This window comes from Cellulomonas sp. P5_C5 (assembly GCF_054049655.1).
On the sequence record NZ_JBFULY010000021.1, the window covers coordinates 1 to 57,286 of the forward strand.

General features: G+C 73.0%; 51 protein-coding genes and 4 tRNA genes (1 of these 55 cut by a window edge). 29 read left to right on the forward strand and 26 right to left on the reverse strand.

The genetic code is table 11. From position 1 onward, the window contains the following. From ACXJKF_RS15770 to bcp, 5 genes are all read right to left on the reverse strand, one after another. Positions 1-510: RICIN domain-containing protein (locus tag ACXJKF_RS15770; RefSeq protein ID WP_456788659.1), on the reverse strand; the 510-nt coding region annotated here is incomplete at its 3' end. Positions 511-580: 70 nt separating this feature from the next. Further along, positions 581-2,068 (reverse strand): endo-1,4-beta-xylanase, encoded by a 1,488-nt coding sequence (locus tag ACXJKF_RS15775; protein ID WP_456788660.1) that lies wholly within the window; start codon positions 2,066-2,068, stop codon positions 581-583. A 66-nt stretch (positions 2,069-2,134) separates the two neighbouring features. Beyond that, positions 2,135-4,186: a family 43 glycosylhydrolase gene (locus tag ACXJKF_RS15780; RefSeq protein WP_456788661.1), complete on the reverse strand. Its 2,052-nt coding sequence runs from the start codon at positions 4,184-4,186 to the stop codon at positions 2,135-2,137. A gap of 273 nt (positions 4,187-4,459) precedes the next feature. After that, positions 4,460-4,542 (reverse strand) — tRNA-Leu (locus ACXJKF_RS15785). Positions 4,543-4,564: 22 nt separating this feature from the next. Beyond that, complete coding sequence (gene bcp, locus ACXJKF_RS15790; RefSeq protein ID WP_456788662.1) at positions 4,565-5,032, reverse strand: thioredoxin-dependent thiol peroxidase; 468 nt, start codon at positions 5,030-5,032, stop codon at positions 4,565-4,567. 87 nt (positions 5,033-5,119) lie between these two features. Between bcp and ACXJKF_RS15795 the strand changes: the two genes are divergently transcribed. From ACXJKF_RS15795 to ACXJKF_RS15810, 4 genes are all read left to right on the forward strand, one after another. After that, positions 5,120-5,416, forward strand: coding sequence for a GroES family chaperonin (locus ACXJKF_RS15795; protein WP_456788728.1), 297 nt, complete (start codon positions 5,120-5,122; stop codon positions 5,414-5,416). Positions 5,417-5,529: 113 nt separating this feature from the next. Then, the gene (locus ACXJKF_RS15800) at positions 5,530-5,712 is read left to right on the forward strand and encodes a hypothetical protein (protein ID WP_456788663.1); all 183 of its coding nucleotides are present in this window, start codon (positions 5,530-5,532) and stop codon (positions 5,710-5,712) included. A 77-nt stretch (positions 5,713-5,789) separates the two neighbouring features. Further along, a tRNA-Lys gene (locus ACXJKF_RS15805) sits at positions 5,790-5,865 on the forward strand. 180 nt (positions 5,866-6,045) lie between these two features. After that, positions 6,046-7,533: a dihydrolipoyl dehydrogenase family protein gene (locus tag ACXJKF_RS15810; protein ID WP_456788664.1), complete on the forward strand. Its 1,488-nt coding sequence runs from the start codon at positions 6,046-6,048 to the stop codon at positions 7,531-7,533. A gap of 88 nt (positions 7,534-7,621) precedes the next feature. On the opposite strand, the gene ACXJKF_RS15815 is transcribed toward ACXJKF_RS15810, so the two are convergent. The 3 genes from ACXJKF_RS15815 to ACXJKF_RS15825 all read right to left on the reverse strand — a co-directional run bounded on the left by ACXJKF_RS15815 (position 7,622) and on the right by ACXJKF_RS15825 (position 10,148). Beyond that, positions 7,622-8,629, reverse strand: a complete 1,008-nt coding sequence (locus ACXJKF_RS15815) for a glycine betaine ABC transporter substrate-binding protein (protein WP_456788665.1) — start codon at positions 8,627-8,629, stop codon at positions 7,622-7,624. Positions 8,630-8,695: 66 nt separating this feature from the next. Beyond that, complete coding sequence (locus ACXJKF_RS15820; RefSeq protein ID WP_456788666.1) at positions 8,696-9,472, reverse strand: ABC transporter permease; 777 nt, start codon at positions 9,470-9,472, stop codon at positions 8,696-8,698. 1 nt (position 9,473) lies between these two features. After that, a complete protein-coding gene (locus tag ACXJKF_RS15825; protein ID WP_456788667.1) occupies positions 9,474-10,148 on the reverse strand; it encodes an ABC transporter permease in 675 nt (224 codons plus the stop codon). Between the two features lie 75 nt (positions 10,149-10,223). Between ACXJKF_RS15825 and ACXJKF_RS15830 the strand changes: the two genes are divergently transcribed. The 3 genes from ACXJKF_RS15830 (at position 10,224) to ACXJKF_RS15840 (ending at position 12,371) form a co-directional block, all read left to right on the forward strand. Then, entirely contained in the window at positions 10,224-11,273 is a 1,050-nt protein-coding gene (locus tag ACXJKF_RS15830; RefSeq protein WP_456788668.1) for an ABC transporter ATP-binding protein, read from the forward strand. Next, positions 11,270-12,193 carry an ATP-grasp domain-containing protein gene (locus ACXJKF_RS15835; RefSeq protein WP_456788669.1) on the forward strand — a complete coding sequence of 308 codons (924 nt, stop codon included), beginning with the start codon at positions 11,270-11,272 and terminating at the stop codon, positions 12,191-12,193. Before ACXJKF_RS15830 ends, ACXJKF_RS15835 begins: the two co-directional genes overlap by 4 nt. A 102-nt stretch (positions 12,194-12,295) precedes the next feature. After that, a tRNA-His gene (locus tag ACXJKF_RS15840) sits at positions 12,296-12,371 on the forward strand. 74 nt (positions 12,372-12,445) lie between these two features. Here ACXJKF_RS15840 and orn read toward each other — a convergent pair. Next, positions 12,446-13,114: an oligoribonuclease gene (orn, locus tag ACXJKF_RS15845; RefSeq protein ID WP_456788670.1), complete on the reverse strand. Its 669-nt coding sequence runs from the start codon at positions 13,112-13,114 to the stop codon at positions 12,446-12,448. Between the two features lie 71 nt (positions 13,115-13,185). Between orn and ACXJKF_RS15850 the strand changes: the two genes are divergently transcribed. Continuing rightward, positions 13,186-13,908: a phosphatase PAP2 family protein gene (locus tag ACXJKF_RS15850; protein ID WP_456788671.1), complete on the forward strand. Its 723-nt coding sequence runs from the start codon at positions 13,186-13,188 to the stop codon at positions 13,906-13,908. Here the strand turns inward: ACXJKF_RS15850 and ACXJKF_RS15855 are convergent. Beyond that, positions 13,897-14,145, reverse strand: coding sequence for a hypothetical protein (locus tag ACXJKF_RS15855; RefSeq protein WP_456788672.1), 249 nt, complete (start codon positions 14,143-14,145; stop codon positions 13,897-13,899). The two genes, ACXJKF_RS15850 and ACXJKF_RS15855, sit on opposite strands and share 12 nt — an antisense overlap. A 126-nt stretch (positions 14,146-14,271) precedes the next feature. After that, positions 14,272-14,463, reverse strand: a complete 192-nt coding sequence (locus ACXJKF_RS15860; protein ID WP_456788673.1) for a hypothetical protein — start codon at positions 14,461-14,463, stop codon at positions 14,272-14,274. A 198-nt stretch (positions 14,464-14,661) separates the two neighbouring features. On the opposite strand from ACXJKF_RS15860, the gene ACXJKF_RS15865 reads away from it, so the two are divergent. The 3 genes from ACXJKF_RS15865 (at position 14,662) to ACXJKF_RS15875 (ending at position 17,552) form a co-directional block, all read left to right on the forward strand. After that, positions 14,662-15,957 carry an APC family permease gene (locus ACXJKF_RS15865; protein WP_456788674.1) on the forward strand — a complete coding sequence of 432 codons (1,296 nt, stop codon included), beginning with the start codon at positions 14,662-14,664 and terminating at the stop codon, positions 15,955-15,957. Positions 15,958-16,101: 144 nt separating this feature from the next. Then, positions 16,102-16,641 (forward strand): DUF6318 family protein, encoded by a 540-nt coding sequence (locus ACXJKF_RS15870; protein WP_456788675.1) that lies wholly within the window; start codon positions 16,102-16,104, stop codon positions 16,639-16,641. A 437-nt stretch (positions 16,642-17,078) separates the two neighbouring features. After that, a complete protein-coding gene (locus tag ACXJKF_RS15875; RefSeq protein WP_456788676.1) occupies positions 17,079-17,552 on the forward strand; it encodes a hypothetical protein in 474 nt (157 codons plus the stop codon). A 147-nt stretch (positions 17,553-17,699) separates the two neighbouring features. On the opposite strand, the gene ACXJKF_RS15880 is transcribed toward ACXJKF_RS15875, so the two are convergent. Further along, positions 17,700-17,772, reverse strand: a tRNA-Arg gene (locus ACXJKF_RS15880). Positions 17,773-17,891: 119 nt separating this feature from the next. Here ACXJKF_RS15880 and ACXJKF_RS15885 point away from each other — a divergent pair. The 7 genes from ACXJKF_RS15885 to ACXJKF_RS15915 all read left to right on the forward strand — a co-directional run bounded on the left by ACXJKF_RS15885 (position 17,892) and on the right by ACXJKF_RS15915 (position 27,734). Then, entirely contained in the window at positions 17,892-19,658 is a 1,767-nt protein-coding gene (locus tag ACXJKF_RS15885) for a GTPase (RefSeq protein WP_456788677.1), read from the forward strand. Beyond that, positions 19,655-21,142 carry a GTPase gene (locus ACXJKF_RS15890; protein ID WP_456788678.1) on the forward strand — a complete coding sequence of 496 codons (1,488 nt, stop codon included), beginning with the start codon at positions 19,655-19,657 and terminating at the stop codon, positions 21,140-21,142. Before ACXJKF_RS15885 ends, ACXJKF_RS15890 begins: the two co-directional genes overlap by 4 nt. A gap of 132 nt (positions 21,143-21,274) precedes the next feature. After that, on the forward strand, positions 21,275-21,778 hold the full coding sequence (locus tag ACXJKF_RS15895) for a single-stranded DNA-binding protein (RefSeq protein WP_456788679.1): 504 nt from the start codon (positions 21,275-21,277) through the stop codon (positions 21,776-21,778). A gap of 176 nt (positions 21,779-21,954) precedes the next feature. Beyond that, positions 21,955-23,637 (forward strand): energy-dependent translational throttle protein EttA, encoded by a 1,683-nt coding sequence (gene ettA / locus ACXJKF_RS15900; protein WP_456788680.1) that lies wholly within the window; start codon positions 21,955-21,957, stop codon positions 23,635-23,637. A gap of 109 nt (positions 23,638-23,746) precedes the next feature. Further along, complete coding sequence (locus tag ACXJKF_RS15905) at positions 23,747-25,603, forward strand: dynamin family protein (protein ID WP_456788681.1); 1,857 nt, start codon at positions 23,747-23,749, stop codon at positions 25,601-25,603. Continuing rightward, positions 25,570-27,219: a GTPase gene (locus ACXJKF_RS15910; protein WP_456788682.1), complete on the forward strand. Its 1,650-nt coding sequence runs from the start codon at positions 25,570-25,572 to the stop codon at positions 27,217-27,219. Before ACXJKF_RS15905 ends, ACXJKF_RS15910 begins: the two co-directional genes overlap by 34 nt. 20 nt (positions 27,220-27,239) lie before the next feature. Next, positions 27,240-27,734 (forward strand): acyl-CoA thioesterase, encoded by a 495-nt coding sequence (locus ACXJKF_RS15915; RefSeq protein ID WP_456788683.1) that lies wholly within the window; start codon positions 27,240-27,242, stop codon positions 27,732-27,734. Here the strand turns inward: ACXJKF_RS15915 and ACXJKF_RS15920 are convergent. The 5 genes from ACXJKF_RS15920 to ptsP all read right to left on the reverse strand — a co-directional run bounded on the left by ACXJKF_RS15920 (position 27,712) and on the right by ptsP (position 33,450). Further along, the gene (locus tag ACXJKF_RS15920) at positions 27,712-29,319 is read right to left on the reverse strand and encodes an SDR family oxidoreductase (RefSeq protein ID WP_456788684.1); all 1,608 of its coding nucleotides are present in this window, start codon (positions 29,317-29,319) and stop codon (positions 27,712-27,714) included. The two genes, ACXJKF_RS15915 and ACXJKF_RS15920, sit on opposite strands and share 23 nt — an antisense overlap. A gap of 52 nt (positions 29,320-29,371) precedes the next feature. After that, positions 29,372-30,376 carry a DNA topoisomerase IB gene (locus ACXJKF_RS15925; protein ID WP_456788685.1) on the reverse strand — a complete coding sequence of 335 codons (1,005 nt, stop codon included), beginning with the start codon at positions 30,374-30,376 and terminating at the stop codon, positions 29,372-29,374. Between the two features lie 45 nt (positions 30,377-30,421). Further along, entirely contained in the window at positions 30,422-31,291 is an 870-nt protein-coding gene (locus tag ACXJKF_RS15930) for an acyl-CoA thioesterase (protein ID WP_456788686.1), read from the reverse strand. Between the two features lie 62 nt (positions 31,292-31,353). Continuing rightward, positions 31,354-31,737 (reverse strand): globin, encoded by a 384-nt coding sequence (locus ACXJKF_RS15935; protein ID WP_456788687.1) that lies wholly within the window; start codon positions 31,735-31,737, stop codon positions 31,354-31,356. Between the two features lie 21 nt (positions 31,738-31,758). Continuing rightward, positions 31,759-33,450 (reverse strand): phosphoenolpyruvate--protein phosphotransferase, encoded by a 1,692-nt coding sequence (ptsP, locus tag ACXJKF_RS15940; RefSeq protein ID WP_456788688.1) that lies wholly within the window; start codon positions 33,448-33,450, stop codon positions 31,759-31,761. A 162-nt stretch (positions 33,451-33,612) separates the two neighbouring features. Here ptsP and ACXJKF_RS15945 point away from each other — a divergent pair, with 162 nt between their 5' ends. Together ACXJKF_RS15945 and ACXJKF_RS15950 are read left to right on the forward strand one after the other, a co-directional pair. After that, positions 33,613-33,843, forward strand: coding sequence for a glucose PTS transporter subunit EIIB (locus ACXJKF_RS15945; protein WP_055921493.1), 231 nt, complete (start codon positions 33,613-33,615; stop codon positions 33,841-33,843). A gap of 29 nt (positions 33,844-33,872) precedes the next feature. Continuing rightward, complete coding sequence (locus ACXJKF_RS15950; RefSeq protein WP_456788689.1) at positions 33,873-34,334, forward strand: PTS sugar transporter subunit IIA; 462 nt, start codon at positions 33,873-33,875, stop codon at positions 34,332-34,334. 205 nt (positions 34,335-34,539) lie between these two features. On the opposite strand, the gene ACXJKF_RS15955 is transcribed toward ACXJKF_RS15950, so the two are convergent. Together ACXJKF_RS15955 and ACXJKF_RS15960 are read right to left on the reverse strand one after the other, a co-directional pair. Beyond that, entirely contained in the window at positions 34,540-35,514 is a 975-nt protein-coding gene (locus tag ACXJKF_RS15955) for a mechanosensitive ion channel family protein (RefSeq protein ID WP_456788690.1), read from the reverse strand. 152 nt (positions 35,515-35,666) lie between these two features. Then, positions 35,667-37,808: a prolyl oligopeptidase family serine peptidase gene (locus tag ACXJKF_RS15960; RefSeq protein WP_456788691.1), complete on the reverse strand. Its 2,142-nt coding sequence runs from the start codon at positions 37,806-37,808 to the stop codon at positions 35,667-35,669. A 79-nt stretch (positions 37,809-37,887) separates the two neighbouring features. Here ACXJKF_RS15960 and malQ point away from each other — a divergent pair, with 79 nt between their 5' ends. Next, complete coding sequence (malQ, locus tag ACXJKF_RS15965) at positions 37,888-40,047, forward strand: 4-alpha-glucanotransferase (protein WP_456788692.1); 2,160 nt, start codon at positions 37,888-37,890, stop codon at positions 40,045-40,047. Next, the gene (locus ACXJKF_RS15970; RefSeq protein WP_456788693.1) at positions 40,044-40,580 is read left to right on the forward strand and encodes a toxin; all 537 of its coding nucleotides are present in this window, start codon (positions 40,044-40,046) and stop codon (positions 40,578-40,580) included. Before malQ ends, ACXJKF_RS15970 begins: the two co-directional genes overlap by 4 nt. A gap of 39 nt (positions 40,581-40,619) precedes the next feature. Here the strand turns inward: ACXJKF_RS15970 and pepN are convergent, their stop codons facing one another. Beyond that, entirely contained in the window at positions 40,620-43,220 is a 2,601-nt protein-coding gene (gene pepN, locus ACXJKF_RS15975; protein WP_456788694.1) for an aminopeptidase N, read from the reverse strand. Between the two features lie 127 nt (positions 43,221-43,347). Here pepN and ACXJKF_RS15980 point away from each other — a divergent pair, with 127 nt between their 5' ends. The 5 genes from ACXJKF_RS15980 (at position 43,348) to ACXJKF_RS16000 (ending at position 48,235) form a co-directional block, all read left to right on the forward strand. After that, the gene (locus ACXJKF_RS15980; RefSeq protein ID WP_456788695.1) at positions 43,348-43,791 is read left to right on the forward strand and encodes a MarR family winged helix-turn-helix transcriptional regulator; all 444 of its coding nucleotides are present in this window, start codon (positions 43,348-43,350) and stop codon (positions 43,789-43,791) included. Positions 43,792-43,866: 75 nt separating this feature from the next. Continuing rightward, entirely contained in the window at positions 43,867-45,285 is a 1,419-nt protein-coding gene (locus tag ACXJKF_RS15985; RefSeq protein ID WP_456788696.1) for an MATE family efflux transporter, read from the forward strand. 9 nt (positions 45,286-45,294) lie between these two features. Further along, positions 45,295-46,839, forward strand: coding sequence for a phytoene desaturase family protein (locus ACXJKF_RS15990; protein WP_456788697.1), 1,545 nt, complete (start codon positions 45,295-45,297; stop codon positions 46,837-46,839). Positions 46,840-46,906: 67 nt separating this feature from the next. Continuing rightward, positions 46,907-47,527, forward strand: coding sequence for a mycothiol-dependent nitroreductase Rv2466c family protein (locus ACXJKF_RS15995; protein WP_456788698.1), 621 nt, complete (start codon positions 46,907-46,909; stop codon positions 47,525-47,527). Positions 47,528-47,698: 171 nt separating this feature from the next. Next, positions 47,699-48,235, forward strand: coding sequence for a hypothetical protein (locus tag ACXJKF_RS16000; protein ID WP_456788699.1), 537 nt, complete (start codon positions 47,699-47,701; stop codon positions 48,233-48,235). A gap of 31 nt (positions 48,236-48,266) precedes the next feature. Here ACXJKF_RS16000 and ACXJKF_RS16005 read toward each other — a convergent pair whose 3' ends face one another. Then, positions 48,267-50,255, reverse strand: a complete 1,989-nt coding sequence (locus tag ACXJKF_RS16005; protein ID WP_456788700.1) for a M13 family metallopeptidase — start codon at positions 50,253-50,255, stop codon at positions 48,267-48,269. A gap of 124 nt (positions 50,256-50,379) precedes the next feature. Between ACXJKF_RS16005 and ACXJKF_RS16010 the strand changes: the two genes are divergently transcribed. Further along, positions 50,380-50,829 carry a ribose-5-phosphate isomerase gene (locus ACXJKF_RS16010; protein ID WP_456788701.1) on the forward strand — a complete coding sequence of 150 codons (450 nt, stop codon included), beginning with the start codon at positions 50,380-50,382 and terminating at the stop codon, positions 50,827-50,829. Positions 50,830-50,832: 3 nt separating this feature from the next. On the opposite strand, the gene ACXJKF_RS16015 is transcribed toward ACXJKF_RS16010, so the two are convergent. After that, a complete protein-coding gene (locus ACXJKF_RS16015) occupies positions 50,833-52,101 on the reverse strand; it encodes a GNAT family N-acetyltransferase (RefSeq protein ID WP_456788702.1) in 1,269 nt (422 codons plus the stop codon). Positions 52,102-52,196: 95 nt separating this feature from the next. On the opposite strand from ACXJKF_RS16015, the gene ACXJKF_RS16020 reads away from it, so the two are divergent. Then, positions 52,197-53,288 carry a PP2C family protein-serine/threonine phosphatase gene (locus tag ACXJKF_RS16020; protein ID WP_456788703.1) on the forward strand — a complete coding sequence of 364 codons (1,092 nt, stop codon included), beginning with the start codon at positions 52,197-52,199 and terminating at the stop codon, positions 53,286-53,288. A 2-nt stretch (positions 53,289-53,290) separates the two neighbouring features. On the opposite strand, the gene ACXJKF_RS16025 is transcribed toward ACXJKF_RS16020, so the two are convergent. The 4 genes from ACXJKF_RS16025 to ACXJKF_RS16040 form a co-directional block, all read right to left on the reverse strand. Then, complete coding sequence (locus ACXJKF_RS16025) at positions 53,291-55,189, reverse strand: acyltransferase family protein (RefSeq protein WP_456788704.1); 1,899 nt, start codon at positions 55,187-55,189, stop codon at positions 53,291-53,293. Positions 55,190-55,293: 104 nt separating this feature from the next. Next, the gene (locus ACXJKF_RS16030; protein ID WP_456788705.1) at positions 55,294-55,626 is read right to left on the reverse strand and encodes an MGMT family protein; all 333 of its coding nucleotides are present in this window, start codon (positions 55,624-55,626) and stop codon (positions 55,294-55,296) included. 6 nt (positions 55,627-55,632) lie between these two features. Further along, positions 55,633-56,118: a CoA-binding protein gene (locus ACXJKF_RS16035; RefSeq protein WP_456788706.1), complete on the reverse strand. Its 486-nt coding sequence runs from the start codon at positions 56,116-56,118 to the stop codon at positions 55,633-55,635. Next, positions 56,115-57,286 carry the 3' portion of an O-acetylhomoserine aminocarboxypropyltransferase/cysteine synthase family protein gene (locus ACXJKF_RS16040; RefSeq protein WP_456788707.1) on the reverse strand. Its footprint extends 160 nt past the window's final position, so only the last 1,172 of its 1,332 coding nucleotides appear in the window; its start codon lies beyond the right edge, outside the window; it ends in the stop codon at positions 56,115-56,117. Before ACXJKF_RS16040 ends, ACXJKF_RS16035 begins: the two co-directional genes overlap by 4 nt.

A 57,286-nucleotide genomic window follows, 5' to 3' on the forward strand; every position in this document is an offset into this window, starting at 1 on the left:
GTTCCAGTCGGCGTACTGGACGACGTTGCCGCCGTCGGCGGTGGACGCGCCCTGCACCTCGACGGCCTTGCCGCTGTTGCGGGCGATCAGCTGGATGTAGCCGTCGACGTCCTGGATGGAGAACTGCTGGTTGGTGCCGCCGTTGTCGGTCCACTGCTCGATGATGGCGCCATCGGCGGTGGACTTGCCGGTCACGTCGAGGACCTTGCCCGACAGCCGCGACTTCACCTTGTAGTAGCCGTTGCCGGCGTCGAGGAACTGCCACTGCTGCTGGGCGCCGTCGTTGCGCGACCACTGCTTGATCGGGGCGCCGTCGGCGGTGGACAGGTTGTAGACGTCCAGGGCCTTGCCGCTGTTGCGGTTGACCAGCACGTACGACGCGGTGGTGTCGATCGACGCAGCGCTCGCTGCCGACGCCGCGGCCACGGCGGCCACGCCGGTGATCGCGACCGTCATCGCCAGCAGGAACGCCTGGAGGCGCCGCCTCGGTGGATGTTGAGTCCTGCTCATCTGTCCCACTCCTTSGGGGGTCGTGAGGGTGGGGCGCCGGTCGGCGCCCCACCCCTGCTACGGGTGTCGGTCAGCCGACGCGGACGAGCTGCCACTGCTGGTTGGTGCCGTTCCAGTCCGAGYACTGGACGACGTTGCCGCCGTCGACCGTGGAGGCGCCCTGCACCTCGACGGCCTTGCCGCTGTTGCGGGCGATCAGCTGGATGTACCCGTCGATCGTCTGGATGCTGAACTGCTGGTTGGTGCCGCCGTTGTCGGCCCACTGCTCGATGACGGCGCCATCGGCCGTGGACTTGGCGGTGACGTCCAGGACCTTGCCCGACAGCCGCGACTTCACCTTGTAGTAGCCGTTGCCGACGCTGGTGAACTGCCACTGCTGCTGGTTGCCGTCGTTGCGCGACCACTGCTTGATCGGGGCGCCGTCGGCGGTGGACAGGTTGTACACGTCGAGCGCCTTGCCGCTGCCCCGGTTGACCAGCACGTACCAGGCGCTGGTGTCGATCGAGCCGTTCGAGGGCGGGGGGGTGGTGGAGCCGCCCGCGTTGAGGGCGTTCAGCGTCGAGGTGTACGCGGCCTTCTTGTTGCCGGAGCCGTCGAACAGCAGCGCGTTGTCGCTGCCGCGCCACGAGTCGGTGTCGCGCACGCCCCACACGGTGATGCCCTTGCAGCGGCTGACGGCGAGGCACGCCTTGGTCACGGCGGCGTACATGTTCGCCTGGTTGCCACCCTGCTGGATGTCGAGCTCGGTGATCTGCACCTCGACGCCCAGGTCGGAGAAGCGCTGCAGGTTGGCCTGGTAGTCGCCCGGCAGGCTGGTGCCGAGGTGGGACTGGAAGCCGACGCAGTCGATCGGGACGCCGCGGGACTTGAAGTCCTTGACCATGTTGTAGACACCGGTGGACTTCGCGTTGATGCCGTCGGTGTTGTAGTCGTTGTAGCAGAGCTTGGCGTTCGGGTCCGCGTTGCGGGCGGCCCGGAACGCGGCCTCGATCCAGTCGTTGCCGGTGCGCTGCAGGCTGGAGTCGCGGCGGCTGCCGCGGCCGTCGTCAGCGAAGGCCTCGTTGACCACGTCCCAGGCGTAGACCTTGCCCTTGTAGTACGTCGCGACCTTGGTCACGTGGTTGATCGCGGCGTTGCGCAGGGCGCTGCCGGACATGTTCTGCGCCCAGCCGGGCATCTGCGCGTGCCACAGCAACGCGTGTCCGCGGACCTGCTTGCCGTTGCTGCGGGCCCAGTTGGCGATCTGGTCGCCGCGGCTGTAGCTGAACGAGTTCTGCGAGGGCTCGGTCGCGTCCCACTTCATCTCGTTCTCCGCCGTGATCATGTTGAACTCACGATTCGCGATCCCGATGTACGTGGAGTCGCTCATCCGGCCGGCCGCGATCGCCGTACCGAAGTACCGGCCCTTCTCAGCCGCCGACGCACCGAGCGTCGAGGCCGCCTGGGCGGGGTTGGCCAGGGTGACGAGCATGGTCAGCACCAGGCCGGCCACGGCGAGGAGCGCCGCTGCTTGTCGCCTCCAGCCCGTGTGGTGCTGCTGGTGGGGAGTCGTGCGCATGATTTCTCGCTCTCTTTCGGAGACCGCACGGGGGTCGTGCGGTCGACGGTGATCGGGCGTCGCCGGTCAGGGCGTGGTGAGGTCGAAGCTGCGGACCGTGACCGCTCCGCCGAGCGCCTGGGTGGCGTAGTTGAAGATCCCGAACCGGTAGCCCATGAAGAACTCCCAGGAGTTGTTCAGCGTGAACGCGGGCCCCAGGGGGAGGAACGTCGTCCCGTCGGTGCTGTAGGAGAACGTGGCCGTCCGGCCGGAGCCGGGTCGGATGTCCGCGCTGGTGCGCAACCAGATCCGCCCGCCGGACACGTTCGCCGACGCGCGCTCGACCCCGGTGCCCGTGGTCGCCCACGAGCCGCTCATGCTGAGCCCGTCGGTCATCACCACGCGGGTGGCCCCGTTGGTCTTGACGACCCCGATCCACGCCGACGACTGCCGGAGCATCGCGAGCCCCGACTTGTCGCCGTTGGCCATCGCCGAGTAGTCGAGCTCGACCGTGGCCGTCGACGACGGGCCCTGGATGCGGTGCGTCAGGGTGTTGCGGGCGTTGTACAGGTCGTTCGTCACCGTGGCGGTCTGCAGCCGGAGCCCGTTGTTCACGCCGAACCGGTTGGTGTCCGGGTTGTGGTTCCACTCCCACCGGTGGCCCAGCGCGGGGCCGGCGAACGTGTCCTTGCCGATCATCGAGGCGACCGTCTTGGTGGTCGTGATGTTCGGCTTGTTGTAGGTGGCACCCCAGCGGCCGTTGACCGTCTGGAGGGTCGGCCAGCCGTCGGAGGTCCAGGTGATCGGCGCGAGCGTCGGCACGCGRCCGCCCGGGTACGCGTCGGTGAAGGCCATGTACCACCAGTCGCCGGCCTGCGTCTGGACCAGACCACCCTGGTGCGGCACGCCGCCGCCCGAGATCGGACCGGGCAGGTTCAGCAGCACCTCCCGCTGCTCGTACGGACCGAACGGGGAGCTGGAGCGCAGCACGTACTGGCCGTTGGCCGGGCGGGTGAGCCAGATGTAGTAGTAGCCGTTGCGCTTGTAGAACCGGGCGCCCTCAAGGGTGCCGCCGAAGTTCGACGGCACCTGGTACACCGTCTGGGACCGCACCTGCGAGGTGCCGTCGGCGCTCAGCTGCGCGACGCTGATCGTGCCGTTGCCGTAGGCGACGTACATGGTGTCGTTGTCGTCGACCAGCAGGCCGGCGTCGTAGTAGCAGCTGTTGATCCGCGCCTTCTTGGTCCACGTGCCGTCGACCGCCGAGGCGGTGTAGACGTAGGTGCGGTTGAACTCGGTGCACCCGTACCAGTAGTAGGTGCTGTTGCTCTTGCGGTAGCCGAGCGTGGACGCCCAGATGCCCTTGACGTACTTGCGGCCGCCGTTGAGGTCGTAGCCGTTGTCGTCGAAGTCGAGGCGTGGGACGGAGTGGCCCGCGTACTCCCAGTTCACGAGGTCGTACGAGCGCAGGATCGGCGCACCGGGCGAGTAGTGCATCGTCGACGCGGAGTAGTAGTACGCGTCGCCGACGCGGATGATGTCGCCGTCGGCGAAGTCCTGCCAGACCACTGGGTTGGTGAAGGTCCCGCTGGGCGGCGGCGTGGTCGGGTTGGTGCCGCCGAGGCGGACGAGCTGCCACTGCTGGTTGGCGCCATTCCAGTCGGCGTACTGGACGATGTTGCCGCCGTCGGCGGTGGAGGCGCCCTGGACCTCGACGGCCTTGCCGCTGTTGCGGCTGATCAGCTGGATGTAGCCGTCGACGTCCTGGATGGAGAACTGCTGGTTGGTGGCGTTGTTGTCGGTCCACTGGATGATCGCGGCGCCGTCGGCGGTGGACCGGCCGGTGACGTCGAGGACCTTGCCGGACAGGCGTGACTTGAGGCGGTAGAAGCCGTTGCCGGAGTCGACGAACTGCCACTGCTGCTGGGCGCCGTCGTTGCGGGTCCACTGGGTGATGCGGGCGCCGTCGGCGGTGGACAGGTTGTAGACGTCGAGGGCCTTGCCGCTGGTGCGGTTGACCAGCACGTACGACGCGGTGGTGTCGATCGACGCCGCGCTGGCCGGCGGTGCGGCGACCACCACCACGGCCAGCAGCAGACCGGCGATCGCCAGTGCGGTTGCAGCGACGGACTTCCTCATCGTGCGCTCCTTCGCGTCGTGTCCCACGAGCAGGTCCGGTACGCGGCTCGCCCTGGTGGTGTCGTCATCGACACGAGGGCGGGGATGTTAGCGCTCACATCTGCCTGGCCGGCCACGCTCGGAGTGAGGTGGTTCGCCGGAAAAGTAGCGGGATTTACACCGGTGTACAACGCTTTCCGGACACCCGGAACGTTTAGGGCTGCACATGCAGAAGCTCCCGGCAGGATCACGTCCTGCCGGGAGCTGGGGCCCGGTCGTCCTCCGACCAGCGCGTGCGGGAGACGGGATTTGAACCCGCACGCCCTTTCGAGCACCAGGACCTAAACCTGGCGTGGCTGCCGTTTCACCACTCCCGCGCAGCGGAAGTTTCCCACAGGGTCACGCGACCTTGAGGTCCCGACGCAGCTTGGCGACGTGCCCGGTGGCCTTGACGTTGTACTGCGCGAGCTCGACGCGGCCCTCGGCGTCCACGACGACCGTCGAGCGGATCACCCCGGTCACCGTCTTGCCGTAGTTGAGCTTCTCGCCCCAGGCGCCCCACGCCTCGAGCACCGCGTGCTCGGGGTCGGAGCCCAGCGGGAACGTCAGGTGCTCCTGCTCGACGAAGGCGGCGAGCTTGTCGACGGAGTCCGGGGAGACGCCGACGACGGCGAAGCCGGCACCCTGCAGCGACGCGAGCGAGTCCCGGAAGTCGCACGCCTGGGTCGTGCACCCGGGGGTCATCGCAGCCGGGTAGAAGTACACGATCACCCGGCGTCCGCGCAGGTCGGACAGCGTGACGGTGCTGCCGTCCGCGGTCGGCAGCGTGAAGTCGGGGGCAGGGTCGCCGACGGCGAGACGGGGCACGGGATCTCCTGGGACGAGGTGGTCGGGGATGCGGTCAGCCTATGTCGCACGGGTACCGTCGGAACCGTGAGCGACCTCCCCATCCGCATGCTGAACGACCGACTGCTCGTCTCGCTCGACGGCGAGGCGGGGGAGCGGCGCTCGTCCGCGGGCATCGTCATCCCGGCCACCGCCGTCGTCGGCAAGCGGCTCACATGGGGTGCGGTCGTCGCCGCCGGCCAGCACGTCCGGCAGGTCGAGGTGGGCGACCGCGTGCTGTTCGACCCGGAGGACCGCGCCGAGGTCGAGCTCGCCGGGGCGACCTACGTCCTCCTGCGCGAGAAGGACGTGCATGCCGTGGCCGAGCCGCGCGGGGCGGGCGAGGGAACCGGCCTGTACCTCTGATCGTTCATCCACGCGACGCCGTTCGACGGCGTCGGCGTAGCGCCTTGCACCGCGCAGGTCGTGGTGGTGGCATGAGTACGTGGGACCCCCGTCCCCCGAGGAGATCGATCACGATGACCGAGCACGACACCACCCCGGTGGCCCCCGAGGACACACAACCCGTCCGGGACCTGCTCGCCGAGCACGTCCCGCTGGCCCTGATCGTCGACCTGGCGACCCCCGAGGCGACGTCCGCCGAGATCCTCGAGACCGAGGGGCTTCCCGACGAGGCGTGGTGGGAGCAGGACCAGGCGTGAGCGTCGAGTGACGGTCGTCACGGCGCCTGGTTTCGATTGGCAGATCGGGCGCCCGGCCTGCTAGCGTTCTCAACCGCGCGCCATTAGCTCAATTGGCAGAGCAGCTGACTCTTAATCAGCGGGTTCGGGGTTCGAGTCCCTGATGGCGCACCACCTGACCGGCGGCTTCACCCTCGTGGTGGAGCCGCTTCGTCGTTCGTGCAGGGAGTCCCAGTACCGGACCCGGCGGCCTCGATAGCCGCACGCCCTGCGCACGTCCGCACCGTGGGCGACCATGGGCCCGAGGGTCAGCGGCGGCTGAGCCGCGGACGAGCCGGAGGGACGGAACCTGTCATGGCAGAGGGTCGCGAGTTCGACGTCGTGGTGATCGGCGGCGGAGCGGTGGGGGAGAACGTCGCCGACCGCGCCGGCCGGACGGGGCTGAGCGTCGCGCTGGTCGAGGACGCCTTGGTCGGCGGTGAGTGCTCGTACTGGGCGTGCATGCCGTCGAAGGCGCTGCTGCGGCCGGGTGCGGCGCTCGCGGCTGCCCGTGGCGTGCCGGGTGCCGCCGCGGCCGTGACGGGCGACGTGGACGTCGCCGCCGCGTTCGCCCGTCGTGACGAGGTGACCCACCGCTGGGACGACAGCTCGCAGGTCGACTGGGTGGAGAGCACCGGGATCACTCTGCTGCGCGGGCACGCGCGGTTCACCGGGGAGCGGGTGCTGACGGTCGACGGAGCGGACGGGCCGGTCCGGGTGACCGCGCGGCACGCGGTCGTCGTCGCGACTGGCTCTGCTGCGGTGGTCCCGCGCGTCGAGGGCCTCGCGGAGCTGCCGCCCTGGACCAGCCGCGAGGCGACCTCCGCGCAGCACGTCCCCGCACGGCTGGCCGTCCTCGGGGGCGGCGTCGTCGGCGTCGAGATGGCGACGGCATTCGCGGACTTCGGCAGCACGGTGACCCTGGTCGTGCGCGGCGACCGGCTCCTGGCCAACGCCGAGCCGTTCGCGGGGGAGGCGGTCGCGTCGGCGCTGTCGGCCCTCGGCGTGACGGTGCTGTTCGGCACGGAGACACAGTCCGTCCGGCGCGAGGCGGACGGCGTGCACCTGAGCACCGGGGCGGGGCCGGACCTCGTGGTCGACGAGGTGCTCGTCGCGACGGGCCGCCGACCGCGGACGGCGGACCTGGGGCTGGAGACGCTCGGTCTCGAGCCCGGCAAGCCCCTGACCGTGGACGACGCCCTCCAGGTCACGGGCGCCGACGGTGGGTGGCTGTTCGCGGTCGGTGACGTCTCCGGGCGGACGGCCACCACCCACCAGGGCAAGTACGACGCCCGCGTGGTCGGTGACGTCATCGCGGCCCGCTTCGACCCGCGGTCCTCCGCGTCGGACTCGCCGGACGGAGCGACCGCGGGGGACCGTTCCCTGAGCGCCGACGACGAGCGAGCGGCCGCGCCGTGGAGCCGCTACCTGGCGACCGCGGACGTCGCGGCCGTCCCCCAGGTCGTGTTCTCCCGGCCGGAGGTCGCGTGGGTCGGCCTGAGCGAGGCGGACGCCAGGGCGCAGGGTCTCGACGTGCGGGTGGTCGGGTACGACCTCGAGAACGTCGCGGGTGCCGCGGTCTTCGCTCAGGACTACGCGGGCCGCGCGCAGATCGTGGTCGACGAGGCGCGCGGTGTGATCGTCGGCGCGACGTTCGTCGGGCCCGAGGTGGCGGAGATGCTGCACGCGGCGACGATCGCGGTCGTCGGGGAGGTCCCGCTGGACCGGCTGTGGCACGCGGTGCCGTCGTACCCGACCGTCAGCGAGGTCTGGCTCCGCCTGCTCGAGACCGCAGGCTTCTGACCTTCCAGGCGCCGACCGCTGCTCGGGGTCGCGACGACACGCGACGGGGGCCCGGACGCKCGCGTCCGGGCCCCCGTCGTGCGATCGGTCAGCTGTCGGCGGCGAGGGACCCGTCGCTCGACAGCACCAGGCCGATGGCCGCCTCACCCTGACGCACGGCCTGGCCGATCAGGCCGAAGTCGTACGACTGGAAGTCGGCGAACTCGATGCCGTACGTCTCCTCGAGACCGAGCTGGCAGAACGGGCGCTCGGGGCACTCGGCCGGACCCGCCAGGACCAGACCACCGCAGTTGGCGGCGAGGTCGCTGAGCGTCGTGAGGTCGTGCTCCGTCGCGAACTCGCTGGTCACGGCGAACGCGTTCTGGTCCTGCGCCGCGGACGGCGCGCCGACGACGAGGCCGGCGGCGTCCGCGAGGGGGGTCAGCGCAGCCACCGTCTCGTCGACGTCCGCCGATGCCACCGACTCGGCGTCGGCACCGTTCTGCTGCGCGTTGAGGAAGTCCGCGAGCGTCGCCGCGTACTCCGGGACCGCGGTGAGCGTCCCGTCGGCGAGCGGCGGGAGGTACGTCTCCCGGTTGCCGATCGTCCGCACCTCGACCGTGAAGCCGGCGGTCCGCAGCACGGCCGCGTAGATCTCCGCGAGCGTGGCGCTCTCCGAGAAGTTCGCCGCGCCGATGACGAGCGGTGCACCGGCACCGACAGCGCCGTCCGCTGCGGCGAGGTCCTCGGTGTCGACGAACTCCTGCGCGACCTCGCTCGACGTGCGCCGGTCGATGTCGACGGCCTTGTTCAGCTCGATCAGCTTGTCCGTGTCGAGTGCGGCGGACACGCTGTCCAGGAGCTCGACGACGGCGGGGTTCGCCGTCGCGGCGGCCTTGTTCACCGCGGGGATGATGTTGTCCGCGTTCTGCAGGCCCTTGTCGTCCTCGAGGACGACGAGCTTCTCGCCCGCGATCGGGTCGCAGGTGGCCAGGCCGGACGTGCCGGACGACGTGGGGTCGGCCTCGCCGCCGCCGGAGCCGGGGCTGCCGCAGGCGCCGAGCGCCAGGGTGGCGATGGCGACCAGGGTCAGGGTGGTGGAGCGTCTCGCTCGCATCGTGCTCTCCTCGTGGAGTCGGCAGGGGGTGGTCCAGGTGACGGCCGAAACTGCCGCCGGAGGATGTCAGGCCGAAGAACCCGACCTATTCGATCCGCTTGTCGGAGCCTCGGCAAGCGCTGGGGACGTGATCTGCGCCCGTCTTGTGCGCCGCGACGGCGTGTCCGAGGTGTCCCGCGCCAGCGCCCGCAGCCCTCGCGGGGTCAGCAGGCGCTGGGCGATCGCGAGCAACCCCTCGGAGACCAGGCACAGCCCGGCGACCAGGATGCCGCCGGCCAGCACCTGCCCGTAGTCCTGCGTCCCGAAGCCGGTGACCACGATCGTGCCGAGGCTGCGGCCGCCGACGAGCGCCGCCAGCGGGACGGTGGCGAGCACCTGCACGGACGCGGTGCGGATGCCGGCGGCGATGAGGGGGACCGCGAGCGGCACCTCCACCGCCCACAGGCTGCGCCGGCTCGACATCCCCACGCCGCGCGCGGCGTCGCGGACGTCGGCGTCGACCTCCCCGAGGCCCGTCACCGTGTTGGTGAGCAGCGGCGGCACGGCGAACACGGCGCACGCGAGCACCGTCGCGGTGTTGCCGAACAGCCCGCTCGCGGCGAGCAGGGTGAGCAGCGCGAGCGTCGGCAGGGCGCGCGTCGTGTTGGCGACGACGACGCCGGCCGTGGCGCCGCGGCGGCGGTGACCGAGCCACAGGCCGGTCGGCAGTGCGACGACCGCGGCGAGCAGGACGGCCAGGAACGACACGATGATGTGGTCGCGCGTCAGGGCGATGACACCGTTGCGACCCGTCCAGTTCAACGGGTCGTTCAGCCAGAGGAACGCTTCCTGGAGGACGTCCACGTCACACCGGCCTCTCGGCGCGCGCCCACGGGGTGAGCCGGCGACCGATGCCCGCGAGGACCAGGTCGCACACCAGCGCGAGCAGGAGGCACAGCACCGTCGCCGTCATGATCTCCGCGTGGTAGTTGCTGCGGAAGCCGCGGAACATCAGCTGGCCGAGCCCGCCGTACCCGACCACGACCCCGACGGTGACCAGCGCGACCGTGGTCACCGTGGCGAGCCGGAGCCCCGCGACGATGCTGGGCAGGGCCTGCGGCAGCTCGACCGCGAACAGCAGCCTCGCGCGGCCGTAGCCCATGCCGCGGGCGGCGTCCCGGACCGCCGGGTCCACGCCCTGCAGGCCGACCAGCACGTTCCGGGTCAGGACGAGCAGGGCGTACGAGACCAGCCCGATGAGGACGGTGGTCCGTCCGATGCCGGTGTACGGCGCCAGGATCGCGAAGAGGGCGAGGGACGGCACCGTGTAGAGGACGCCCGCGACGCCGAGCACAGGACCGGCCAGCCGCGGCCGCAGGTGTGCCAGCGCACCGAGCGGCAGCGCGAGCACGAACGCGATGACGACCGCCTGGAACGTCAGCGACGCGTGCTGCTCCAGGTAGCGCGCGATGTCCTGGGAGTTGCGCTCGACGTACTCCCACGAGAACCACGGGTTGGGTGGTGCCCCGGCCAGACGCATGGCGTGAAACGTACCCGCGGCCTCCGACATGCGCAGGATCTGCGACTGTCGGACGCAGCGACTAGCGTCCTGGAGGTGGCAGACGACCCGGCGATCGCCTTCGAGCACGTCAGCAAGTCCTACGCGTCCGGGCGCGGTGAGTCCGGTGCGGCGGTCGACGACCTGACCCTCGCGGTGCAGCCGCACGAGGTGCTCGTGCTCGTCGGCCCGTCGGGGTGCGGCAAGACCACCACCCTGCGCATGGCGAACCGCCTCGTCGAGCCCACGTCCGGACGGATCCTGCTCCAGGGTGAGGACGTCACGACGGTCGACCCCGTGGGGCTGCGCCGCCGGATGGGCTACGTGATCCAGAACGTCGGGCTCTTCCCGCACCGGACGGTCGCACAGAACGTGGCCACGGTCCCGGGCCTGGTCGGCTGGGACCGCAAGCGGACGGCCGCCCGGGTCGAGGAGCTGCTCGACCTCGTCGGGCTGCCGCCCGACCGGTACGCCCGACGGTTCCCGCACGAGCTCTCGGGTGGCGAGCGTCAGCGCGTCGGGGTCGCCCGCGCGCTGGCCACGGACCCCCCGGTGCTCCTCATGGACGAGCCGTTCGGTGCGGTGGACCCGGTGGGCCGGCGTCGCCTGCAGACCGAGTTCGCGCGGATCCAGCGCGCGCTCGGCATCACCGTGATGCTCGTCACGCACGACATCGACGAGGCCGTGCGCATGGCGGACCGCGTGGCAGTGCTCAGCCCCGGCGCCCAGATCGAACAGCTCGCGTCTCCGCTCGACATCGTCGCCCGCCCCGCGACGCCCGCCGTGGCGGACCTGGTCGGGCGCGGTCGCACGGCCCGCCTGCTGGCACTCGGACGTCTGGAGCGCGCTGACCTGGACCCCGGCGTCGTCGAGAACACAGTCGGTACGGGCCGCGACTCTCTCCAGGTCGGTGCCGAGCTGGGTGACGTGCTGTCGGCGCTCGTCGGAGCGGAGGGACCCGTGCCGGTCCACGACGAGCACGGCCGCGTCGTCGGCAGCGTCACCCCGGCGACCGTCGTACGCGCCCTCGACCGTCTGACGGAGCCCGACGACGAGACGCACGACACAGCAGACGTCGACGCCCCCGTCGGTACGCTGCCCAGGTGACCACGACGACGGCCCGACTCGCGTTCGCCACCTGTGCCGAGCTGCCCGAGCTCGACCCCGACGACCAGCTCCTGCGCGACGCGCTGCTCGAGCGCGGCATCGCCACGGACGCCGTCGTCTGGGACGACCCGACCATCGACTGGGGCACGTACGACCACGTCATGATCCGGTCCACCTGGGACTACACGGACCGGCCCGCGCAGTTCGCCGACTGGACCCGCCGCGTCGAGCGGACCAGCACCCTGCTCAACCCCGCCTCGGTGGTGGGCTGGAACATCGACAAGACGTACCTGCGGGACCTGGAGAAGGCCGGTCTGCCGATCGTGCCGACCATCTGGCTGGACCCCGAGCGCAACCACGACTCGCGCGCCATCCACACGCGCTTCCCGGCGTTCGGCGACTTCGTCATCAAGCCGACGGTGAGCGCGGGCGCCCGGGACACCGGGCGCTACGACGCGGGCGTCACGCAGCAGCGCTCGCTGGCGATCACGCACGCGAAGAACCTGCTCAGCGTGGGTCGCCGCGTGATGATCCAGCGCTACCTGCGCAACGTCGACACGACGGGGGAGACGGCACTGGTCTTCATCGAGGGTCAGTTCAGCCACTCCGTCCGCAAGGGCGCCCTGCTCGACGGGCCCTACCGGGAGCAGCTGGCGGACGAGCTGTACCGGCAGGAGATCATGACGGCGCGGGAGGCGAGCGATGCTGAGCGTGAGCTCGGTGAGCGCGTCGTCGCGGCCCTGCCCACGCTCGCACCGGGTGCGGACGGGCCCCTGCTCTACGCCCGCGTCGACCTGATCCCGGACGACGAGGGCAACCCCGTGGTCCTCGAGGTCGAGCTCACCGAGCCGTCCTTGTTCCTCGCGCACGGGGAGGGCTCTGCGGCGCGAGTCGCGGACGCGATCGCCGCTCGACTCTGACTCCGACGGACAGTGGCCGAGGCCACTGTCCGTCGGTTCCAGAACTGCTCCCCGCCTCGGGTACACTTCTGGACGGCCCGGCGTCCGCGTCGGGTGATCGTGGTGGCTATAGCTCAGGTGGTAGAGCACCTGGTTGTGGTCCAGGGGGTCGCGGGTTCAAGTCCCGTTAGCCACCCCATCGCGTCGGGCGTCGACCTTCTGGTCGGCGCCCGCCGCCGTTTCGGGGCCACGCCGCCTGGCCGCGGACCGGGCCTACGGCCGCAAGGTTCCCTTGACCGACGTCGCGACGACCTCCGCGGCGATCTTCTTCGCCGCCGCCGAGTCGGGGCCCGGCTGGGCCGGCAGGAGCGCGGCGCGGTAGTACCGCAGCTCGTCGATGCTCTCCAGGATGTCCGCCAGCGCGCGGTGCCCACCGTTCTTGCGGGGGGACGCGAAGTACACGCGCGGGTACCAGCGGCGGGCGAGCTCCTTGATCGACGACACGTCGATGACCCGGTAGTGCAGGTACGCCACGAGCTCGGCCATGTCACGGTCGAGGAACGCCTTGTCGGTGCCGACGGAGTTGCCCGCCAGCGGAGCCTTGCCGGGGTCCGGCACCCACGTGCGGATGTAGTCGAGGACGATCGCCTGGGCGTCCTCGAGCGTGGTGCCCGTCGCCAGCTGGTCCAGCAGGCCGGACGTGGTGTGCATCGTGCGGACGAAGTCGTTCATCTGCTCGAGCGACTCGGCGGGCGGCGAGATGACGACGTCGACCCCCTCGCCCAGCACCCTCAGCTCGGAGTCGGTCACCACGACCGCGACCTCGACCAGCGCGTCGGCGCCGAGGTCGAGCCCGGTCATCTCGCAGTCGATCCAGACGATGCGGTCGGCGCTCTCCTGGCCGGTCTGGGCGGCGGGCGGGGGCGTCGGCGTGCTGGTCACGCACGTCAGCCTAGGGGGCGTCGTGCGTCGGCGCGGTCGTGGCGTCGTCGTGTCCCGGTTAGCGTCGGTGCATGTCGGACGAACCCGCCCTCGCGCCACCGACCACGTCGGCGTTCGCCGCGCTGCGCGCGCGGCCCGTGCTCTGGGCGGTCCTGCCGGGTCTCGTCCTCGTCGTCGCCGGGCTCGGGGTGTTCCTGTCCGTGCTCGACGGCGTGCGGGAGAAGGACGACCTGTGGGACCTGGACCAGCCCGTCCTCGACTGGCTCGTCGTGCACCGGAGCGCCGGGTGGACCTCCGTGCTGGCGGCCATCACGTTCGTGACCGGGCCGACGGTCCTGCCGGTCGTCGTCGGGGTCGCGTGCCTGGTCTGGGGCCTGGTGCGGCACGAGTGGTGGCGACCGCTGCTCCTCGCCGGGGCGATGATCGCGTCCACCGTGATCAGCCTCGCGGTCAAGGGCCTGGTGGGACGCGAGCGACCTCCCGAGGACACGATGTTCGTGCCCGGCGCCGAGACGACCGCGTCGTTCCCGTCCGGGCACACCATCGGGACCGCGACGTTCCTGCTCGTGGCCGGCTACCTCGTGTGCAGCAGGAACCCGTCGGTGGCACGGATCGTGGCGTGGGGGGTCGCGACCGTCGTCGGCACCGCCCTGGTCGCCCTGAGCCGGCTGTACCTCGGCTACCACTTCCTCACCGACGTCGTGGCGGCCGTGGCGCTCGCGGTCGTCGTGCTCGGCGTCGTCAGCGTCGTGGACCGGCTGCACACCGGACCACCGTCGGCCTCAGCGGTGTGACTCCGGACCGGGGACCGTCGAGGCCAACCAGGCGGCGACCGGGACGATCACGGCGACCGTCCCCGCGATCCACAGGCTCGCGGTCCAGGACGTGCCGGCCCACAGCAGGACGCCCAGCGTGCAGGCTCCCGCGACGAGACCGAGACCGATCCGTTCGAGCCAGCGGACGAGGAACCGCCCGAGACGCGATCGGGCGGGCAGCTGCGCCGCCGGGTCCGAGGTGTTGTGCCGACCCATCAGAGCCGCCCGCGGGACCCGCGACGCGGGCGGGGTTGGCTCGGCATGGCGACATGGTGGCATGCATGACGGTGGGCGCGGACCAGTTCCTCGGCGAGGAGCGGTCCGCGCCCACCAGGGTGCGGATCATCGGGCGACGAGGACGCCGACGGGGTTCGTCGGACGCGCCTGGACGCGCCGCGGATCCGGAGGTCGACCGACGTTCGCGGTCGGCTGTCTGGCGTGGTGCGCGGCCTCGCGGACGCGCGCCTGGTGCGACTGAGCGAGGCGCTCGGCCTGGGCCTGGCGCGTGAGCTCGTAGGTCTGGATCGGGTTCACGGGGTGCTCCTCGGGCATGACGGTGTCCGGGCCGGAGCCCGGACGATCTGGGTGGTGTGGAAGTACTCGACCACGCACCGTCGGTCGTCGTCACCTGATTTTTCTGCCGCTTTCGACCGTTTTGTGCTGGCAGGATCTCGATGGGCGGCGCCCGTCTGCTGTCTGGTCCGGCAGCGCGGTCCGGGAGAGGCTGCACCGGTGACCGCTCCCGTCGTCGCCGCTCCGGCCACGAGCACCGACGCCCAGCCACGTATCGGTCTCGCGCTCGGCACCGCGCTCTACGTGGCGTCGGTGCTCGGCACCGGGATCCTCCTGCTGCCGACCCTCGCCGCCCGTGCGGCCGGCCCGGCGTCCCTCGTGGCCGTCGCCCTCGTGCTGCTCGCCTCCGTCCCGCTCGCCGCAGCGTTCGCCGCCCTCGCCACCCGGCACCCGGACTCCGGCGGGGTCGCGACCTACGTCCGGCTCGCCCTCGGAGCCACCGCGGCACGGATGACGGGCTACTGGTTCTTCTTCGGTGTCTGCGTCGGAGCGCCCGTCGTCGCCCTGCTCGGGGCGCAGTACGTCGTCGCGATGCTCGGTGGCGCCCAGTGGCACGTCTACCTCGTCGGCGCGGCGTTCCTCGTCCCACCGCTCGTCACCAACGCCGTCGGCCTCCGGCTCGCCGGACCCGTCCAGCTCGCGCTCACCGGCGCGCTCGTCATCCTCGTCGTCGGCGTGGTGCTGGTGTCGCTGCCCGCGGCGGACCCGGCGAACCTCGTGCCCTTCGCGCCGCACGGGTGGGCGGGGGTCGGCGCAGCGGCCAGCCTCTTCGTCTGGGCGTTCGCCGGCTGGGAGGCCGTCACGCACCTCGCAGGCGAGTTCCGGGACCCACGACGGACCATCCCGCGTGCGACCGCGATCGCGCTCGTCGTCGTCGGGGTCGCGTACCTGGCCCTGCAGTACGTGACGGTGACCGTGCTCGGCGACGGCGCCGCCTCGTCGGACGTGCCGCTCATGGACCTCGTCGACGTCGGGCTGCCCGGGGTCGGCCGGGTCGCGGTGGCCGTCGTCGCGGGGATCGTCACGCTCGGCGTGCTCGGCACCTACGTCGGGGCCTTCGCCAAGCTCGGCGCATCGCTCGGTCGCGACGGGGACCTGCCCCGGTGGGTGGCCCGAGGCGCACAGCCCGGCGGCGTGCCACGACGCGCGCTCCTCGTCGTCACCGCGCTGGTCACCGTGTACTTCGCGCTCGCCGTGGCCACCGGCGGGGAGCTCGAGCCGTTCGTGCTCGTGCACACCAGCTGCATGGTGGCCATCTACGCCGTGGGCATGGCCGCCGCCGTGCGGCTGCTCGACCGGGGGAGCGCCGGGTGGTGGGCGGCCGTCGCCGCGTGCGTCCTGTCGCTCGGGCTCGCCGCGCTCGCGGGGTGGCACCTCGTCGTGCCGCTCGCGCTCGCGCTGGTGGCCGTGGCGGTCGGAGCGTTGCGACGCGTCAGGGTGCCGTCCGCCAGGTGACCTGTGTCGGCGTCGTCCACAGATGTGGTCGGCCTGGGTTCCGGTGCGTCCGGAATCGGTAGGTTCTCCCGCATGCGTGGACGGGGCAGCACAGCAGGGGCATGGGTGGCGTGGCAGCGGCGGGTGGTTCCGGCGGTGCTCGGGGTGGCACTGGTGGCTGGGTGTAGCGGTGGTGGTCCTGAGCCTGCGGAGTCGACGGCGCCGCCCATCGTGGAGGTGACACCGACGCCGACCCCCACACCGACGGCGGTCGCGAAGCCCGAGCGGCCCGAGGCGATGGACGAGCCGACGACGGAGGGCGCGATCGCGGCGGCGACATACTTCTTGTCGCTATACGACTACGCGTTCTCGTCCGGTGACTCGAGGCCGCTCCTGGCAATGTCAGCGGAGTCGTGCGAGTACTGCACATACGTCGACGATCAGATCCAGTCGATGGTGGCCAGCGGCTACGCGAGCGTCCGTGAGCCCGCCGAGGTCACTCACTCCGACAGCACAGAGATCCGAGCGGACGAGTGGTTCCGGGTTGCACTCCGTGCGGAACAAGGACCACTCATCACGGTCGCACCTGATGGCACGCGCACCCAGACATCCGACGGAGGAGTGGCGGACTTCGTGTTCGCGATCGCTTGGACCGGCGACGGCTGGCGGGTTGAGGGCGTCGACGTCGAGGCACCGGAGGCATGAGGCCGAGTCTGATCGCATCGCTTCTCACGGCAGCCGCTCTTATGCCTGCGGCAGGAGAGAGCCCGCCACCGCTGCCCCCGGGCCTCGGAGACTTCCGGCAGGACGCCGGGACCGCCCCCGACGGCCATGGCTATGGCATTCTCGCCAACTGGTCGTACCGGCAGGCCGCCGATGACGCCCCTGGTGGGACTGGGCCGAGCGTCGTGCCCTCAACTATCTGGGAGTACATGACCTCGGTGGCGTGCTTGGAGGCGTCAGGTCGCTGGACGCCGGCCGGTGAGGGTGGCGCGTGCGAGAGGGGCGTCCCGCAGGCTGCCGCGTTGGACTGTGGTGGGCAGGTGTGGGTAGAGCCGCGCTGGCGGCGCTTTCAGGTCCCGCCCGCGACGGACTGGAGCCCGTGGCGGCAGCTGGACTATGGCTCGTGCGGCGGTGACGTGGTGCCGGTGCTGACGGCGGAGGAGTTCCAACGGTTGCCGTTGCCTGCGCCCGCGGTGCACATGCAGCCGGACACGGGCTGGGTGCTGGTGAACAAGGAGACGATCGCCTACACCGACCCGACTGCGGTGACGCTGACGACGCAGCTGCTGGGCCGGATGGTCACGGTCGAGGCGACGCCGTCGCGGTTCACCTACGAGTGGGGCGACGGGTCGGACCCGGACCGAACCAGCGACCCGGGTGCGCCGTACCCGGCATTCGACGTGTTCCACATCTACGAGGACCTCGGCGAGGTCGCCATCACGATCACCACGGAGTGGTCGGGCCGGTACCAGGTCGAGGGCGACCCGCAGTGGCGCGACGTCACCGGCACCGCGACGACGACCGCGACCGGCCCCGTGTTCGAGGTCCAGGAACGCCGTTCCCACCTGGTCACCGGCCTGTGCACGGACGAACCGAAACCCGCCGACTGCTAGCAACTCGGTGCTTCCGGCGAGGGCCGGGTTGGCCGAGGCCGTGTTTCGACTGTTGCTGAGGCGCTCCGGGCTTAAGCAGGGGTCGCTTCCCCGACGGCTGGACGGAGCGGTGCCTCGGTTCCGGGGCCCGGCGGAGCTCCGTGTGGGTGCCCCCGGCAGGACTCGAACCTGCAACCTACGGATTAGAAGGCCGTTGCTCTATCCATTGAGCTACGGGGGCTGGACGTGCGCCCACAAGCCTAACGGCGAGGCGCACGGTCCCGTGCTCGGCACGAACCGGGCAGGGCCGCACCGCGTGGCGCGTTTTGCCAGGTCAGATCGCACCACGACAATGGTCKGGTGAGCGCACAGCCCGGCACCGCGCCAGTGCAGCCTGTGCCGACCGCGCAGCCACCGGCCGCACACGCGCGCCATGCCGCCTCCGACCCGCGCGACGTCCTCGCTCGACCGCTGGCGGCGACGTCGCTGCTCGACGCGGTCCGGGACCTGCACCGCGACGTGGAGCGCACCGGGTTCCCGCTGGAGATCGACGGGATCGCGTCGGCGCGGGCGTCGCGGGCGCGGCTCGTCGACCAGCTCGGCGAGCACCTGGTGCCGCGCCTCACGGAGCTGTCCGCGCCGGCGGTCGTGGTGATCTCGGGGTCGACGGGTGCGGGCAAGTCGACGCTGGTGAACTCGTTGGTGGGGTCCGAGGTGAGCACCGCGGGGGTGCTGCGGCCGACGACGCGTCGGCCGGTGCTGGTGCACAACCCGCTCGACGAGGAACTCCTGTCGCACCACCCTGTCCTGGAGTCGGTGAGTGTCGTCGCCGACGAGCAGGTACCGCGGGGGATCGCTCTTCTCGACGCGCCGGACCTCGACTCGGTGCTGGAGTCGAACCGGGAATCGGCCCACCGGCTGCTCGAGGCGGCTGACCTGTGGCTCTTCGTGACGACGGCAGCCCGGTACGGCGACGCGCTCCCGTGGCGGGTCCTGCAGGGGGCCGTCGAGCGTGGGGCGTCCATCGCGATGGTGCTCAACCGGGTCCCGCCGGCGTCGTTGCCGACGGTGCGCGGCGACCTCCTGGACCGGCTCCGGGGTCATGGGCTGCAGGGGTCGCCGCTGTTCGTCGTCCCGGACCTGGGCCCGCACGAAGGGCTGCTGCCGGCGGCGGTGGTGGCACCGATCCGGCGCTGGCTCGCCATGCTGGCCGGTCCGGACCGCGCGCGCACGGTCATCGGCAGGACGCTGCGGGGGTCGCTCGCCGCGCTGCGCCCGTGGGTCGACGAGCTGGCTGAGGCGGTGCAGGCGCAGGCCGACGCGGCGGGCACGATCGCGTCGGTGCTCGACGCGGCGGTCGAGGCACCCACCGCACAGGCGTCGGCGTCGATCCGCGGCGGTGCCGTCGCGGACGGTGCGGTGCGGGCGCGGTGGTCGGAGCTCTCGGCGGACAGCGGTCCGCTCGGTCGCGTGGTGCGTCCGTCGGGTCGGATCCGGGGTTCTGCGCGGGAGGGCCGCGCGCGGGTCGCCGCGGTCGAGCCGTTGGTGGAGGACCTGACCCGGTCGGCCGCGGCCACCCTGACCGCTGCGGGCGCGCACACGGAAGGCGTCCTGCGGGCTGCGCTCACGGGGCCGGACGCGCCTGCGGGGGGTGCGTCCGTCGACGCGGCGTGGGAGTCGTCGACGCTGCGTACCGGTCGACGGAGCACCGCGGAGCAGGCTGCGCGCGCGTGGACGGCCCAGGGTCCGCGTGTGGTGCGCGCCGCACTGACCGTCGGACCCGTCGAGACGACGCCCGACGGGATCGCGCGGCCGCGCCGGGACGTCGCTCGCGAGGCCCGTCGGCGGACCAAGGCCGTGAACGCCCTGGGGGACGAAGGGCTGGCGGCTGTCGCGCTCGCCGCGGCCTCGGGGGTGCGTGAGGCGCGGGACCTCCTGGTGGACCTGATCGACGCCGCCGGAGAGCGCGCTGCCGACGAGCTGCGGGACGACCTGGTCGCCCGGGTGGCGGGCCAGGTGGCGATCGAGCGTGCTGCGGTCGGCGAGGTGCTGTCCGACCCGGACCTCGCCGAGGACGCCTCGTCGCGACTGCGGCTGCGGCTCGCCGTGCTGAAGGGACTCACGTGACGGACACGACGGGCTCGACACTGCACGGTGAGGACACGGCAGCGCTGACGGCTCGTGTCGACGCGCTCGGCAGGGCGCTCGCGATCGGCGGTGCGCGTCTGTCGCCGGCCGTCGTGAAGCGGGTCGTCGCGACGGTCGACAGCGTGCACGAGCGGCTCGACCTCGGCGTGGACCACACGGTGGTCGCGCTCGTCGGCGGAACCGGGTCGGGCAAGTCGAGCCTGTTCAACGCGATCTGCCGGCTCGACTTCGCCGACGTGGGCGTCCGGCGGCCGACGACGTCGGAGATCACGGCGTGCGTGTGGGGCGACGACGGTGGGCCGCTGCTCGACTGGCTCGGGGTCGTGCCGGACCGCCGCATCGAGCGCGAGAGCCTGCTCGACGGGGAGAGCGAGGCGGCGCTGCGTGGTCTCGTGCTCCTCGACCTGCCCGACCACGACTCGATCGCCCCGGAGCACCGGGAGGTCGTCGACCGGCTGCTGCCGCAGGCGGATCTGCTCGCGTGGGTGGTCGATCCGCAGAAGTACGCCGACGACGCCCTGCACAGCGGTTACCTCCGACGGCTCGTCGGGCATGAGGCGTCGATGGTCGTGGTGCTCAACCAGGTCGACACCGTGCCGCCCGACGTGCGGCCCGCCCTGCTGGCGGACGTCGAGAACCTGCTGGTCGATGACGGGCTGACCGGTGTCCCGGTCCGGGAGGCGTCCGCGCGTACCGGTGAGGGCCTGGTCGCCCTCCGTGAGCTCCTGGCCACCTACGTCGAGTCGCGCTCGCTGGCGGCCCGGCGGGCGGGCGCCGAGCTGAACGACGCCGCCACCCTGCTCGCAGCGGAGGTCGCCGCGCGCGAGCCGGCTCCGGCCGCCCTGTCGGTGACCGACGTCGTCGACCGGCTGGCGGCCGCGATCGGGCTGCCCGCGGTGGCCGCGGGCGTCGGCGCGGCGGTGCGGACGGGATCGTCCTCGACGCCCGGGTTCGGTGCGGTCCAGGAGGACGCGGTCGAGCTGGCGCGGGCGACGTGGCTCGAGGCCGTGACGACGGGTCTGCCACGGCGGTGGGGCAAGGACGTCGCCTCGCGGGTGGCGTCGACGACCGAGATGCGGCTCGCCGTGACCGACGCGTTGACCCAGCTGACGCTCACCGCGCGGCGTTCCGGTCTCGCGCTGGGGCTGACGGTCGCCGCCGTCGCGCTCGCGGGTGCAGCGCTGCTCGTCGGGTCCGTCGCGATCGGCTCGCTGGTCGGGCCGGGGGAGGCGAACGTGTGGGCTCCCGTGGGCGCCGTCGTGCTGCTCGTCGCGTCGGTGCTCGCGTTCGTCGCGGCCGGGGCGGCCCGGCGGTCGGCGGGTCGGCGGCGGACCGCACGGGTGCTGCAGGACGGCCGCGCGGCGCTGGAGAACGTGGCGCGCGCGCGGCTCGCCGTTCCGACGGAGGCGGTCCTGGCCKAGCACCGCACGGTCCGCGAGCTCGCCGCCGCCGCCCGGGCCTGACCCGCCCACAGCCCCGCCGCACAGCGCGCCGCGCACCGGTTCGCCGTGCTCGACCACGCCCGGTTCGGCCCGCGCTGACCCTGGTCGCACGAGCCCCGCAGCCGTCGGGGCACTGAGCACCGGAGGTACCCCATGAGCATGCAGTCCCTGGACCTGACCGTCGTCGGGTGGATCGGCACGGACGTGCGGATCCACCACGAGTCGGACGGTGGTGTCCCGTTCTCGACGTTCCGGCTGGGCAGCACCCGCCGCTGGTTCGACAAGCAGGCCGGCGTGTGGCGTGACGCGCAGACCGAGTGGTTCAACGTGAAGGTCTGGCGCACCACCGCGCTGAACGCTGCGCGGTCCCTGCGCAAGGGCGACCCGGTGATCGTGCAGGGGGTGCTGTCGACCGAGGAGTGGGTCGGCGCCGACGGGCCGCGCACCTCGCTCGTGCTGGACGCGAGCGCGCTCGGTCCCAACCTGGCGTTCGGCAGCAGCCACTTCGCGCGGAACGTGAGCCCGACGCAGGCCGCCGGGACGGAGGACGCGCCGACCGACGTCTCCGACTACGAGGAGCTGCCGGACGACGAGGGAGCCGGTCTGGCGCCCGTGGCCGACGAGGAGCAGGAGCTCGCGCTGGCCGGCGTCAGGTGATCGCCTAGGCTGGGGCACCGGCAGCCCGACGACGTGGCCGGTCGGACCGCGCGCACAGCGCAAGCGCGGTCGACCAGCCTCGCGGGCGAGCCGGACCGCAGTGCCCCGAGAACCGCGCCCTGAGAACCCAGCGTGCGGGGCGACCCCCATCGAGCATTGAGGCGGACGAAGAGCCAGTGGCTGAGTTCATCTACTCCATGTACAAGACGCGCAAGGCGCACGGCGACAAGGTCATCCTCGACGACGTCACCCTGAACTTCCTGCCGGGTGCCAAGATCGGCGTCGTCGGACCCAACGGCGCCGGCAAGTCGACGATCCTCAAGATCATGGCAGGTCTCGACCAGCCGTCGAACGGCGAGGCGCGCCTGAGCCCCGGCTACACGGTCGGCATCCTGCAGCAGGAGCCGCCGCTGAACGAGTCCAAGACGGTGCTCGGCAACGTCGAGGAGGGCGTCGCCGAGATCAAGGGCAAGCTCGACCGCTACAACGAGATCTCCGTGCTCATGTCCGAGCCGGACGCCGACTTCGACGCCCTGCTGGCGGAGATGGGTGTCCTGCAGGAGGCCATCGACGCGGCCGACGCGTGGGACCTCGACGCCCAGCTCGACCAGGCGATGGACGCGCTGCGCTGCCCGCCGCCGGACGCCGACGTGACCGTGCTGTCCGGTGGTGAGCGCCGCCGCGTGGCCCTGTGCAAGCTGCTCCTGGAGAAGCCCGACCTGCTGCTCCTCGACGAGCCCACCAACCACCTGGACGCCGAGAGCGTGCTCTGGCTGGAGGCGCACCTGAAGGACTACCCCGGCGCCATCCTGGCCGTCACCCACGACCGGTACTTCCTCGACCACGTGGCCGAGTGGATCTGCGAGGTCGACCGCGGCCGGCTGTACCCGTACGAGGGCAACTACTCGACGTACCTGGAGAAGAAGGGCGAGCGCCTCGCCATCCAGGGCAAGAAGGACCTGAAGCTCGCCAAGCGCCTCAAGGAGGAGCTCGAGTGGGTGCGGTCCAACGCCAAGGGCCGCCAGACCAAGTCGAAGTCGCGCCTCGCGCGCTACGAGGAGATGGCGGCGGAGGCGGACCGCACCAGGAAGCTGGACTTCGAGGAGATCCAGATCCCGCCGGGTCCGCGCCTGGGCTCGATCGTGCTGGAGGCGAAGGGCCTGGAGAAGGGCTTCGACGGGCGCGTGCTCATCGACGGTCTCAGCTTCACGCTCCCGCGCAATGGCATCGTCGGCGTCATCGGYCCCAACGGCGYSGGCAAGACSACGCTGTTCAAGACGATCGTCGGGCTCGAGCCGCTGGACGGGGGCGACCTGAAGGTCGGCGAGACCGTCAACATCTCCTACGTCGACCAGTCACGTGGCGGGATCGACCCCAAGAAGACGCTGTTCGAGGTCGTCTCCGACGGGCTGGACTTCCTCAAGGTCGGCAACGTCGAGATGCCGTCGCGGGCGTACGTCGCCGCGTTCGGCTTCAAGGGCCCGGACCAGCAGAAGCCCGCGGGTGTCCTGTCCGGTGGTGAGCGCAACCGTCTCAACCTCGCGCTCACGCTCAAGCAGGGCGGCAACCTGCTGCTGCTCGACGAGCCCACCAACGACCTGGACGTCGAGACGCTCGGGTCGCTGGAGAACGCGTTGCTCGAGTTCCCCGGCTGCGCCGTCGTGGTGTCCCACGACCGCTGGTTCCTCGACCGGGTGGCGACGCACATCCTGGCCTACGAGGGCACCGAGGAGAACCCGGGCAACTGGTACTGGTTCGAGGGCAACTTCGCCTCCTACGAGGAGAACAAGGTGGAGCGGCTCGGCGCCGACGCGGCCCGCCCGCACCGGGTGACGTACCGCAAGCTGCGCCGCGACTGACGGCACCGACGAAGCCGCCTGCTCCCCGGGGAGCGGGCGGCTTCGTCGTCGATGAGCCGCCTGCGACCTGCGCGGATACGCTGCTGACGACCTGAGAGGCGGTGCGGCGATGGAGCACGACGAGCTCGTCGGTGCGCTGCTCGCGCTGCGCGAACGCGTGGCCGACCTGCGCCTGCCGCTCGAGACCGCCATGGCACCCGGTGGCCGGTCGGACCGCGCGCGCGTGCTCGACCAGCTCGACGACTACCTGCTGCCGCGCCTGCGGGATCCGGGCGCGCCCGTGCTGGTGGTCGTCGGCGGCTCGACGGGTGCGGGCAAGTCGACGGTGGTCAACTCGCTGGTCGGCACCGAGGTCAGCCCGTCGGGCGTGCTCCGGCCGACGACCCGCTGGCCGGTCCTCGTGCACCACCCGCTCGACGTGCGCTGGTTCAGCTCGGACCGGGTGCTGCCGTCGTTGAGCCGCGCCGATGCAGCGGGGGAGCAGGGGCTGACMGGCGCGCGCCCGGGGCTCCGGCTGGTGGCGTCCGACGCGGTGCCGGTGGGACTTGCGCTGCTGGACGCACCGGACGTGGACTCGGTCGAGGAGGGCAACCGCGTGCTCGCGGCCCAGCTGCTGGGCGCCGCGGACGTGTGGCTGTTCGTCACGACCGCCGCACGGTACGCGGACGCGGTGCCGTGGGAGCTGCTGGCCGACGCCGCACGCCGTGGGACGCACCTCGCGCTCGTGCTCGACCGCGTGGACCCCGGCGCGGAGACGGCGGTGGGCGACCACCTGCGGCAGATGCTCTCGGACGCGGGCCTGGCCTCGGCCACGGTCATCGTCGTCCCGGAGGTCGAGCTGGAGGACGGGCTGCTGCCGGAGGCCGCTGTCGGGCCGATCGCGGACGTCCTCACGCGCACCGCGACGGACCCGGCCGTCCGGGCGGCGGCGCTCGCGGAGACGTGGGACGGCGCCGTGGCGGACGTGACCCGGCGTGCGCTCGCCCTGGCGACCGCCGCCGACGAGCAGCGGGAAGCGGATGCGCGGCTGCGTTCGGCGGTGACGGCGGCGTACGCGACGGCGGACGACCAGGTCGCCCACGCGACCTCCGACGGGTCGCTGCTGCGCGGCGAGGTGCTGGCGCGCTGGCAGGACGTCGTCGGCACCAGCGAGTGGTTCCGGTCGCTGGAGCAGGGGGTGTCCCGGCTGCGTGACCGGGTGGTCGGCTTCGTGCGCGGTCGGCGCCCTGCGGAACCGGCGCTGGTCGAGGCCGTCGCCCACGGCCTGTCCGCGGTCATCCAGGACGCCGCGGAGGAGGCTGCCGAGACGGCTCACTCGGCGTGGCGGCACGATCCCGCCGGGCTGGCCCTGCTGGACGGTCTGGCGTTGTCCCGGGCGTCCGCGGACCTGCGGGCGCGGACGGCGGAGCAGGTCCGGGCGTGGCAGGGCGACGTCCTGGGCCTGGTGGAGACGGAGGGTGCCGACCGGCGCACGACCGCGCGGGCGCTGTCCTACAGCGTGAACGGGCTCGGTGCGGTGCTCATGGTCGCCGTCTTCGCGTCCACCGGCGGGCTCACGGGCGCCGAGGTCGGCATCGTCGGCGGGTCCGCCCTGCTGGCGCAGCGGGTGCTGGAGGCGGTGTTCGGCGACGAGGCCGTGCGGCGGCTCACGCAGGAGGCGCATCTCCTGCTCGCGGCCCGCACGGACGCGCTGCTGGACGAGGAGTCGTCGCGGTTCACCCGCCAGCTCGACGCGACGGGCGCCGCGGGCCGGGACGGCGACGACCTGCGCGCGGCGGCCGGCCGGGTGCAGTCGGCGATGTCGACGCGGACCGCGGCGACCGCGTGGGGGGCCGGCGAGCTCCCGGCCGGCGGCGGTGGCCACCTGCGCGGGACGGGCGCCGTCGCGCGGTCCGCCGAGGTGGCGGTCACCGAGGAGCCGGAGCGCCCCAGGTGGTGGTCACGCTGGCGGCGGGGAACCGGGTGAGCGGGGCGTCCGGCACGCTGCGCGCGCGGGTGGCGGCGCTGGACGAGGCCGTGGGGCTCGCACGCGGTCGGCTGCCCGACGTCACGCTCGACGCGCCCGCCGCGGTCGTGGCCCGGGCCCGCGACMGTGCGGCGCTCTCCGGCGAGTACACGGTCGTGGCGCTCGCGGGCGCGACGGGCTCGGGGAAGTCGTCCCTCATCAACGCGCTCGCGGAGGCGCACGTCGCCGAGCCGGGCGTCCGACGCCCGACGACGGGGCAGCCTGTCGCCGTGATCGTCCCCAGCACGGGCGGCGAGAGCGAGCACGGCGCCGACGAGCTCCTCGACTGGCTCGACGTCCGCGACCGGCACGTCGCGAGCAGCCGGGCGCTGCAGGAGTCCGCGACCGGCCTCGTGCTGCTCGACCTGCCCGACCACGACTCCGTCGTCACGGAGCACCGCACGATCGCCGAGCGGCTCTACGAGCGGGTCGACCTGCTGGTCTGGGTGGTGGACCCGCAGAAGTACGCCGACGCCGCCCTGCACGCCCGCTACCTGCGCGGTCTGCGCGACCACGCGGGCGTCGTGGTCCTGGTGCTCAACCAGGCCGACCGGCTGGCCCCCGCCGAGCAGCGCGCGATGGTCGCGGACCTGCAGCGTCTGGCGTCCGAGGACGGGCTCGGCGCGTCGCCGGTGCTGGCGGTCAGCGCCTCGACCGGCGCCGGGGTCTCCGAGCTACGGGACCTGCTGGCCCGGGCCGCGCAGCGGCGGCTCGCGGCGACGGAGCGGGTGACCGGTGACGTGCGGCAGGCTGCGCGCACGCTGGTGGACGCGTGCGGTTCGCCGCCGGACGCGCGCCGGGAGGTCGGCGCCGCCGCGGTGCTGGTGCGTGCGTGGGAGTCCGCGGCGGGCGTCGACGAGGTCGCGGACGCGGTGCGCCGCTCGACCAAGCGGTCGGCGCGCGCCGCGACCGGCTGGCCGGTGACGCGGTGGGTCGCCCGGCTTCGCCCTGACCCGCTGCGCCGCCTTGGCCTGGGCCGCGAGCGCGTGCAGGCGGGCCAGGACGACCTGCTGCGCTCGTCCCGGTCGGCGCCGGCCGCGGGTGAGCGGTCCGCCGCCCTCAGCGCGGTGCGCTCGTACGTCGACGCCGCGACGGCCGGTGCACCCGACCACTGGGTGCTCGCCGCCCGGTCCCGCGCGGCCCACGTACAGCTGGACGACGTGCTGGACCGGACCGTCGTGCGCGTCCCGCTGGGGAGCGCCCGGGTGCCGTGGACCTGGCGGTTGCTGGCGTTCCTGCAGTGGGTGCTGCTCGTCGTCGCGGCCGCCGGGCTCCTCTGGCTGCTCCTGCTCGCCGGTCTCGGCTGGCTCCGGCTGCCGGCCCCGGAGACGCCGATGTGGTGGGGGTTCCCCGCGCCGACGCTCCTGCTGCTCGGCGGGGTGCTGGCAGGCCTGCTCGTCGCCGGGCTCGGGTGGCTGCTTGGAGTCCTCGCGGGCCGGCGACGGGCGTCGAAGGCGCGGCGGAGGCTCGGCGCCTCCGTGGCGGAGGCCGTGAACGACCACGTCATCGGACCGGTGGCCGCGGAGATGGACGCGCTGGCCCGGTGCCGTGCGGCGGCGTCGAAGGCTGCGGCCTGACCGCTCCTAGGATCGAGCGCATGACCCGCCTCGAGATCCCGGTGCAGCTGCGCTGGTCGGACATKGACGCCTACCAGCACGTGAACAACGTGGAGATGCTCCGGCTGCTGGAGGAGGCCCGGATCGAGGCCTTCTGGAGCCATCCCGTGGCTCCGGACGGCAGCCGCGTCGAGAGCGCGTTCCCCACTGCTGTCATCGACGCCGGGCCCGGCGCGGAGGTGTCCACCCTCGTCGCACGCCAGGAGATCGAGTACCTCAAGCCGCTCGGGTACCGCCGGACGCCGGTCATCGTGGAGATGTGGCTGGGGCACCTCGGCGGCGCCAGCCTGGACGTCTGCTACGAGGTGCGCGACGCGGGAGAGGCCGGTCCGGAGCGCGTCACCTACGCGCGGGCGCTCACCACGCTGGTGCTCGTCGACAACGCGACGGGGTCTCCCCGACGCATCGCACCCGAGCAGCGGGAGGCGTGGTCGACGTTCCTGGAGGAGCCGGTCACGATCCGGCGGCGGCGCTGAACCGCCTGTCGGTGCGCGCCCGTTCGGCAGTCTCCGCGGCACGGGCGATGTTCCGCTGCATGCCGCCGAACACGATCCCGTGGAACGGGTACACGGACCACCAGTAGACCTGTCCGAGCAGACCCTTCGGGTGGAACAAGGCGCGCTGCGCGAACACCGTCTCGTCGGGTACCTCCGTCGGCTCCACCCGCAGCTCCAGCCACGCGAGGCCGGGGACGCGCATCTCGGCGCGCAGCCGGATCAGGGTCCCCTCCTCGATCTCCTCGACGCGCCAGAAGTCGACGGCGTCGTCCACCAGCAGCTGCAGCGGGTCGCGGCGCCCGCGGCGCAGTCCCGGCCCGCCGACCAGCCGGTCCGCGAGCCCGCGGACGCGCCACGCCAGACCCCACGAGTACCAGCCCCGCTCACCGCCGACCGCTTCCAGCACCCGCCACAGCGCCGCCGGAGAGGCATCGACCGTGACCTTGCGCTCGTCGACGAACAGCGAGCCACCCGCCCAGTCGGGGTCGCTCGGCAGCGGGTCGCTGGGCGCCCCCTGGACGGCCGCCGACGACCACCTCGTGGTGACGGCCGCATCGTGGACCCGGCGCAGTGCGAGTGCCACGGCCCGGTCGAATCCGATCAGCCCGTCGGGCGGGTCGGGCACGTGGTCCGCGATGTCGTGCTCGTCGCACACGACCTCGTGCACCAGCGACTCGACCAGGGGGCGGGCCAGGCCGCCCGGCACCGGGGTCACCAGCGACACCCACAGGGACGACAGCTTCGGCGTGAGCACGGGGACCCCGACGATGATGCGCCGCTTCAGGTCCGCCGCGTGCGCGTACCGCTGCATCATGTCGCGGTAGGTCAGGACGTCCGGCCCACCGATGTCGAACCCACGGCTGACGTCGGGCGTCATGGCTGCGGACCCGACGAGGTAGCGCAGCACGTCCCGGATCGCGATGGGCTGGATGCGGTTCTCCACCCACTTGGGGACCGTCATGGCGGGCAGCCGCTCGGTGAGGTAGCGCATCATCTCGAACGACGCCGACCCGGACCCGAGGATGACCGCCGCGCGCAGCACCGTCGTCGGGACGCCGCTGGCCAGCAGGATCTCGCCGACCTCCGTGCGCGACGCCAGGTGCGGGGACAGGTCCTCGCCCTCGGGGTAGAGACCGCCCAGGTAGACGATGCGGCCGACGCCGGCCTCGCGGGCCGCCTGTCCGAAGACGAGCGCGGTGTGGCGGTCCGTCGACTCGAAGCTGCGGCCGGAGCCGAGCGAGTGGATGAGGTAGTACGCGACCTGCGTCCCGTCGAGCGCCGCGCGGATCTGGTCGGGCTCGGCCGCGTCGGCCGCGACCACCTCGACGTCGCCGTACCAGTCCCGGCCGCGCAGCCGGTCGGGGTGCCGGGCGATCGCCCGCACGCGATAGCCCGCCGCGAGGAGCTCGGGGACCAGTCGCCCACCGACGTACCCGGTGACGCCGGTGACCGCCACGAGCGGCGCATCGGGACGGGGTCGGCCGTCGGTGCCGAGGCCGGGGACCAGACCCGGGAGGGTGTCCGCCACGGGGGCGGGCAGGAGGTCGTCGACAGAGGTGGCCATCTGCGCAGTCTGCGGTGCCCGGCCGCGACGCGCACCCGGCCGGACCGGATCCTCAGCCGCCGCTCAGCATCGCCAGCGTCTCCCGCTCGGCGACGGCCTGCGACCTCGTGGCCCGGATCATCGTGCCCCGCTGCCACAGCTCGATCACCCGAGGGTCGATGTACGACGAGCGGCACACAGCCGGGGTGTTCCCGAGCTCCTCGGCGACGTCGCGCACCATCTGCGTCACCGCGCGCGTGCGGGCACGCTCGCTGGCCGGGGGTGGGCCGACGTCCGCCAGACCGCGGGCGGCGAGCACGGTCGCGTGCCACGTCCGGAAGTCCTTCGGCGTCGCGTCCTCGCCCAGCTGCGCCTTGACGTAGGCACCGACGTCCGCGCTGGTCACGTCGTGCCACCCGCCGTCGTCGTCGCGCCAGGCGAGCAGCTCGGGGCCGTCGTCGCGCCGCCGGGTCAGGCTGCGCACGATGGTGGCGACGTCGTCGTCCTCGACCACCGTGTCCCGCACCTGACCGGACTTCGCGGGGAAGTTCAGGTGCACGCGTCCGGGGTCGCCGTCGTTCTCGGGCGCCAGCACGCGCACGTGCGAGCGCAGGAGCGTCGCCAGCCCGTACGAGCCGTGCTGGAGCGCGTACCCCTCGCCGCCCACCCGCAGGTACGCCAGGTCGAGCAGCCGGAAGGCGAGGGCGAGCACCTTCTCCTTCGGCATCCCGTCCAGAGCGAGGTCGGCGCGGACCCGGCGCCGGGCCGCGGGCAGGCGGCGGGCGACGTCGAGCACGTGGTCGTGCTTGAGACGGCCGCGACGCCGCGTCCACTGCTGGTGGTAGAGGTACTGGCGCCGCTCGGCGTCGTCGAGGCCGGCGGCCTGGATGTGGCCGTTCGGCCAAGGGCTGATCCAGACCTCGCGCCACGCCGGCGGGATGGCGAGCGTGGTGATCCGCTCCAGGTGCTCCTCGTCGACGATCCGGACCTTCTCCAGGTCGAGATAGACGAAGCCCCGCCCGGCGCGACGTCGCGACCAGCCGGGGGCGTCGATGCGGACGCGACGGAGACGGACCATGCGGGAAGTGTCGCCCGCGCTGCGCGGCTCCGCGCGGTGAGGACGTCAGTCCGGGAAGCGGACCATGCCCTCCTGGGCGACCGACGCGACGAGCGTCCCGTCCTGCGTGAACACCCGGGCGGCGCCGAGCCCGCGACCGCCCTGCGCGCTCGGGGTCGACTGGACGTACAGCAGCCAGTCGTCGACCCGTACGTCGCGGTGCCACCACATGGCGTGGTCCAGGCTCGCGATCGACAGGCCGCGCGTCCGCCATGACTTACCGGCCCGGCGCAGGATCGGCTCGAGCATCACCTGGTCGCACGCGTACGCGAGCAGCGCCCGGTGCAGGAGCTGGTCGTCGGGCAGGGGACCACGCGACCGGAACCAGACGGCCTGCTGGCCGACCGCCTCCGTCGGTGGGTCGAGGTAGATCGCGCCGCCGACGTGCCGGACGTCGAACGCGGCCTCCTGCGTCCAGAACCTCGCGACGGGGTGGTCGATGCCGCTGAGCAGGTCGTGCGCCGACCGGACCTCGTCCGGACCGGGGATGCCGTCGGGCATCGGGTCGGCGTAGTCGAGCCCGGGCTGGTCCTCCTGGAAGGACGCGATCATCGACAGGATCGCGTCGCCGCCCTGCAGGGCATGCGTGCGGCGGGCGCTGAAGGAGCGGCCGTCCCGGAGGCGCTCGACCGCGAACGCGATGGGCTCGCGCACGTCGCCCGCGCGCAGGAAGTACCCGTGCAGCGAGTGCGGCAGGCGGTCGGGGGAGACCGTGCGCCCCGCGGCGAGGAGCGCCTGCGCGAGCACCTGGCCGCCGAACACCCGACCGCGCGGCTGCGGCAGGCTGTTCCCGGTGAACAGGTCGGGGGCGGTGGGGTCGTCCTCGAGCCGGAGGATGTCGAGCACGGAGGCGGTCGGGTCGGGCTCGGTCGTCATGGACGGCAGCGTCTCATGACGCCTGCGGCGGACGGGCGTCGAGAGAGCGTGACGTCGGTCGCTCAGTCGTCGAACGTGTTGAGCATCGAGTACGCCGCACGCTCCAGGTAGTCCCAGAGCTGCGCCTGGTGCAGGGGCGCGAGGTCGAGGCTGTCCACGGCGGCGCGCATGTGCAGCAGCCACCGGTCGCGCGCGTCCGGGTTCACCTTGAACGGTGCGTGCCGCATGCGCAGGCGGGGGTGCCCGCGCTCGTCGGAGTAGGTCGTCGGCCCGCCCCAGTACTGCTCGAGGAACAGCGTCAGCCGCTCGGCGGCCGGGCCCAGGTCCTGCTCCGGGTACATGGGCCGCAGCACGGGGTCGTCGGCCACGCCGCGGTAGAACTCGTCGACCAGCCGGACGAACGTGTCGTGCCCGCCGATCGCCTCGTAGAAGGAGTCGGATCTCACGGCGCCATCCTCACACGCGCGTCAGAGGCCGAGGTCCTCCAGCACGGGAAGCCCGGCGCGCACGACGGCCCGCGCGTCGGCCGCGCTGGACGCGGCGAGCGCCAGCTGGGCGAGGCGGCGGCACTCGTCCAGCGGCGTGAGCGCGAGGAGCGCGGCGACGTCCGGCAGGGCGCGCGGCGTCATCGACAGCGACGACACCCCGAGCCCGACCAGGACCGCCGCGAGGGCGGGGTTGGCGGCGGCCTCCCCGCAGACGCCGACCGGACGGCCCTGCTGCGCGCCACCGGCGCAGGCCGCGGCGACCAGGTGCAGGACGGCGGGCTGCCACGGGTCGGACAGCTCCGCGACGGCCCCGAGCAGGCGGTCGGCGGCCATGGCGTACTGCGTGAGGTCGTTGGTGCCGATGCTCGCGAACGCCGCGTGCGCCAGGATCGGGCCGGAGAGCAGGGCCGCGCTGGGCACCTCGATCATCACGCCGGCGACGGGCAGCCCGTGGGCGGTGCACGCGGCGACGAACTGCTGGGCCTCGTCGACCGTCGAGACCATCGGTGCCATGACCCAGACGTCGGCCGTCTCGGCGGCGGCCGCTCGGGCGATCGCCGTCAGCTGGTCCGCGAGCACCTCGGGGTACCGGGTCGCGGTGCGCAGGCCCCGGACGCCGAGGGCGGGGTTGACCTCGGCGTCCCCGGCGAGGAACGGCAGGGGCTTGTCGGCGCCCGCGTCGAGCGTGCGGACCACCACCTTGCGGCCGGGGAAGGCGGACAGCACGCGGCGGTAGGCGGTGACCTGCTCGTCGATGCTCGGGGCCTCGTCGCGGTCGAGGAACCCGAACTCGGTCCGGAACAGCCCGATGCCCTCGGCACCCGCGGCGGCGGCAGGGGCAGCGTCGGCCGGGTCGCCCACGTTCGCCAGGAGCTCGACGTGGTGGCCGTCGGCGGTGTGCCCGCGGCCGTCGAACGTGCGCACCTGCGCGGCGAGCGCCAGCGCGGCCAGGACCTGCTCCTCGGTCGGGTCGACCGTCACGGTCCCCGCGGACCCGTCGACGAGCACGAGGCCCTCCGCCAGCACGGCCGCCTCGGCCCCGCGCGCCGCGACGACCGTCGGGATGCCGCGGGCCCGGGCGAGGATCGCGGTGTGCGAGGTGGGCCCGCCCGTCCCCGTGACGATCGCGAGCACCCGGTCCGTGTCGAGCGTCGCCACGATGGCAGGGGCCAGGTCCGCCGCCACCAGCACGAACGGCGCGTCGTGCGCCGGGACACCCGGTGCGGGCCGTCCGGTGAGCTCGGCGACGAGCCGGTCGCGGACGTCGGCGATGTCCCGCGTGCGCTCCGCGAAGTAGCCACCGAGCGCCTCGAACTGCGCGGACACCGCCTCGGCGGCCTCCCAGACGGCGCGCTCGGGCACCAGCCGGTCGTCGACGACGCGCTGCTCGGCGTCGGCCACGAGGGTCGGGTCGGCGGCGATGGCCGCGGTCGCGTGCAGGAGGTCGGCGCTCTCGCCCTGGGCGCGGTCGGCAGCCGCGTCGAGCGCGGCGCGGACCACCTCGGACGCTGCGCCGATGCGCTTCGAGACCGCCGCGTAGTCGGTGCCCGGGGGGAGTCGTCGGCCCGAGGGTGGTTCCGCGATCGGGTCCGGCATGAGCACGGCGGGCGCGACGACGCGGCCGGGGCTCACCCCGATCCCGGTGATGACCGTGGGGGATGGCGCGTGCACCGGACTCACCTTGACGGGACCTCCTCGTCGACCTGACCGCAGTGTGGTCCCTCGACGTCCGGGAACGCCAGCCGGGCCCCGGCGGGGGACGGGGTGTGAGCGGTGTCTCAGGGTTACGCTTGCCCCCGGGCGCAGACGGCGCCGTGTGAGTGGGGAGTTCCATTGAGCAAGGCAGAGCAGATCCTCGCAGCGCTGGGCGGCGACGCGAACGTCGTCGACCTCGAGCCGTGCATCACCCGGCTCCGCGTCGAGGTGAGCGACGCCCATCTGGTCGACGAGGTTGCCCTGAAGGCCAGCGGTGCGTTCGGTGTGGTGCGGTCCGGCCGCATCGTCCAGGTGATCGTCGGCCCGGAGGCCGACAACCTCGCCGCAGAGCTCGACAGCCTGCGCTGACCGGCCGCCGCGGCGCAGGGGTGTGACCGATGACCACCCTGCGGTTGGTCAGCCCGCTGAGCGGCACCGTCCGACCTGTGTCGGCCGTGCCCGACCCGGTGTTCGCGGAGGGGATGGTCGGTCCCGGGCTCGCCCTGGAACCGCTGCACGTCCAGCACCAGACCGTGCTCGCGCCCGCCGACGGGATCGTGGGTGCGCTGCACCCGCACGCCTTCGCGCTCGAGCTCGGTGAGGGTCGGACGATCCTCATCCACCTCGGCATCGACACCGTGGGGCTCGCCGGGCAGGGGTTCACGCTGCACGTGGACGGCGGCCAGCACGTGCGGGCGGGTGACCGGCTGGTGACGTGGTCCCCGGTCGACGTGTCCGCCGCAGGGCTGGCGACGATCTGCCCCGTCGTCGCGCTGCAGGCCGACCCCGACCTGCTGACCGTGCTCGTGGCGGACGGCGAGACCGTCGAGGCGGGGCAGCCGCTGCTCGACTGGGCCTGACCGTCCGCTTGCCGTGCGCGGTCACCGGCGGCACGGTGGGGTCGAGCACGGGAGGCTCCGATGGCAGAGCTGCTGGTCGACATCATCACCTCGCTCGACGGGTACGCGTCGGCGGAGGGCTGGCCGGGCTGATGGTGGACAGCCGTACGTTCGACGGCAGGATCCAGCTGGTCGAGTACGTGCCGACCATCCTCACACCGGGCGTCTAGCGTTCCTCGGCCAGGGGCGGTTCCTCCGTCGGGACCGGCTCGTCGCGAGTGGCGGCGACGCGGGCGTCGCGGTTGCTCACGACGTCGTCGAGCGGGGTGTTGCGCGGGTCGCGCGGGGTGGCCTCGTCCTGCGGGGAGATCGCTGCACGGTGCGTCGCCATGAGGTCGCGCTGGCCGGCCAGCGGCACGTCGGCCCGTTCGAGCGCCTCCCGGGTCGCGGTCCGCAACTCGCGCGCCACCTCCCACTGCATGGCCGGCGACGTCTTGACCTTCAGGCGCAGCGTCACGGCGTCGGCACTGAGCCGCTCGATGCCGGTGATCGTCGGCTCCCCGAGGATGTGCGCGCCCACGACGGGGTCCTTGACCACGCGCGACGCGGCCTCCGTCAGCAGCGCGCGGACCTGGTCGAGGTCCGCGAAGTAGTCGACGTCGATCTCCACGACGGCCGTCGCCCAGCCCTGCGTCTTGTTGCCGACGCGCAGCATGGTCCCGTTGGGGACGTACCAGAGCGTGCCGTCGGAGTCGCGGATCTTCGTGATCCGCAGGGTGACCGCCTCGACGGTCCCGTTCGCCGGGCCGACGTCGACGACGTCACCGACCCCGTACTGGTCCTCCAGCAGCATGAACAGGCCGGTGAGGAAGTCCTTGACCAGGCTCTGCGCACCGAAGCCGAGGGCCACCCCGATGACCCCGGCGGACGCGATGAACGGGGCGAGGTTCACGCCGAGCTCGGCGAGGATCAGGAAGAAGGCGATCCCGCCGACGATGATCGTCGACGTCGAGCGCAGTACCGACCCGAGCGTCCGAGCGCGCTGGGCACGCCGGGCGCTGGACAGAGGGTTCGCCTTCGCCAGCACGTTGCCGACCTCGGACTCACCGATCGGGCGCAGGATGCCGCGGTCGAGGAACGGCGTCCCGTCGGCGACGTGGTTGGTGATCGTGCGGATGGACCGACGGATCAGGAACAGCACGATGCTGCTGATCGCGACGATGAGGATGATCCGCAGCGGGATGCCGACGAACCACTGCGCCCACGACTCGGGCGAACCCGCGTCGTCCGGGCCGAGCGGGTTGTCCGTCTCCCCGGGAGCGGGCGTGGACGCAGCGACCAGGAGCGCGGTCCTCAYGCGCGACCCCCCGCCAGACCCGTGCGGTCCGCGACGAACTGCAGCTGCTCCACCGTCAGGGTGATGGTCCGGGACAGGGCACGACCGCCGTGCCCCACGCCACGCTCGCGCCGGACCAGCACGGGCCGGTCGCTGCCGGTCGCCGCCTGCAGGGCCGCGGCGAGCTTGCGGGCGTGCAGCGGGTCGACGCGGGTGTCGCCCTCGAACACGGTGAAGAGAGTGGCGGGGTACAGGGTGCCGTCGGCCACCCGGTGGTACGGCGAGTAGCCCAGCAGCCAGCCGAGCTCCGTGGGGTCGTCGGCGTCGCCGTACTCCTCCGTCCACGTCACGCCGAGGCCGAACCGCTGGTAGCGGACCATGTCGAGCAGCGGGGCCGAGCACACGACGGCGGCGAACAGGTCCGGCCGCTGCGTCAGGGCCGCGCCGACCAGCAGGCCGCCGTTGGAGCCTCYCCAGCAGGCCAGCTGGTCCGGGGTGGTCCAGCCCTGCGCGACGAGGTGGTCGCCGACGGCGTGGAAGTCGTCGAACACGTTCTGCTTGTGCGCGCGCATGCCCGCGCGGTGCCACTGCTCGCCCTCCTCGCCGCCGCCGCGCAGGTTGGCGACGACGTACACGCCGCCCGCCTCGACCCACGCGAGGGTCGTCGCGGAGAACGCGGGGTCGAGCGAGATCTGGAACCCGCCGTAGCCGTAGAGGATCGTCGGTGCGGTCGCGAGCGGCCGGCCGGACGTGTCGAGAGCGTCCGTGCGTGCGACGACGAACGCACGGACGGTGGTGCCGTCCGGGCTGGTGACCTCGATCTGCTGGGCGCGGACGTCGGGCAGGTCGGCGACGAGCCCGGGGGGTGCGGCCCACAGGGTCGTCCCGCCGGTGCGGGCGTCGAACCGGTGCACGCTCGTCGGCGTCGTGTGGTCCGTGTAGGAGAACCAGATCTCCGGGCCGCCGTCGGGGTGCGTCGCCAGTCCCGAGATGGAGCCGAGGCCGGGCAGCGTGACCGTCTCGGGCCGGCGCTCGCCGGTGCCGGGGTCGTGCACGCTGACCTCCGACACCGAGTGCCGGCGCCAGGACGCCAGCAGGAGGGTCGGCGTCGTGTCCGTGCCGCCGCCGTCGATGAACGCCACGTCCTCCAGGACGGCGGTCGGGTCCTCGGCGAGCAGGGTGGTCCAGTGCTCGACACCCGGCGCGGTGGGCTCCGTGACCGCGATCCGTCCCCGCGGCGCGTCGAGGTTGGTGTGCACGTACAGCCGGCCGTCCCGGGCCACCCACGCACCCGTCTCGGCGTCGAGGCCCACGGCGACGTCGACGAACGACGGCTGCTCCAGTCCCGAAGCCGTCAGGTCCGCGATCCACACGTCCGTGCGCGGCGCGGTCCCCGCGGAGGCGGACACGATGAGCCAGCGCCCGTCCCGGGAGACCGACACGCCGTAGTAGTTGGTGTGGTCGAGGCCCGCGCCGAACACCTCGACGTCGTCGGTCGCGGGGGTGCCCAGCCGGTGCAGCCAGATGCGGCGGTGGTACTGGGCCTCGTCCTGCGGCAGCTCCTCCGGGGGGAGCCGGCGCACGTAGTAGAACGCCTCACCGCCGGGCAGCCAGGCCACGGGGGAGTACCGCGCCCGGTCGATGGGCCCGTCGACGAGCTCGCCGGTGGCCACGTCCAGGACGTGCAGCACGCTCTCCTCGGTGCCGCCCGACGACACCTGGTACGCCACCAGGTGACCCTCCTTCGACGGCTGCCACGTGTCGAGCGTGGTCGTGCCGGCGGGGTCGATCGCGATGGGGTCCAGGAGCACGCGCTCCTCGTCACCGTCGACCACCACGACGACCGCGTGCTCCTGGTCACCGACCCGGCGCGAGAAGAACCGGCGGCTGCCACGCCACGCGGGCGGGCTCACGAAGCCGGCGCCCAGCAGGGCACCCAGCCGGGCGGTCAGGACGTCGGTGCCGAACGGGCCGGCGGCCGTGAGGGTCGCGCGGTACTGCGCGTACAGGTCGTCCTGCGCGGTCGACCACGCCTCGGTCCGGTCCGACGCCGCATCCTCCAGCGCGCGGAACGGGTCGGCGACGCGGTGCCCGTGCAGGTCCTCGACCAGATCGGTGCGAGGGGCGGCCGGGTACGTGCGCAGAGCGGGTGCGGTCATGGTCCGCAAGGCTACGACGCGCACCTGCGAGGGCGTGCGAGTGACGCGATCGGGAGCGTCTGTCCTGCGTGTGCGCAGGATGCTCTGGCAGGATCGGCGTGTGGCAGACGACCCGGGTACCGCGTCCGACGCCCTCCTGCGCCTCGCGGGGGCCTACGGGGTGGTCCCCGACCACTGGGACTTCCACGGCCAGAGCCGCCGCGCGTCGGCCGCCACCCTGCAGGGGGTGCTCGGGGCGCTCGGCGTGGACGCGTCCTCCCCGGAGCGCGTCGAGCTCGCCATCGCCCACGTCGAGGACATGCCGTGGCGCCGCGTGCTGCCGCCGGTGCTCGTCGTCCGGGAGGGTCGGCAGGCGCACGTGCCGGTGCACGTCACGCACGAGGACCCCGTCGACGTGTGGATCGAGCTGGACCCCGAGGTCGGTGGCGGTCGGCGCGAGGTCGCGCAGGCCGACGTGCCCGTCGAGCCCCGGACCGTCGACGGCCGGCTGGTCGGGCGCGCGACGTTCACGCTGCCCACGGACCTGCCCCTCGGCTGGCACGAGATCGTCGCCGAGGGGCCCAGCGCCAGCGCGCACAGCCCGCTGGTGGTCACGCCGTCGCAGCTGGAGCTTCCCGAAGCCCTGCGGGAGCGCCGCGCGTGGGGGCTCATGGCCCAGCTCTACTCGGTGCGGTCGCGGGCGTCCTGGGGTGTCGGGGACCTGGCGGACCTGGCCGAGATCGGCTGGCTCGCCGGGCGCGAGCTCGACGCCGACTTCCTGCTCATCAACCCGCTGCACGCCGCCGAGCCGACCGTCCCGCTGACGCCGTCGCCGTACCTGCCGACGACGCGCCGGTTCGTGAACCCGCTGTACATCCGGGTCGAGGACGTCCGCGAGGCGGGCTACCTGTCCTCCGCGGACCGCACGCTCGTCGAGTGGGCGTCCGAGCCGGTGCTGGCGACCGACGACGACGCCGGCCCCATCGACCGCGACGCGGCCTGGACCGCCAAGCGTGCCGCGCTCGAAGTGGTCTTCGCGGCGCCGCGGTCGGCCGCCCGGCAGGCCGCGTTCGACGCGTTCGTCGCGCAGGAGGGCGCCGGGCTGGAGACGTTCGCGCTGTGGTGCGCGCTCGCGGAGAAGTTCGGGGACGCCCCGCAGTGGCCCGCCGACGCCCTCGACCCGTCGTCCGCGACCGTGGCCGGGCTCCGCGTCGAGCTGGCGGAGCGGGTCGACTTCCACCTGTGGCTGCAGTGGGTGGCCGACGAGCAGCTGGCCGCGGCCCAGCGTGCGGCGCTCGACGGCGGCATGGCGCTGGGCATCATGCACGACCTCGCCGTCGGGGTGCACCCGGAGGGCGCGGACGTGTGGGCGCTCGGGGACGTGCTCGCGCGCGGCGCCACGGTCGGCGCACCGCCGGACATGTACAACCAGCAGGGGCAGAACTGGTCCCAGCCGCCGTGGCGCCCGGACGCCCTGGCGCGGGCCGCGTACAGGCCGTACCGCGACATGCTGCGCACCGTGCTCCGGCACGCGGGCGCCATCCGCATCGACCACGTCATCGGGCTGTTCCGGCTCTGGTGGATCCCCGAGGGCGCCGACTCCGCCGACGGGGCGTACGTCCGGTACGACCACGAGGCGCTCGTCGGCATCCTCGCGCTCGAGGCTCACCGCGCGGGCGCCGTCGTGATCGGGGAGGACCTGGGCGTCGTCGAGCCGTGGGTGCGGGACTACCTGTCGGAGCGGGGGATCCTGGGCACCTCGGTGCTCTGGTTCGAGCGCGACATGCACGGCGCACCGCTCTCCCCGGAGCACTACCGGCAGCTGGTGCTGGCCACGGTGACCACGCACGACCTGCCGCCCAGCGCGGGGTACCTCGCGGGGGAGCACGTGGCCATCCGGGAGCGGCTCGGTCTGCTCACCGAGCCGGTCGCCGTGGTGCGTGCCGCCGCGCTCGCGGAACGCGACCAGATGCTCGGCGTCCTGCGCGACCGCGACCTCGTCGGCGACGACCCGTCCGAGCGCGAGATCGTCGAGGCGCTGCACCGCTACGTCATGGCGACCCCGTCCGTGCTGGTCGGCGTCTCGCTGGCCGACGCCGTCGGGGAGCGGCGCGCCCAGAACCAGCCCGGGACCGACCAGGAATACCCGAACTGGAAGGTGCCCCTGGCGGACAGCTCCGGCCGGGTCGTGCTGGTGGAGGACCTGTTCACCAACCAGCGCCTGCGGTCGCTGGCGGCCGTGCTCAACAGCGGAGCATGACCGGGCAGCTGCGCCGTGTCCGCGTCGTGGGGACGTCCGGCTCCGGCAAGACGACATTCGCCGGACGGCTCGCCGCACGGCTGGACGTGCCGCACCTGGAGCTCGACGAGGTGTTCTGGGACGCGGGCTGGACCAAGCGGGACCCCGAGGAGGCCCGCGCGCTGATCAGCGCGTTCATCTCGTCGGCGGACGGTGGGTGGGTGACCGACGGCAACTGGACCGCGGGCACCCAGGGGCTTCTCGACGACGCCGACGCGTTCGTCTGGCTCGACTACCCCCGCCGGACGGTGATGTCTCGGGTGGTCCGACGAACGCTGAGCCGAGGGCTGCTGCGCACGGAGCTGTGGCACGGCAACCGCGAGGACCTGCGCAACGTGCTGAACACCGACCCGGACCAGAACGTGGTGCTGTGGTCGTGGACGTCGCACGCCCGCAACCGCGACCGGTACGGGACGCTCGCCACCGAGTCACCGATCCCGGTCGTCCGCCTGCGCAGCCCACGCGAGGCGACCCGCTGGCTGAGCGGGGTCTGACCAKGCCGCGCGGCGGCCGGGTGGCCGCCGCGCGGTGGCTCAGGCGCGGCGCAGGTCGGCCTGCTGGGCGGCCAGCGCGCGACGCACACCGTCGCGGGACTCCAGCACGAGCCGGCGCAGTGCGGCCGGTGCGTCCGGGTGGCCGTCGAGCCACGCGTCAGTGGCGCCCAGCACGTCGACCGACGCGTCGTCGGCCAGCTCGGTCGGGTAGAGGCCGACGACGATGTTCTGCGCCATCTCGCTGGTCTTGTCCGCCCACACCTGCTCGAGGCCGGCGAAGTACGGCGCGACGTAGGGGACCAGCAACGAGCGGTCGTGCACGCGGCCGAAGCCCGCGATCGTCGCGGCCTGGATCGCGTTCGGCAGGCCCTCCTGGTCCACCACGGACGCCCACGCGGTCGCCTTGGCGGCGGGCGTCGGCACGGCGGCGCGTGCGGCGGCGGCGGCGCGCTGACCGGTCGCGGTGGCGTCGGCGGCCAGCTGGGCGGCGATGTCACCGTCGCCCGCCCGGCCACCGGTCACCAGCGAGGTGAGGAGCTCCCACCGCAGGTCGGTGTCGATGGACAGACCCTCCAGCGTCGCCTGACCGTCCAGCAGGTCCCGGACGGCGTCCAACTGCGCGGTGGTCGCGGCCCGGCCGGCGAAGGACTTCACCAGCTGCAGCTGCGTGTCGGAGCCGGCGGGTGCCGACCGCGCGAGCTCGAGCAGCCGGTCGGCCGTGGCGATCTCGGTGGCGGACCGGTGCGCGGGCGCGACGTACAGGTCGAGAGCCGTGGACAGCTGGCGCAGCAGGACGAGCACGACGGACGAGTCCGTCTCGTGCGCGATGTTGTTCAGGACCAGGTCGACGAAGTCGCGGGCGGGGGTCTCCCCGTCGCGGGTGGCGTCCCAGGCCGCGGTCCACACGAGCGTGCGGGGCAGCGAGTCGTCGAACTTGCCGAGGTGCTCGATCGACGCGGCGAGCGACTGCTCGTCGAGCCGGACCTTGGCGTAGGCCAGGTCGTCGTCGTTGACCAGCAGGAGCGTCGGGCGCTGCACGCCGACGAGCTGCGGGACCTCGGTGCGCGGGCCGTCGATGTCGAGCTCGACGTGGACGGTGCGAACCAACCGACCAGTGGCGGCCTCAACGTCGTAGCCACCGATCGCGAGGCGGTGCGGGCGCTGCACGGGGTGCTCCTCGGGCACCTCCTGCAGGACCGCGAACGAGGTGATGAGCCCGGCGTCGTCGACCTCGACCGACGGCCGCAGGAGGGTCACGCCCGCCTTCTCCAGCCAGAGGCCGGACCACGCGGACAGGTCGCGCCCGCTGGTGGCCTCGAGCTCGGTGAGGAAGTCGCGCAGCTCGGTGTTGCCCCACGCGTGCTTGGCGAAGTAGGCGCGCACGCCGGCGAAGAACTCGTCCTGGCCCACCCACGACACCAGCTGCTTGAGCACGCTCGCGCCCTTGGCGTAGGTGATGCCGTCGAAGTTGACCTCGACGTCCTCCAGGTCGCGCATGTCCGCGACGATCGGGTGCGTCGAGGGCAGCTGGTCCTGCCGGTAGGCCCAGTTCTTCTCCATCGAGGAGAACGTGGTCCAGGCGCTGGTCCAGCGGGTGGCCTGCGCGGTGGCGAGCGTCGACATGTACTCGGCGAACGACTCGTTCAGCCACAGGTCGTCCCACCAGCGCATGGTCACCAGGTCGCCGAACCACATGTGCGCCAGCTCGTGCAGGATCGTCACCGCGCGCCGCTCGATCGTCGCGTCGGGGACCTTGGACCGGAACACGTAGGACTCGAGGAACGTCACCGCGCCGGCGTTCTCCATCGCTCCGGCGTTGAACTCGGGCACGAAGAGCTGGTCGTACTTGGTGAACGGGTACGGGACGCCGAACGCCCGCTCGTAGAAGTCGAAGCCGGCACGCGTGAGGTCGACGATGTTGTCGGTGTCCAGGTGCTCGGCCAGCGAGCCGCGGCAGTAGACGCCCAGCGGGATGATGCGGCCGTCCTGGCTGGTGAGCTCGCGGTGCTCGGCGTGGTACGGCCCGGCGATGACGGCCGTGATGTACGACGAGATGCGCGGCGTGGTCTCGAAGGTCCACGTGGCCGTGCCCTTGTCGACGCCGCCGTTGAGGTTGGTGCCGCCCTCGACGACGACGGGCATGCCCACCTGGGGGTAGTTGGACACGACGGTCCAGTGCGCCGGTGCCGTGACCGTGAACGTGAACGCGGCCTTGAGGTCGGGCTGCTCGAAGACGGCGAACACGCGCCGGGAGTCGGCCACCTCGAACTGCGAGTACAGGTAGACCTCGTCGTCGACCGGGTCGACGAACCGGTGCAGACCCTCGCCCGTGTTCATGTACGCGGCGTCGGCGACGACCACGAGCTCGTTGCTGGCCGCGAGGTCGTCGAGCTGGATGCGCGCGTCGGTGACGACAGTCGCGACGTCCAGGGAGCGTCCGTTGAGCGTGACCTCGTGCACGGTCGGCGCTATCAGGTCGATGAACGTCGTGGCACCCGGGGTCGCGGTGAACCGCACGACGGTGCGGGAGGCGAACGTCGTCGGACCCGTGGTGAGGTCCAGGGTGACGTCGTACGACTCGGTGGCGACGACTGCGGCGCGCTCGCGCGCCTCTGCACGGGTGAGGTTCTCTCCAGGCACGCAGGTACTCCTCGGGACGCGATCGGACGGCTCTTGGCCGGGTCGATCATCGCACCTCCGTGGCGCCTGGGCGGCGAGATCAGTTCGAGCATTGACAGTTAGAAAGCTAACAGTTAGAGTTCTGAACATGGACGCACAGCACCCGACCCTCACCAGCAGCCTCGAGCTCGTCCGCTGGATCGGCTGGGCCCAGCGCAAGGCCGGTGAGGACTGGATCCGCGAGCGCGGCCTCAGCCACGAGCAGGCCTTCGTGCTGGGCTACCTGGTGCAGAACCCGGGCGCGATCCAGCGCGACATCGCGCAGCTGACCCGCACGAGCGCGGCCAGCGTCTCGAGCCTCCTGCAAGGGCTCGAGCGCGACGGGCTCGTCGAGCGCCGCACGCAGGACGGCGACGCGCGCAGCAAGCGCGTCCACGCGACGCCGGCCGGGGCCGACCTCATCGCCGGCTTCGACACCGCGATGGCCGCCGCGGACGAGACGATCCTCGCCCCGCTGGACCCGGCGGAACGGGCCACCCTGCACGCCCTGCTGACCAAGATCACCGCGGTCCTGCCGCAACCCACGCGGTAGCCACCGCGCCCCCACCTCCCTCGCCGTGCCGGCGCTCGTCGGCGCGCGCTCGAACCTGCCCGGAAAGGCGGAGCCATGAGCACCACGACACTCGACCCCTCGACGACGGCCGACGCCGTCGGCACCAACCGCTGGTACCTGTCCACGGCGCCGATCGTCCGCGCCCTCGTCCACCTCTGCGTCCCCATGGCCGCCGCGACGATCGTCGGCGCGCTCTACAACCTCATCAACGCCGGCTTCATCGGCTCGCTGCACGACACCGCGCTGCTCGCCGCCATCACGTTCGGCGCTCCGCTGCTCGGCCTGGTCATGGCGGTCGGCGGCGTCTTCGGCGTCGGCGGCGGTGCGCTCGTCTCGCGGCTGCTCGGTGCTGCGGAGCGCGACCCCGGGCAGGCCGGCGAGATCCGGCGCGTCTCGTCGTTCGCGTTCTGGGGAGCCGTGGTCGTCGGCGCCGCGCTCGGCGGTCTCGGGCTCCTCCTGCTCGACCCGCTGGTGTCCCTGCTCGGCGCCGACGCCGCCGCGGCGCCCGCGACGAGCGCCTACGTCGGCGTCATGCTCGTCTTCGTCCCCGTGCTCGCGGCGGCGTTCTGCCTCGAACAGCTCGTGCGGGCCGAGGGCGCCGCGCGCCAGGTGATGATCGGGCTGATCGCGTCGACCGTCGCGAACGTCGTGCTCGACGTCCTGTTCATCCTCGTGCTGCACCAGGGCGTCGCCGGTGCGGCGCTGGCGATGGGCCTGTCGAACCTCGGGGTCGTCGGCTACTTCGCCGTGTGGCTGCACCGGCACAGCGAGCACCTGAGCCTCGCGCCGCGGTGGTTCACCCTGTCGCCCACCGTGCTGCGGCCCGTGTTCGGCGTGGGCGTCGGTGAGCTGCTGCAGAGCGGCTTCCTCATCGTCACGTCGCTCGTGCTGAACAACCTCGCGGCCGCCTACGGCGACGACGCGCTGGCGGCCATGGGCGTCGCGGTCCGCATCGCCCAGGTGCCGGAGTTCCTCGTCATGGGCGTGACGCTCGGCGTGCTGCCGCTCCTGGCCTACGCGTACGGCAAGGGGGACCGGGCGCGTCTGCACTCCGCGGTGCGGGTCTCCGCGCTCACGGTCGGCGGCATCACCCTGCTCGCGTCGGTGGGCGTCTTCGCCTTCCGCGACCAGGTGTTCTCCGCGTTCGTGCCGGATCCGTCGGTCCTCACCGTCGGCGTCACGATCCTGACGGCCCAGCTCGTCGCGATGGTCATGAACGGCTTCGCAGGGCTCCTCACGTCGCTGTTCCAGGCGACCGGGCGCGCGGTGCCGACCATGGTGATGTCGATGGCGCAGGGCGTGCTGTTCGTCCCGATCGTGGTCCTGGGCAACCTCTGGTTCGGCCTGGCCGGCATCATCTGGGCGCTGACCGTGACCGAGGGGCTCGTGCTCCTGGTCGGCGTCATGCTGTGGCTGGCGTACCGGCGCGCGATCGACCGCGGGCTCCAGCCGGACGGCGTCGACGCGCTCTAGGGTCGACCTGTGCACGCGACCTACGACGCCGTCATCGTCGGCGGGGGCCACAACGGCCTGACCGCTGCCGCGTACCTGGCCCGTGCGGGACGGACCGTCCTGCTGCTCGAGCGGGCGGACCACGTGGGCGGGGCGACGCAGTCGGCGCGGGCGTTCCCGGGGGTCGACGCCAACGTGTCGCGGTACTCGTACCTGGTCTCGCTCATGCCGCGGCAGGTGCGCGACGAGCTGGGGCTGCGGCTGGAGCTGCGCCGCCGACGGATCTCGTCCTACACACCGGCGGGCGACGGGGGCCTGCTCGTGGACACCGCCGACGACGCCGCGACCGCGGCCTCGTTCACCTCGGTCGGGGCCGGTGGCGACGTCGCGGCGTGGCGTGCGTTCGGTGCCCGCACCGGCGCGCTCGCCGCACGGCTCTGGCCGACGATCACCGAGCCGCTGCTCTCGACCGCCGACGCCCGGCGGCTGCTCGGCGCGGACGACTGGCACGACCTGGTGGAGCACCCCGTCGGCGAGGTGGTCGAGCGGACGTTCGATTCCGACCTGGTGCGCGGGGTCGTGCTCACCGACGCGCTCATCGGCACCTTCGCCCGCGCGCACGAGCCGGGCGGCCGGCCGAACCGGTGCTTCCTCTACCACGTGATCGGCGGCGGGACGGGGGACTGGGACGTGCCGGTCGGGGGGATGGGCGCCGTCGCGGGTGCGCTCGAGAACGCCGCACGCGCGGGTGGTGCCGAGCTGCTGACGTCCGCGCACGTCACCGCGATCGACCCCGGCAGCACGACGGCACCGGCCGAGGTGACCTGGCGCGACGCCGACGGGACGGAGCACCGGGTGGGCGCGCGACACGTGCTCGCCGCGTGCGCACCGGCCGTGCTCGACCGGCTGCTCGGCCGGGCCGGCGGTCCCGCGCCCGAGGGGGCGCAGCTCAAGCTGAACATGCTGCTCACGCGCCTGCCGCGCCTGCGCTCGGGGGTGGACCCCGCCACGGCGTTCGCGGGCACGTTCCACGTGCACGAGTCCGCGACCGAGCTCGAGACCGCCTACCGGCAGGCCGCCGCCGGCACGATCCCGGACGTGCCCCCCGTCGAGACCTACTGCCACTCGCTCACCGACGACTCGATCCTCGGCGCCGACCTGCGCGCCACCGGGCACCACACGCTCACCGCGTTCGGCCTGCACATGCCCGCGCGGCTGTTCGCGGCGGACCCCGACGGCGCCCGCGCGCGTGCCCTCGCCGCGACCCTGCGCTCCATCGACAGCGTCCTCGCGGAACCGCTCGAGGACTGCCTGGCCCGGGACGCGACCGGCGCCCCCTGCCTGGAGGTCCGCAGCCCGGTCGACCTCGAGGCGGACGTCGGCCTGCCCGGCGGCCACATCTTCCACCGCGACCTCGCGTGGCCCTGGGCGGAGCGCGACGACGAGGTCGGCACGTGGGGCGTCGAGACGGCGGACCCGCGGATCCTGATCGCGGGAGCGGGAGCCCGCCGCGGCGGCGGTGTCAGCGGCATCCCGGGCCGCGCCGCCGCCCTGGCGGTCCTCGGCAACGACTGACGACCTGCGGGAATACCGCAGCGCGGCCGACTGGTTGCGCCAGGCACCGACATCTCTGGAGGACTCTGTGACGAGCACGCCCACCGCCCGCCCCGTCGTCGACTTCTGGTTCGACCCGGCCTGTCCGTGGGCGTGGATGACGTCCCGCTGGATGGACGAGGTCTCCGCGATCCGCGACGTGGACGTCCGCTGGCACGTCATGAGCCTGTCCGTGCTCAACGAGAAGCGCGACGACCTCCCGCAGAAGTACCGCGACCTCATGGACGAGGCCTGGGGACCGGTGCGCGTCATCGTCGCCGCCGGACGCGACCACGGCGACCAGGTCATCAAGCCGCTCTACGACGCGATGGGCACACGCCGGCACCCCGGCGGGCGCAAGGACACCGCCGCCATCATCGCCGAGTCGCTCGCCGAGGTCGGCCTGCCCGCCGAGCTGGCCGCGGTCGCCGGCTCCGACGAGGTCGACGCCCTGCTGCGCGAGTCGCACGGCGAGGGCATCGCGCTCGTCGGCGACGACGTCGGCACCCCGGTCGTCGCCATCGACGGCGTCGGGTTCTTCGGTCCCGTCATGACGCCCGCACCGACCGGTGAGGCCGCCGGCCGCCTGTTCGACGGCCTCGCCCTGATGACCAGCGTCCCCGGCTTCTACGAGCTCAAGCGCTCGCGCACGGCCGGCCCGTCGTTCTGACCGTRCTCCTGACCAGGCGAGTGGCTCGGCTGTGCTCCTGACCGGACGGGCGGCCCGGCTGGGCTCCTGACCAGGCGAGTGGCTCGTCCGGTTCGTCCCGTGTGATCCTGGTCGCCGACTCCGTCCGAGAGCGGGCGGGTCGGCGACCCCCACGGGGAGGAACGGAGCAGCATGACCTCGGCGCGCAACATCCGGCTCTTCGTCATCGTCGACGCGGTGCTGGTGGTGCTCCTGCTCATCCTCACGATCGTGTACGTGAGCGGCGACGGCGGCGACGGCGGCGACGAGGGCTCCGACGAGGCGACCACGGCGGCGAGTGCGACGAGCAGGCCGACGTCGAGCTCGTCGTCCACGTCCACCGAGCCGGTCGCGTTCGCGCTGCCCAGCGGGAACATCGCGTGCACGATGTCGGTCGACGGCGTGACCTGCACCATCGCCAGCTACACCTACGCGGCGCCGGTGGTGGCGGGGTGCACGGAGGTCACGGGTCACGTGCTCGTGCTGAACGAGGACGGTGTCGCGTTCAGCTGCGTGAGCGGTCCGCCGCCGGCGGTCGCGGGCGACGACGTCCCCGTGCTCTCCTACGGGCTGTCGACGAGCGTGGGCGACTACACCTGCCGCAGCGCCGAGGACGGCGTGCAGTGCACGGACGGCTCGGGCTCGGGGTTCCAGCTGGCTCGCGCCTCCTGGTCGGAGCTGCCCGCCTGACGACGGTCACGGCGACCAGGAGGCGCGGGCGTCACCAGATGCGGACGCGCTCCTCGGGGGCGAGGTACAGGGCGTCGCCCGGCTGCACGTCGTAGGCCGCGTAGAACTCGTCGACGTTGCGGACCACACCGTTGCAGCGGAACTCGTTCGGCGAGTGCGGGTCCGTGGCGATCCGGCGGATGACCTCCTCGTCGCGACCCTTCGACTGCCACACCTGCGCCCAGCCGAGCAGCACGCGCTGCGCACCGGTCAGGCCGTCGACGACGGGGGCGTCCTCGAGCGGGGCGCCGAGGGCGATCCGGTAGGCCGTGAACGCGATGGACAGCCCGCCCAGGTCGCCGATGTTCTCGCCGATCGTGAGCTCGCCGTTGACGTGGTGCGACCCGTTGAGCTGGACGGGGGAGAACGCGGAGTACTGGTCGATCAGCGCCCTGGTGCGGGCCTCGAACTCGGCGCGGTCGTCGGCCGTCCACCAGTCCTCGAGGCGCCCGTCGCCGTCGTACTTGGAGCCCTGGTCGTCGAACCCGTGACCGATCTCGTGGCCGATCACGGCGCCGATCCCGCCGTAGTTGACGGCGTCGTCGGCGTCGGCGTCGAAGAACGGCGGCTGCAGGATCGCGGCCGGGAACACGATCTCGTTCAGCCCGGGGTTGTAGTAGGCGTTGACCGTCTGGGGGGTCATGAACCACTCGTCGCGGTCGATCGGCTTGCCGATCTTGGCCAGCTCCCGGTCCTGCTCGAACGCGTACGCGCGGCGCACGTTGCCCAGCAGGTCGTCCGCGGACGCCTCGAGCGTCGAGTAGTCGCGCCAGCGGGCGGGGTAGCCGATCTTCGGGGTGAACGCCTCGAGCTTGGCGAGCGCCTTCGCGCGCGTCTCCTCACCCATCCAGTCGAGCTGCGCGATGGACTCGCGGTAGGCGGCGACCAGGTTGGCGACCAGCCCTTCCATGCGCTCCTTGTGCGCGGGCGGGAAGTGCCGGTCGACGTAGACCTTGCCGACGGCCTCGCCCAGCACGCCCTGCACCAGCGAGACCCCGCGCTTCCAGCGGTCGCGCAGCTCCTGCGCGCCCGTGAGCGTCCGGCCGTAGAAGTCGAAGTTCGCCTCGACCAGCTCGTCGTGCAGGTAGGGCGCCCGGTCGGTGATGACGTGGTAGCTCAGCCACGCCTTCCAGTCCTCGAGCGGCTCGCTCTCCCACAGGGCCGCGAACGCCTCCGCGAACGACGGCTCACGCACGACGAGGTGGTCGAACGTCGTCGCCGGGGCGCCGAGCGCCAGCACCCACGAGTTCCAGTCGAACCCGGGGGCCCGCTCGGCGAGCTCGGCGAGGGTCAGGGCGTTGTAGGTGAGGTCGGCGTCCCTGTCCTTGACGACGTCCCAGTGCCCGGCGGCCAGCTCGCTCTCCAGGGCGAGGACGCGTCCGGCGAGCTCGTCGGCCTGGCTCTCGTCCGCGGCGGCACCGCCGAGGCGGAGCATGCGGGCGACGTGCGGGCGGTAGGCCGCGAGCACCGGCGCGTACTGCGCGTCGCGGTAGTAGGCCTCGTCGGGGAGGCCGAGGCCGCCCTGCACCAGGTGGACGACGTAGCGGGTGGGCTCCTTGGCGTCGTTGTCGACGTAGAAGCCGACGGCACCGCCGGCGCCCGTCCGCTGCAACGCCCCGAGCGCCCCGGTGAGCTCGGCCTGCGTGGTCGCCGACTGCACGAGCGCGAGGTCGGTGCGCAGCGGCGCGGTCCCGGCGGCCGCGACGGCGTCGGTGTCCATGAACGACGCGTACACGGCGCCGACCTTGGCCTCCACCGGGTCCGTGGACGTCCCCGCCGCGGCGGAGGCTCCCGCGTCGACGATGATGTCGCGGACCTGCTCCTCCGCCTGGTCGTGCAGTGCGCGGAACGCGCCGTCCGTCGCGCGGTCCGCGGGGATCACGTGGTCCGCCAGCCAGCGCCCGTTCACGTGGGCGAAGAGGTCGTCCTGGGGGCGGACGTCGGGGTCGAGTGCGGTCAGGTCGATGCCACTGCGCGTCATGCGGACAGCCTACGGACGGGTGCGCCGCGTTCCCGCGCGGGTCGGCGCAATTCTGCCGAGGGCTGACGACCGCCTGCCGGACGGACGGCGCGGCGTCCCGGGGGAGGTGCGGCAGGATGGGCCCATGCGCATCCACGTCGCCTCCGACCACGCCGGCTACGAGCTCAAGGTCGCCCTCGTCGAGCACCTGCGGGCCGCGGGCCACGACGTCGTCGACCACGGGGCCGACACGTACGACGCGCTCGACGACTACCCGCCGTTCTGCTTCGCGGCGGGCGAGGCCGTCGTCGCCGACCCGGGCTCGCTCGGCGTCGTCATCGGCGGCTCGGGCAACGGCGAGCAGATCGCCGCCAACAAGGTCACCGGGGTGCGCGCCGCGCTCGCCTGGAACCTCACCACCGCGCAGCTGGGCCGGCAGCACAACGACGCGAACGTCGTCGCGATCGGCGCCCGTCAGCACTCCGTCGACGAGGCGCTGGAGCTGGTGGACGCGTTCGTGGCCGAGCCGTTCAGCCACGACGCGCGCCACCAGCGCCGGATCGACCTCCTGGCGGCCTACGAGGCGGCCCGGTAGTCGCTACCAGACGTACGTGCAGACCGGCGCCACCGGCCAGAGGAACGCGACGGCCGCGCTCTGCAGCGACCCCGGGGTCTGCTCGGTTACGAGCCCCGCGCGCGCCTGCGCGACCAGCGACCGGCCGCCCAGGTAGACCGCACCGAGCTCGCGGACGTCGAGGCTGACGTCGGCGTCGTCGTGCGTCCGCGTGACCACGGCCGGGTACGTCCCGTCGTCCTGCCGGTCGCCCGTGATCAGGCGCCACCGGCCGGCGTTCGCGGGCACCCGGGCGTCCGTGACGTCGAGGACGACGTCGACCGGGGCGGAGTAGCGGCGCCCGGCCAGGGCCACCGGGAGGTCGAGGATCCGCACCCAGAGGTTGTCGTTGACCTTCGGCACCACCGCGCGCGGGTCCACCAGCAGGTGCAGGAGCGCGTCGTCGACGGGCAGCATGGGCCCCTCGACGGTCGCGGTGAGGTCGAGGTCGAGCAGGAACGACCAGAGGCGATGGGTCCCCGCCGCGTCGAGGGCGACGGCCTCGCGCACCTTGACGGTCCCCGCCGGGCCGCCCTCCGCCCAGTTCTCCTTGCGCCGGAACAGGGCGTAGCCCCGGACCTCGCCCGCCGCGTCGTGGACCGTCACGATGCGGAGGGGTTCCGCGCCCTCGCGCCACGCCGGCGGGTCGACGAGCATCCGGGTGCGCCACGCGTCCGAGTCGCGGGTGGTCCAGCCCGGCCGGCCGGCACCGGCCGCGCGGTGCACCTCGTCGACGACCGCGCTGTGCTTGGCGGGGTCGGCGGTCGCCAGCCGCACCGTGAGCTCGTCGGCACCGGGGACGTCACGAAGCGCGGCGCCCCGGGCGATCTTCACGCGGACGTCGTCGGCGGCCGACCCGTAGCCGTACCGCCCGTAGATCGCGTGCTCGGCGGCGAACAGCGCCGAGATCGGCTCGTCCCGGGCGAGGGAACGGGCGAAGTGGGAGTCGATCATCGCGGTCAGCAGGCCGCGGCGGCGCTGGTCCGGCCGCGCGCCCACCCAGGTGAGCCCCGAGCACGCGATCGTCCCGCCCGGCACCGGCATCGCGTGCGCGTACGACGCGTGCACCGCCGCGAGCGCCCCGTCCGCGTCCTCGACGGCCTGCGCCCGGTCCCACTCGAAGGTGATCGGGACGAGGGCGTCGGTCTCGGCGTTGGAGTCGAACGCGAACGCGAGGCGGTCGACCTCGAGGTACTCGTCCTTGCGGCTCTCGGGCACGTCGACGAGGCGGTATCCGTCGGGAAGCGGGGTCATGCCGCCCATCGTCCGCCACGGCACCCGGATCGGCACGTCATTTCCGGCGCGTCGGGGACATTCGCATGCCCCGGACCTGCGGATACGCTCGCCAGGTGAGGGGATTCCGATGGGTGCCGGCGCAGGGCCTGCTCACCCGCGCGACCCTCGTGCTGCGCCGGTGGAGCGGGCGCTCGCAGGTGACGCTCACGGCGGCCCTCGTGCTCAGCGTGGGGCTCCTGACGGTGGGCATCGCCCAGCAGCCCGAGTGGGTCCCGCCGTCGACCTTCCTGCTCGTCGAGCTGGTGGCGGTGTTCCTGCTGCGGCTGCGCAACATCGTGGTGCTCGGCGTCGCGATCCTCGGGTGCGCGTGGGGGCTGTGGTGGTGGGGGGCCGCGTCGATGATCCCCGGCATCCTCGTCGTGATCACCGTCTCCGTGGGCGCGACCGTCGCGTTCGCGCGCGAGCGGGAGCGGCTCGGTCTGCAGGGTGCGCCCGGTGACCTCATGCTCGTCGACCTGCGGGACCGGCTCGCGGCGCACGGCCGGGTGCCCCCGCTCCCACCCGGGTGGAGCGTGGACAGCGAGATCCGCTCGGCGCACGCCGACGGCTTCTCCGGGGACTTCATGGTCGCGGGGACCCGGTCCGACCTGGACGCGCTCGAGATCGTCCTCGTCGACGTGTCGGGCAAGGGGCTCGACGCCGGCGTGCGCTCGCTGCAGCTGTCCGGTGCCTTCGGTGGTCTGCTCGGCGCCATGCCGCGCGACGCGTTCCTCCACGCCGCCAACCAGTACCTGCTCGCGCAGGCGTGGGACGAGGGCTTCGCGACGGCGATCCACGTCGCGGTGGACCTGCGGACGRGAGACTTCTGGGTCTCGTCGGCCGGGCACCCACCCGCGGTGCAGCTCCACGCCGGCTCCGGCCGGCTCGAGCTGATCGACACCGTCGGAAGTCCCGCGCTCGGCGTGGTGGCCGACATCCGGTGCGAGTCACGCGCGGGACGGCTGGAGCACGGCGACGTCCTCCTGCTCTACACGGACGGCCTGGTCGAGCTGCGCGGCGGAGACCTGGACCAGGGCATCGACCGGTTCATGGGGGTGGCGGACCGCGTCCTGGCGCCCGGTCGCGGGTCCGCGGCGGCGGTGCTCGCCGGGGTGAGGGCGGGAGACGACGACGACCGGGCGGTCGTGCTGATCCGCCGCGACTGACGTCAGGGCTGCACGGACCGGACCAGCCAGTCGGCGTACCCCTCGCGGCCGCCACCGGCCTGCAGGTGGATGTCGTCGCTGTAGAACCACGCCCGGTTCGCGGTGCCGAGCGTGTTCCAGTCGAGCAGGTGCGCGTGGGGGTACTCGGGCGTGACGCGGGCGAGCAGCTCGTTGTTGTAGTCCGCCCAGGTGCGCGGGACGTGGACGTTGACCAGGTAGACGCGCCGGTCGCGCGTGAGCTCGAGGAGCTCCCGGAGGGCGGCCTCGTCGATCGGTCCGTTGGTCCCGCCGTGCACGATCACGGTGTGCCCGAGGGTCCCCGCCGCGACGCCGGCCCGGACCAGCTCGAGCATCGCGCCGAACTGCCTCGACTCCACGGCGTCCACCGTGACCCCGCGGGCGGTCAGGTCCGCGGCGGCGCCGAGCATGACCGAGTCCCCGATGCTGGACACGCTGCCGACCACCTCCGGCGGCGGGGCCGCGACCGCGGTCTCGACCGGCGCCGACGTCGGGGTCGTCGTCGGTTCCGGGGTGCGGGTCGGCGTGGAGCTGGGCTCCTGCGACGTCACCGTGGGCAGCTGTTCCGGCTCCCACGCGCCCACCCGGGGCACCTGGGCGAGGGCGGCTGTCGCGACCCCGCCGACGACCGCGAGCCCGACCGCCGCGGCGACGACCCGCAGCACGGTGCKGGCCCGGTCCTCGTGCGGCCGACGCACGCGCGCGACCGCCCGGCCCACCGCCCCCCGCCGGACAGGGAGCTCGACGAACCGGTAGGACAGCTCGGCGATCCCCAGCACGACGCCCAGCCGCAGGATCGTGGCCAGCCACGGGGACAGGTCGAGGTCCACCCCGGGACGGCTGAGCATGAACACGGGCCAGTGCCACAGGTAGATGCCGTACGAGCGCTCACCGAGCCAGCGCCACGGCTGGCGGCCCAGCGCCCGGCCGAGCAGCCCGGCGGGGTCCGCGACCGCTCCGACGAGTACCGCCGCCAGCAGCGAGAACGCCAGGAAGCCCCCGCGGTACAGGGTGTCGCTGAACTCGTCGACCCAGACGAACGCCGCCACGACCCCGACCAGCGCGAGGACCCCGAGGACGTCGGTGACGCCCGCCTCGAACCTACGGACCGCCCGGCCGCGCTCGCGGACCCACGACCCGGCACGGTCCCACGTGCGCCACGGTGTCCAGGCGGCCGCCATGGCTGCGCCGACGAGCAGCCCCATCGAGTGGGTGTCGGTCCCGAAGTACACGCGGCTGGGGTCGTTCGGCACGGGGGAGGACGTCCGGATGGCCAGGACCGCCATCGCCACGGTGGACAGCAGCGCGAGGATCCCGGCGACCTGCCCGACCCGCGCCCGCCCGGCCCGCAGCGCCAGCACCGCGACCAGCGGGAACACCAGGTAGAACTGCTCCTCGATCGCCAGCGACCACAGGTGCTGCAGCAGCGGTGGCCGGCTGACCATCTCGAAGTACGAGCGGTCGGCGAAGACCTGCCACCAGTTCGACACGTACGTCGCGGCGGCCGCGATGTCCCCGCGCAGCTCCGCCGCCTCGCTGGGCATGGCGACCGCGACGCCGGCCATCGCGACCAGCAGCAGCGCGAGCGCCGGCAGGAGTCGGCGTGCCCGCCGGGCATAGAAGCGGCGGAACGAGAAGCCGCCGGTGCGCTCCACCTCGTCGAGCACGAGCGTGGTGATGAGGAAGCCGGACAGGACGAAGAAGACGTCGACGCCCAGGAACCCGCCGCGCATCCACGGCGCGCCCAGGTGGTAGACCACGACCCCGGCGACGGCGATCGCGCGGATCCCGTCGAGCCCGCCCAGGTGGGGCATGCGCGCCGGGGGATCCGGTGGGGCCGCCCGCTGCACCGCGAGCGCGGGGCGCTGGGCGGTGACGGTCATGGATCTCCCGGGTCGGTGCACGTGCTCGGGGAGCCGGCGTGCGCTCCCGTGCGGCCAGGGTAGGTCGGGTCGCCGGGCGATCCGGCGGGGGACACGCGGGTCGGTCAGTCCTCGTCGGGGAACCAGATCGCGCGGCGCAGCGCGACCCGCGTGCCGTCGGCGGTGAGCGGGGTGCCCTCCTCACCCAGCAGGGCCAGCGCACGCGTGGTGTGCCGGGGCGGCGGGCTGCCCGCGGCGTTGACGACGCGCCACCACGGCACCCCCGAGCCGGCCCGGCCCATGACCTGGCCGACCTGCCGCGGTCCGCCCCGTCGCGCGCCGTCGCGTGCCTCCAGCAGGTCGCCGACGATCTCGGCGATCGTGCCGTAGGTCATCGCGCGTCCGGGTGGGATGGCGGCCACGAGGTCGAGCACGGCCTCGGCGTAGTCGTCGTCCACCGGGCGTCAGCCCAGCGCGCGCTTCGAGCTGATGACACCGGTGTCGAAGCCGGCCAGGTGCAGCCCGCCGTGGAACCGGGCGTGCTCGATCTTGATGCACCGGTCCATCACGACGGTCAGGCCGGCCGCCTCGCCCCGGCGCGCGACGTCCTCGTGCCACGACCCGAGCTGCAGCCAGAGCGCCTTCGCGCCGACGGCGAGGGTCTCGTCGAGCACGGTCGGCAGGTCGTCGTGACGGCGGAAGACGTCAACCAGGTCCGGCACCACGGGGAGCGACTCGAGCGTCGGGTAGACCGGCCGGCCGAGGATCTCGTCGGCGCGCGGGTTGACGAAGTACACGTCGTACGGCGAGCTCGACAGGAGGTACGTCGCGACGAAGTAGCTGGCGCGCGCCGGGTTGTTGGAGGCGCCGACGATCGCGATCGACCGCGTGGAGTGCAGGAGCGCCAGGCGCTCGGGGGCGCTGGGCCCCTGCCAGGTGCGCGTGCTCATGCGGCGACCCCCGTCCGGTCCCGGCCGGTGGCCGCGGTGAGGGCCTGGTCCAGGTCCCACAGGATGTCCTCGGGGTCCTCGAGACCCACGCTGATGCGCACGAGGTCGGCCGGCACGCCCGCGGCGGCGAGCTGCTCGGCGTTCAGCTGCTGGTGGGTGGTGGACCCGGGGTGGATGACGAGCGTGCGGGCGTCGCCGACGTTGGCCAGGTGGCTGGCCAGCTGCAGGTTCTCGATGAACGCGCGCCCGATGGTGCGCCCGTCCTGGTCGTCCGTCGCCCGCAGCCCGAACGCGAACACGGCGCCGGGGCCGAGCGGCAGGTAGTGCTGCGCGCGCTCGTGGTGCGGGTGGCTGGGCAGCCCCGCCCAGTTCACGTAGGACACCCGCGGGTCGGCCTCGAGCCACTCGGCGACCAGCCGTGCGTTCGCCAGGTGCGCGTCGAGGCGCTGCGGCAGGGTCTCGACGCCCTGCAGCAGGTTGAACGCGGACTGGGGCGAGAGGGCGGGTCCGATGTCGCGCAGCTGCTCGGAGCGCAGCTTGGTGAGGAACCCGTACTCGCCGAAGTTCTCCCACCAGCGGACTCCGCCGTAGGACGCGACCGGCTCGGTCATCTGCGGGAACCGCCCGCTGCCCCAGTCGAACCGGCCCGACTCGACGACGATGCCGCCGAGCGTGGTGCCGTGCCCGCCGAGGAACTTCGTGACGGAGTGGATGACGATGTCCGCGCCGTGCTCGATCGGTCGCACCAGGTACGGCGTGGCCAGCGTCGCGTCGACGACGAACGGGATGCCGGCGGCGTGCGCGACCTCGGCCAGCCCGGCCAGGTCGGCGATCTCCCCGGACGGGTTCGCGATGACCTCGGCGTACAGCACCTTGGTCTCGGGCCGGATGGCCGCCGCGTAGTCCGCGGGGTCGGTGCCGGGCACGAACGTGGTGTCGACCCCGAACCGGCGCAGCGTCACGTCGAGCGCCGTGACGGTGCCGCCGTACAGCTGAGAGGAGGCGACGATGTGGTCCCCGGCGCCGACGAGCGCGGCGAAGGTGATGAACTCCGCGGACATGCCCGACGCCGTCGCGACCGCGCCGATCCCGCCCTCGAGCGAGGCGATCCGCTCCTCCAGCGCCGCGACGGTCGGGTTCCCGATGCGCGAGTAGATGTTGCCGTACT

Bases quoted from the DNA above. Each gene is read 5' to 3' on its own strand.
- ACXJKF_RS15795 (WP_456788728.1), top strand. From the start codon at position 5,120: ATGCTGAACGACCGACTGCTCGTCTCGCTCGACGGCGAGGCGGGGGAG.
- ACXJKF_RS15800 (WP_456788663.1), top strand. From the start codon at position 5,530: ATGACCGAGCACGACACCACCCCGGTGGCCCCCGAGGACACACAACCC.
- ACXJKF_RS15810 (WP_456788664.1), top strand. From the start codon at position 6,046: ATGGCAGAGGGTCGCGAGTTCGACGTCGTGGTGATCGGCGGCGGAGCG.
- ACXJKF_RS15815 (WP_456788665.1), bottom strand. From the start codon at position 8,629: ATGCGAGCGAGACGCTCCACCACCCTGACCCTGGTCGCCATCGCCACC.
- ACXJKF_RS15825 (WP_456788667.1), bottom strand. From the start codon at position 10,148: ATGCGTCTGGCCGGGGCACCACCCAACCCGTGGTTCTCGTGGGAGTAC.
- ACXJKF_RS15850 (WP_456788671.1), top strand. From the start codon at position 13,186: ATGTCGGACGAACCCGCCCTCGCGCCACCGACCACGTCGGCGTTCGCC.
- ACXJKF_RS15855 (WP_456788672.1), bottom strand. From the start codon at position 14,145: ATGGGTCGGCACAACACCTCGGACCCGGCGGCGCAGCTGCCCGCCCGA.
- ACXJKF_RS15895 (WP_456788679.1), top strand. From the start codon at position 21,275: ATGAGCATGCAGTCCCTGGACCTGACCGTCGTCGGGTGGATCGGCACG.
- ACXJKF_RS15920 (WP_456788684.1), bottom strand. From the start codon at position 29,319: ATGGCCACCTCTGTCGACGACCTCCTGCCCGCCCCCGTGGCGGACACC.
- ACXJKF_RS15925 (WP_456788685.1), bottom strand. From the start codon at position 30,376: ATGGTCCGTCTCCGTCGCGTCCGCATCGACGCCCCCGGCTGGTCGCGA.
- ACXJKF_RS15930 (WP_456788686.1), bottom strand. From the start codon at position 31,291: ATGACGACCGAGCCCGACCCGACCGCCTCCGTGCTCGACATCCTCCGG.
- ACXJKF_RS15950 (WP_456788689.1), top strand. From the start codon at position 33,873: ATGACCACCCTGCGGTTGGTCAGCCCGCTGAGCGGCACCGTCCGACCT.
- malQ (WP_456788692.1), top strand. From the start codon at position 37,888: ATGCTCTGGCAGGATCGGCGTGTGGCAGACGACCCGGGTACCGCGTCC.
- ACXJKF_RS15970 (WP_456788693.1), top strand. From the start codon at position 40,044: ATGACCGGGCAGCTGCGCCGTGTCCGCGTCGTGGGGACGTCCGGCTCC.
- ACXJKF_RS15980 (WP_456788695.1), top strand. From the start codon at position 43,348: ATGGACGCACAGCACCCGACCCTCACCAGCAGCCTCGAGCTCGTCCGC.
- ACXJKF_RS15985 (WP_456788696.1), top strand. From the start codon at position 43,867: ATGAGCACCACGACACTCGACCCCTCGACGACGGCCGACGCCGTCGGC.
- ACXJKF_RS16000 (WP_456788699.1), top strand. From the start codon at position 47,699: ATGACCTCGGCGCGCAACATCCGGCTCTTCGTCATCGTCGACGCGGTG.
- ACXJKF_RS16005 (WP_456788700.1), bottom strand. From the start codon at position 50,255: ATGACGCGCAGTGGCATCGACCTGACCGCACTCGACCCCGACGTCCGC.
- ACXJKF_RS16010 (WP_456788701.1), top strand. From the start codon at position 50,380: ATGCGCATCCACGTCGCCTCCGACCACGCCGGCTACGAGCTCAAGGTC.
- ACXJKF_RS16015 (WP_456788702.1), bottom strand. From the start codon at position 52,101: ATGACCCCGCTTCCCGACGGATACCGCCTCGTCGACGTGCCCGAGAGC.
- ACXJKF_RS16035 (WP_456788706.1), bottom strand. From the start codon at position 56,118: ATGAGCACGCGCACCTGGCAGGGGCCCAGCGCCCCCGAGCGCCTGGCG.